Here is a 57671-nt window from a genome sequence, read left to right on the forward strand (position 1 = left end):
GTGGTGATAAACCTGATGTGATAATTTTTGACAAGAAACGAGTATATTGATTGCTATCGTTAATTATCATACGATTAGCATAAGTAATCTCACCATCAGCGTTCTGGCTATCTCCATGTAAGGTAATAAACGAGGCGGCTTCCGCTGGTAGCCAAGGTGTATCACCGATTAGACGCTCATAAGCAAGGTAATACCATGTTGAGATTTTCTGGGCATTACCACCACAAAGTGCGAACTGACAGCGTTTTTCTTTGATACTGTAATAACCTTCCAGAAGTGCATGACCTCCTGCATCAATATGAGGAGAAAAGAAAGCATTATCACCTGTGATACCAAGATGTTGTGACAAATGACTGGCTGTTGAAGTATTCAACAACGCCAATCCCATTAATGGAGGAGTTTCCACCAATGCTCTGGAAACATAATCTTTATCATCTTTTGTATCAGACGCAATGAGATAAAAATTATTATCAGCATCACTTGTGCCTAATCCAATAAACAACCCACGTTGATCAGGAGGAAAGTTTTCACCAATACTGTTTTCCCAAGTTTTAATACCAGTATAGAGCACCCATTGACTTTGCTCATGCGCTGTTCGCCGGATCATTTTATCCATGGAAGGCATGACAAAATCTCTTTCTTTGATAAATCTCTCTCCTGTAATATGTGGTAAACGCAGTTTGTTGTCTGATAAATCAGCTTTTTTTATATTTCCATGAATAATATCATTTATATTCAGGCTGTCAGGAAGCAAACTAATCCCTCTGGTTATATAAATCTTCATAATTTATCCTTCAGCTCGTTTTAAAATCAAACTGCTATTTTCTCCACCAAAGCCAAAGGAATTACTTAGGATATGTTTGACATGCATTACTTTTGCAGTATTGTTTACATTAATTGAGCCATCAATTTTTCCTAATTCAGAAAAGTTAAGGCTGGGAAGAATTCGGTTATTATTTAGAGTTTCAATTGAAAGTATTGCTTCCAGCAACCCACTAACTGCTAACGAATGCCCTGTCGCCGACTTAGTGGAAATAACTGGGGGATTATGTGGAAAAAGTGCATTAATAGCTTTACTTTCCGCAAGATCATTATTGACAGTTGAAGTACCATGAGAATTAATGTGATCGATATCTTCAGGCAGTAATTCAGCATTTTTCAACGCTGAAGACATACAGGCGAGATAATATTGTCCCGATAAATCTGTTGACGTCATTTTATAACCTTCAGATTGTCGGGACATTCCTGCAATCTCAGCCAATATCTTAGCCTTTCTGGCAATAGCGTGAGAGTAATTTTCAACAACCAGAAATGCAGAGGCATCAGCCAGAACGCAGCCTGCCCTATCTTTATCAAATGCCCGTGAAGATTGATTTAATTCTGTAAACTTACCATCATAAAGGGCCCTGACATTTTTAAATAATGTTTGCGTAATAGGGTGGGTTGCTTCTTCAGAAGCACCAACTAAGGCTATATCTTTCCGACCACTTTTAATAGTAAGATATGCAGAATAGAGAGCCACCATTCCTGCTGTACAAGCATCACTATAGACTCTTGGTTGCCCCGGCGTGTGAAAATGCTCAATCAACTTTTCAGCGATTTCATATGGGCGCATCAGCGCCCCAAAATGCTCAATGTCAATATATTCTGAGGGTGATATATTCTCATTGAAGTAACGATTCAGAATATCATCGTCAGTAAACATCTTGTTATTGGCAAAAAATAATTCACATTTATATTGCTTCAGTTTCTTATGAGTTAATCCAGCCATTTGCAAACTATTTTCGCCTGCACAGTAAGCCATCAATAAAACACGATTATTGGATGATTGTCCCGTAGAACTGAATTGATTACGTAACCTGTCTATATCTGTGGAAGTTAATTTTGCACTCGGAATATTATTTATTCCATGTTTTTTTAATAACCTATCTTCGCAAATAAGTGATTTTTTCTCCATCAATGAATTAAATAAATCGCTTGGGCAATCATGATTACGAACAATTAAACCATAACCGGTTACAGCAACTTTATCTGTAGTTATACCAGCCATATTTATTTCCACCTTAGTAACAACATCACATCTACATTTGAATTTAAAAATCCAAAGTTAAATTATTAAGGAAAATATAATAATATTATTATTTATTCAGTTGGTTAATATATTGTGACAATACTTTTTAATTTCGGTTAAAATAATATCATCTGCATTTTTACTATTGGATTCACAGATGGATTTACATAATGAAGCCCAATTATGAACATTAGTTTCACCAAATAGATCTCCTAATGTAAGAATGGAATCTAATTGTTCTGATGTGTAATTATAACAGCTAAAAGCAAGTAATCCTTTTCCTTCTTCAGTAAGAACATCTCCAATTAAAAATCTATTTATAATACTTTCAGAAAAATTTTCTTGAACATGAGAAAAAATACTTTTTGTTGGCATGGTGATTTTAAATTTTTTCCCAAGATTAAATGAAAGATCAATGATATCTAAGGAATCAGCACCTAACTTGTTAATTAATGAAGATTTTTCATTAATATCACTTCTATCAACAAAAAGAATTGAAGAAACTTCCTCACATACAGCCAAGATATAGTTGTCCATATAAGTACTCTCCTCATGGAAAAAATAGAAACACATAAATACGAATGCAGTACCATTTACTTTTATCAATAAAGAAGAGTAAAGACTAGTGAAAAAAAACAATATGATTAACAAAATAGATTATAAATTATATATATGAAATAACAATCAAAAAATAACAATACCAAATTGAAAATAGAAAAACACATGGTTATTTATTCAATACATTGATTCACGTTCATATACTGATGTGATGGACGCTGTTTTTCTTGATGGCAAATAATGTCATCTTTTATCCGATGTATTGAATTCTGGAGAACATCTCATGAATATGATCAGAGTGGTTGGGATTCTCGCTAAAAGAGAAGAGGGTGCTATTATGACACCAATTGGTTACAACGGTAGTGTGGAAAACATCAATACCACTCTAAACCAGTGTAAGGATTCTGTCGCAAGGTTTCGAGACGGCTTGCCAGAGAACCTACGTGAATTTCAAGTTGATGACCGTCAGGATCCAGAAAGTAAATCGATTCTCCTTCACTTCGGTTATCTTTCCATTGTCTTATTCCGGCAATAAGCAGTTTCTCCCTGAAAGCAAAAAAATGCTCAGCCGCAATATTAAAGGCGATATGGGTATAATCCTGTGCTGGCTTTGCTTCGTCACAGGAAAGACAAAGCCACAGTTCCCCCAGACTTAAGTAGGCCCCATTTTGCCAGCGGACATGCGGGATAAACCCAAGTAGATTAATGTAGAAATCGAGGCTGCGCTCAAGATTTGATACCGCCAGTGTCAGATGATTAAGTCCTGTTAACATAGATGTTCAGCCTGTCTTACCTAAAACAGTCGTTTCTGTTTCTAAATAAACGAATTGAGATCGTGATAAGAGTAAGGATATGCAATCGATCAGTTATGTCAGGAAAAGATCTCTTAATTATCAAACTTCGTTTTGTTCTGATCGCTTTTTGTTAAAATGATCTTTCCATTCATTCACTTACTCAGAGATTTTAGCAATGTTATCTTTTTCACCGTTTGACGATTTAGCCCAACAGATTTTACCTGTCGCGATAGAAGGTGATGATGGTGCCCATGATATTGCTCATTTGTATCGGGTTTGGAAAAACGCTAAAAAAATTTGTGAAGCAGAATGCGGCAATTTGCGGTTAGTTTTTGCTGCGGTTTTATTACATGATTGCGTTAGTGTAGAGAAAAACGATCCAAACCGCCATTTAGCCTCTCGCATGGCCGCAGTTAAAGCAGCCTTAATATTAAAAGACCTCGGATGGAACGAAGAAGATATTGCTGCTGTCTGCCATGCCATTGAAGCGCATAGTTTCTCTGCTGGATTAACACCAACGACACTGGAAGCCCAAATTGTACAGGATGCTGATCGGCTGGATTCCATAGGAATGATGGGAGTTGCTCGCTGTTTTTATACGGCAGGGCGTATGCGTTCGGGTTTGTATGAAACTTATGATCCTTTAGCAAAACAGCGTGAATATGATGATCGCGCTTATGCTGTTGATCATTTCTATACCAAATTATTCAAAACAGAAGCAGGTTTTCAGACAGTTGCAGGCAAGCAAATGGCTCATGAAAGAACAAAACGCATGGAACAATTCTTGAACGATTTTTTTGACGAAATTCAGGCTGAATAAACCAACATTAATGATGAATAGGTATAATTAACAGGATTTATATTAGCAAGAGAATATGTAGTGGCAGAAATATATAGTGATGAATATTGGATGCGTCGGGCCATGGATTTGGCAATGCAGGCACAGGCACAAGGTGAGATCCCTGTAGGTGCACTGTTGGTAGCGGATAATAAAATTATTGCTGAAGGTTATAACCTCCCCATTACAGATCATGATCCGACAGCTCACGCAGAAATTGTTGCATTACGGCGTGGAGGGGTTCAATTAAAAAATTACCGTCTGTTGAACACAACACTCTATGTTACTTTGGAACCGTGTGTTATGTGTGCGGGAGCAATGATCCACAGCCGGATACAGCGGTTAGTTTATGGTGCAAGTGATATGAAAACCGGTGCGGCAGGGTCATTGATTGATATTTTGCGTCATCCCGGTATGAATCACCAGATTGAGATTACTGGCGGAGTATTGGGACAAGAATGCTCCACTATGTTGAGTGCATTTTTCAAGCAACGTAGGGAGCAACATAAAGAATTAAAAAAGTTGAAAAAACAACAGTAGAAAGCACCATAAAAAGTTACAAAGCATTCTCATTTGTATCATCAGGATTGCTGACGGTGGTTTTCTCCGTGGGTATATTAGGCTTTTCTGCCTTGTTGCGGTTGTTCTGAGCTCTCAGATAGCCTTCTAAGCTTTGGTAATAACGACGAATATTTTCGACGTAGCGATAGGCTTCATAACCGCGTGCATAACCATATGTGGTATTGGCATAGTATTTTTTCTTACTCAATAGAGGAATGCGTGATTTAACGTCCATCCAGCGGTCAGGGTCACTTTTTTGCATGGTCGTTAATTTCCGGGCGTCAAGAATATGCCCATACCCCATATTATAAGCGGCTAATGCGAACCAAATCCTCTCATCTTCGGGAATAGTATCCGGCAAACGAGACATCAGGTAATGCAGATAAGCCATTCCCCCTTTCACACTCTCGTCCGGATCAAGGCGGTCTTTGACTCCTGCCCATTCTGCTGTTGGGCGTGTCAGCATCATCATGCCACGAACGCCTGTAGGAGAGGTTGCTTGTGGATCCCAATGTGATTCCTGCCATGCGATAGCGGCAACTAATTGCCAGTCGAGGGAGCCTGCGTATTTCGCAAAAATAGGCTGATATATTGGCAATAAGTTATTAATTGCACGAATGAATGAGATAGTGTCAAAGTAATCAAATGAGCCAATATGGCTGAAATATTTTTCTTCCAGCCGTGGCGTTATATGGTTTTCAGTCAGCATGTTGAAAAAATCCAGCATTGCTGAGTAGAGGCTATAGTCATCATTACGCTTCAAATACCAGGTTAATGGTTTATCTTCACTGACATCAAAAGCGATAGCCAGATTGGGATGGATGCGCTGTTGCAGAGCAAGGCTGATTGAATCGCTGATCGTATAGTCAATTTTTCCTTCGGATACTTGTTCAAGCAATTGCTGGGTATTGTGACGTGACGACTCTTCCCAGGTTAAATCAGGATAAGATTTTTCTTTCCACTGTTTTAGTTCACTGACATGGGCAGAGCCGGCGGTGACAACCAGTGGGCCTTTTAAATCAGCAAACGAACGTGGGCGCACCGTACCTTTGCGATAAACCAATTGTTGGGATACTGAATAATAGGCTGGGCCAGTCCGTGTTTGGTCGAGTCTTTCTCTGTTATAGATAAGACCGGCAGCTAAAAAATCGGCTTTGTCAGTGTATAAGTCATCAAAAAGCTGGCTGATATTAGAACGAAACTTAATACTCAGTTTGACACCCAGATAGTCAGCAAATCGTTTGGTTAAGTCATAGTCAAATCCTACAGGTTCATTTTTATCATTAAGTGAAATCAGAGGAGAACTGATGGTACTCACCCGAAGTTCTCCCCGTGCCAAGATCCTGTTTATCTGCTCCTGCTGTTTATTAGGCCAACTGATGTTGAGACCAATGATTGTGGCAGAGAGGAGCGCGATAATGACGATGACAAAATAATTTATCTTGATATTGCTCAAACAGTTATCTCTCGTCAGTACGGTTAGGCTCCGTATGAAATGTCAGATAATAGCATGGTTAAATTTCCAGTAATCGGGAATTTTGCGCAACAAAATTGAGATCTGCAACCCTATTGAATCAATTTTAAAAATCCATTGAATGTGTTGTTAGATTAATTAATGCTCACGCAAACGGTTTCGTCAGAGAAAACATTCCTCTATAATGTCGGCGTTTCCCCTAAGGCATCAGTCAGGCTTTGCTTCTAAGATGAGAGAACCTATTACTATGGAAATTCTGCGTGGCTCGCCCGCTTTATCAGCGTTTCGTATTACTAAGCTCCTTTCCCAATGTCAAGTTCAGCAGCTTCCCGTGGCAGCAATTTATGCAGAATATGTGCACTTTGCAGAAATAAATTCACCTCTTACGGTAGAAGAAAAGGAAAAATTAAACAGGCTACTAAAATATGGCCCTTCTTTAGCTGAACATGAACCTAAAGGTCAACTGTTTTTAGTCACTCCCCGGCCAGGGACAATATCGCCGTGGTCATCAAAAGCGACAGAGATAGTTCACAATTGTGGACTGAAACAGATTGCCCGTTTGGAAAGAGGGATTGCCTACTATATCCAGTGTGATGTTATCCAGAATAATATCCACGGAAAGGCAATGGATGACAAACAGTGGCAGGCGCTGTCTGTATTATTGCACGATCGTATGATGGAAAGTGTGTTTACTCAGTTTGAACAGGCTGAGGCACTGTTTTCTCACCAGCAGCCTGCGCCATTGAAGCAAATTGATATTTTGCAATCAGGGCGGACTGCATTGGAATCTGCCAATGTTGAGTTGGGATTAGCGCTGGCAGCGGATGAAATTGATTATCTGTTACAAGCTTTCCAGAAATTAGAACGTAATCCGACTGATGTTGAACTCTACATGTTCGCGCAGGCGAATTCTGAACATTGTCGCCACAAAATTTTTAATGCGGATTGGGTGATTGATGGGCAGGAACAACCAAAGTCTCTGTTTAAAATGATTAAAAATACCTTTGAACAGACACCGGATCATGTTTTCTCTGCTTATAAAGACAACGCAGCGGTAATGGAAGGTTCTCAGGTAGGGCGATTTTTCCCTGATCCTGACAAGGGAGTATATGACTATCATCAGGAACCTGCCCATATCTTGATGAAAGTCGAAACACATAACCATCCGACAGCAATTTCTCCCTGGCCGGGAGCGGCGACAGGATCTGGCGGGGAAATTCGTGATGAAGGAGCAACAGGACGGGGAGCAAAACCCAAGGCCGGGTTGGTCGGTTTTTCCGTCTCGAATCTGAAAATTCCCGGATTTGAACAACCGTGGGAAGAAGAGTTCGGTAAGCCTGAACGGATTGTCAGCGCACTGGATATCATGTTAGAAGGCCCTTTGGGCGGAGCGGCATTCAATAATGAATTTGGTCGACCGGCATTGTTGGGGTATTTCAGAACATATGAAGAGAAAGTGGAATCCCATAACGGCGTGGAATTACGTGGCTACCATAAACCGATCATGCTGGCCGGGGGAATCGGAAATATTCGTGAAGAGCATATCCAGAAAGGGGAGATCCCTGTCGGAGCCAAATTGATTGTACTGGGTGGCCCAAGTATGAATATTGGTCTGGGTGGTGGCGCCGCTTCTTCAATGACATCGGGCCAATCTGATGCAGAGCTGGATTTTGCCTCTGTACAGCGCGATAACGCAGAAATGGAACGTCGTTGTCAGGAAGTTATCGACAGTTGCTGGCAGCTTGGCTGCAAGAACCCTATCTCGTTTATCCATGATGTTGGTGCGGGGGGCTTATCAAATGCGATGCCTGAATTAGTCAGTGATGGGGGACGAGGAGGCCGTTTTGAGCTGCGCAATATCCTCAATGATGAACCGGGCATGACTCCATTGCAGGTGTGGTGCAATGAATCTCAGGAACGTTACGTATTAGCTGTCGCACCGGAACAGCTTGCCCTGTTCGAGGATATTTGTCGGCGTGAGCGTGCTCCGTATGCAGTGATCGGCGAAGCGACGGAAGAGCGTCACCTGCTATTGAACGACAATCATTTTGATAACCAGCCAATTGATATACCGTTGGATGTTCTGCTCGGTAACACACCAAAGATGCTGAAAAATGTAAATTCACTAAAAGCACAAGGTAAAGGGCTAAAGCGCGTAAGTATTGATTTGGCCGAAGCGGTAAAACGCGTTCTGCGTTTACCCGCAGTGGCAGAAAAAACATTCCTGATTACCATCGGCGATCGTTCGATAACAGGCATGGTAGCAAGAGACCAGATGGTTGGACCATGGCAGATCCCTGTTGCAGATTGCGCAGTCACAACCGCCAGCCTGGATAGTTATTATGGTGAAGCTATGTCGCTGGGAGAACGTGCTCCTGTTGCTCTGTTGGACTTTGCTGCATCAGCACGCATGGCTGTCGGGGAAGCGTTGACTAATATTGCATCGGCTTATGTACAGGATTTGAAGCGGGTGAAACTATCAGCGAACTGGATGTCAGCATCAGGTCATGCCGGAGAAGATGCCGGATTGTATGCGGCGGTGAAGGCGATAGGTGAGGAATTATGTCCCGCGTTGGGCCTGACCATACCTGTTGGTAAAGATTCCATGTCGATGAAAACTTGCTGGATTCAGGATGGTGAAGAACGTGAAATGACAGCTCCGCTTTCATTGGTTATCAGTGCGTTCGCACGGGTGGAGGATGTTCGTTGTACTGTCACACCAGAATTATCTGCCGATGACGATAATGCATTACTGCTGATTGATCTGGGACAAGGACAAAATGCACTGGGAGGAACGGCATTGGCTCAGGTTTATCGCCAGCTTGGTGATAAAACCGCAGATGTTCGCAGTACGGAACAACTCGCCAGCTTCTTTAAGGCGGTCCAACAATTGATTGCAGAACAAAAACTGCTGGCTTATCACGATCGTTCTGATGGTGGTCTGCTGGTGACATTGGCAGAGATGGCATTCGCAGGGCACTGTAGTCTGCATGCTGATATCAGCGCATTTGATGAAGATATCCTGGGGGCACTGTTTAGTGAAGAATTAGGAGCGGTGATTCAGGTTCGTGAAACAGACAGACAGCAGATTGAAGCGCTGTTAGCTGATTATGGACTGAGTGAATGCTTACACTATTTAGGTAAGGCTAAAGCGGGAGATGATTTTGTGATCTCCAGCAACAATATGGAAGTTTATCGTCAAAAACGTAGTACATTGCGTTTATGGTGGGCAGAAACAACCTGGCAGATGCAGCGTCTGCGTGATAATCCTGAATGCGCTGATCAAGAACATCAGGCAAAACAGGATGTGAGTGATCCTGGTCTGAATGTGAAATTAACCTTTGATCCGGCAGAAGACATTGCGGCTTGTTACATATCGAAACAAGTGCGTCCGCGAGTTGCTGTATTGCGTGAACAGGGAGTTAACTCCCATGTCGAAATGGCGGCAGCATTCCATCGTGCAGGCTTTGAAGCCGTGGATGTCCATATGAGTGATTTGTTGAGTGGACGGATCACTCTGGAACAGTTTCAGACATTGGTGGCCTGTGGTGGTTTTTCATATGGGGATGTCCTCGGTGCAGGTGAAGGTTGGGCAAAATCCATTCTGTTTAATTCACGGGTACGTGACGATTTTGCGAACTTCTTTGCAAGACCGGATACATTATCTCTTGGTGTATGTAATGGTTGCCAGATGATTTCTAACCTGCATGAACTGATCCCAGGCACCGAACATTGGCCTCGTTTTGTACGTAACCGTTCAGAACGTTATGAAGCTCGTTTCAGTCTGGTTGAAGTCGTGGACAGCCCTTCATTATTCTTACAGGGCATGGCCGGTTCCTGTTTGCCAATTGCAGTTGCTCATGGTGAAGGTCAGGTAGAGTTCAGAAACAGCCAGAGTTTGGACGAATTGAAAAAACACCAGCAGGTTGCAATGCGATTTGTGGACAACTACGGTCAGGCGACAGAAAATTATCCTGCAAACCCCAATGGTTCCGTTGAGGGGATAACCTCTGTCACCAGTCTTGATGGCCGGGTTACTGTGATGATGCCACATCCTGAAAGGGTATTCCGTACTGTCAGTAACTCCTGGCATCCCAAAGAGTGGGGAGAAGATGGTCCGTGGATGCGTATTTTCCGCAATGCACGTAAGCAGTTAGGTTAATATTAAGTACCTGTTTCTCTATAAGGCTCTGCATATTTGTCGGAGCCTTTATTTTTCGTTTCTTTATCACAGATAATATTTTTCTCTATATGTGGTTTTTTATATGTGATTAATTTACTGCGGTATTTGATTTTTCTTGTAGACTCTCATGATAAAATCAATGTTATTTAAATGTTTTTTTCCGGTTAATAACACTTATTTTATGAGTTAAATAAATTAATTGTTTTAAAAGGGTGTCTCTAAATTACGACAATCGCACGTTTTGGTGTCTCAAAAATGAGACATTTAATTAATTGATTTAATTGAATAAATATATTTATGTGGTTTGGTGTCATCAATTGGCGACAAAAATATATGACGTGAATAAAAGGAGATGCATAAAAAAATATGAACATTAAAGGAATTTTCATTTTTATTAATTAAAATCAATAGATTAAATGATTTTTTTGAAAGTTGGCACGTAATATGCTTAATGGTATGTAGTTGCTCATTCAATTTTTTATGTCGGTCCACAAAGTAGGGTGGAAATATGCCACATAAGCCGGGAATGACGCCAAAGTAAGGTGCCTACCGTCCAATTAATGATATTCGCTTTCTGGCCTTATCAAGCAACGGGCGACACGTGGAGTGAGGCACCACCTATATGTTTATCAATCACTATGTTTAATAACGAAACAAATAGTATTGACAGCATTTAGGTTCTTCACTGGCGGGGTAGTAGAAAAAATACTACCCCGCCGTCATTATTGGAGACAATGTCTTCCCTCCGCGTCTTATACACCAGTATCATCTTGACATACCACTCTTTATAGCTATTTATGTCGGTTAGCATCAATGTAATTACAGGTTATAAGATGATTTCTCTGAAAAAATGGCGTTTATTTCCCCGTTCATTGCGCCAATTGGTTGTAATGGCTTTCTGGCTGGTGCTATTGCCGTTGTTGGTACTGGCATATCAGGCATACCAAAGCCTTGATCAGCTCAGTACGCAAGCGGCAGAAATTAACCGTGCAACGCTATCTGATGCCCGGCGCAGTGAAGCAATGATAGGTGTCGCTCTTGAGATGGAACGCAGCTACCGTCAGTATTGTGTATTGGGAGATATCAGGCTGGAAAAACTCTATCAACGTCAATATCAACAATATACCAGTATGTTGAATAATCAGATGGCGATGCTGTCTAATAGAGAATATAAGGATAAATTTAATCAACTTTTGTCGGGCCTTACAAATATCACGTGTAATAATGGTGTACCAGAGCCTGAGGCGGCTAAACTGCTTGAGCAGTTCTCAAACGCCAATAATCAGTTAGTACAAGAAACACGTAATATCATTTTCACCCGTGGTGAGCAATTGCAGAAAGACATTGCTGATAAGGGGCAGTTTTTTGGCTGGCAAAGTTTAATTCTGTTTCTGCTGAGTGCTTTCTTAATCGCACTTTTTACTCGGATGATCATTGGGCCGGTAAAGGGCATTGAACGAATGATCAATCGATTAGGTGCAGGACAAACACTGGAAAGCAAGATTGAATCCTTTAAAGGACCCAGAGAGTTACGTTCACTGGCATTGCGGATTATTTGGCTGAGTGAACGTCTATCCTGGCTTGAATCTCAACGGCATGAATTTTTACGTCATATCTCTCATGAATTGAAAACACCACTCGCCAGTATGCGTGAAGGTACGGAATTGTTGGCGGATGAAATTGCCGGGCCACTGACAACAGACCAAAAAGAAGTAGTCAATATTCTGGATAGCAGTAGTAAACACTTGCAGCAGCTTATTGAGCAATTGCTCGAATACAATCGTAACATCGTGAATAACCCCGCCGAACACCAGATGGTGTCTTTAAAAGAACTCGTTGATAGTGTTGTTCTGTCACATCAGTTGCCCGCACGGACAAAAAATATTTATACAAAAATCCAATTGAATGCTGATAATTGTTGGGCTGAACCTAAATTATTGATGCGAGTCATTGATAATCTCTACTCCAATGCAGTGCACTATGGCGCTGAATCCGGTAACATTTGGATTTCCAGTCGGCAATTAGATAAAAATATTCAGATTGACATTGCCAATACAGGAACGCCTATCCCTGATTTAGAAAAAAGCATGATTTTTGAACCATTTTACCAAGGAAAACTTCAACGCAAAGGAGCGGTCAAAGGAAGTGGTCTTGGTTTGAGTATTGCGCAGGATTGTATTAAACGGATGGGAGGGAAACTTCATCTGATAGAATCTGACTTTGCTGATGTATGCTTTCGGATTGAACTGCCATTAACCGCAGAGAATGACTAAATAATATGCACAACAGGTTTACTCACCACTTTATGATGAAGACGGAGCAACAAGATATTGAGACCGGAACAATGAAAAGAACAGCTGTTATACAGCGTTTGCTTGAACGGGTTTCACTCCTGCGTTTTCGTACCATGATTTTACTGTTTGTTCCCTATTTACTGACAGGGTGTATCTCAAATTCCGGTTCTGATGATTTAGTAACGATTGCCGAATCTATTATACCAGAGCAACGTATCACAGATTATCGTATCAAGGAGTGCGATGTGATGTGGGATATTGCAAAGCCAGCCGCAATGGAAAATGGTCTTTACTGGTTAAAATTGATGGACTGTACAAATAAACTGCCTCCAGCAGAAGCCCGCAATCTGGCAAAACGGTTTACGCCGACAGAGTGGTCACAAGTTTTCAAGCAGAGTATTCTTATAGACCAAGCTGCACCGTCATTAATTGAACGGCGTAAAATTATGGAAATCCTGAATCGATATAGCCTGCAATTTCCATCCTCAATACTGTCATTGTTGCAGTTGTGGAGTGAACAACAATATTTAAAAATCAATCTGGCAGAACAAAAGTCAAAATATCAGCGATTACAATTTGACAGTGATGCCAAAATTGATCGATTGAAAGAGACACGGGCCCGTCTGGAGTATGAACTGCGTTCAATATCCCGCAAATTAGAAAATCTAACGGATATTGAACGTCAGCTTTCTTCCCGCAAGCAAGTCCAGAACAACTCTAACTCTCCGGTTTCAGGTGAAACCGGACAAGGTGAAATAGAACATGCAGTTGATACGGGCAACAAGGTGAATGACACTAAGCCGGAAGCTAAATCAGAAAATAAGCCGGAAACAGGATCAGAGTTAACTCCGGAAACGAAAACAGAAGGCAATTCCTCAGAAGAAAAAGGAGCTGAATCACAATGACCGTACGCAATCCCGCTCATCTTCTTTTAGTTGATGATGATCCAAGCCTATTAAAATTATTGGGGATGCGTCTGACCAGTGAAGGATTTCGCGTCACAACAGTGGAAAGTGGGTATGAAGCATTACGCATGTTGCTGAAAGAAAAAGTGGATTTGGTCATCAGCGACTTACGCATGGATGAAATGGATGGCATGGCATTGTTTGCGGAAATCCAAAAACAGCATCCCGGTATGCCGGTAATTATTCTTACTGCACATGGCTCTATCCCGGATGCCGTTGCTGCGACACAACAAGGGGTATTTAGTTTTCTGACTAAACCAGTTGACCGTGATGCACTTTATAAAGCCATTGATGATGCTCTGGAATTATCAACACCAGCTATAGATGGAAAGTGGAGCGAACAAATTGTCACACGTAGCCCGCTAATGTTGCGTCTGCTGGAGCAGGCGAAAATGGTGGCTCAATCTGACGTTAGTGTCCTGATTAATGGGCAAAGCGGAACAGGTAAGGAAGTTCTGGCTCAGGCTATCCATCGTGCAAGCCCGCGTGCGAAGAAACCTTTTATTGCAATTAACTGCGGCGCTTTACCTGAACAACTATTGGAATCTGAGTTATTTGGTCATGCTAAAGGTGCATTTACTGGGGCAGTCAGTAGCCGGGAAGGTCTGTTTCTGGCCGCTCAAGGAGGAACTCTGTTCCTTGATGAAATCGGTGATATGCCATCAGCACTACAAGTAAAATTGTTGAGGGTCTTGCAGGAGCGTAAAGTTCGTCCTCTGGGAAGTAACCGAGATTTAGATATTGATGTCAGGATCATTTCCGCAACTCACCGTGATTTGCCAAAAGCGATGCAGCGTAATGAATTCAGGGAAGACCTCTATTATCGATTAAACGTAGTTAACCTGAAAATCCCGACCCTGAATGAACGGGCGGAAGACATTCCATTATTGGCAAATCATTTGCTGCGTGAATCTGCCAAACGCCATAAACCTTTTGTGCGCAGCTTTTCCACTAATGCTATGAAATGTCTGATGGCTGCAAGTTGGCCGGGTAATGTTCGCCAATTGGTCAATGTTATCGAGCAATGTGTGGCATTGACGACAGCGCCGGTGATTAGTGATGCTTTGGTTATGCAGGCATTAGAAGGCGAAAATACGGCATTGCCGACATTTGTGGAAGCGCGTAGTCAGTTTGAACTGAATTACTTACGCAAATTATTGCAAATGACAAAAGGGAATGTTACCCATGCCGCTCGTATGGCAGGACGTAACCGGACAGAGTTTTATAAATTGCTGGCTCGTCACGAGTTGGATGCCAACGATTTTAAAGAATAACCTTTCTGTTATTTAAATCCATAAAGTTGAAACGGTATTTAAGACCGTAAGAGATTGACTGTCTTCATCAGACAGAGAAGTGAATAATGGCCCAGGAGAGCCGCATTCTATGAGTCGTACTCTTAATATCGCCCTTGCTCAATTAAACTGGTTAGTAGGGGATATCGAAGGCAACAGTGATCGTATGTTGCAGACAGTGCAAGAACAGCAAGAAAAGGGTGCTGATCTCGTCGTGTTTTCTGAGTTAGCATTGTCGGGATATTTTCCTGAAGATCTACTGTTCCGTTCTGATTTTCATCAGCGCTGTCGTGAACAATTAGTACGTTTGCAGGAGGCAAGCTCTGAGGTTGGTATTTTAGTTGGCCATCCGTGGCAACAGGCCGGAAAAATATATAATGCGCTTTCTCTGTTCTGGAAAGGTGAAACCGTTGCCCGTTATTTCAAACAACAACTACCTAATTATGGTGTTTTTGATGAAGAACGTTATTTCAAAGCAGGCGAACAAATCTGCGTTGTACCATTTAAAGGTTATAATCTCGGTTTGCTGATTTGTGAAGATCTGTGGTTTGATGCGCCGATTGATGCTTTGAAAGCAGCAGGTTCTGATGTCATTCTGTCCATTAATGCGTCTCCTTTTAATCGTGAAAAACCGAATATCCGTAGCACATTGATTAAATCACACTGTCAGCGCATTCATTTGCCGATAATTTACCTGAATCAGATTGGTGGACAAGATCAACTGATCTTTGATGGCTGCTCAAAAGTTTTTGATGTAAACGGTGAAATTACTCATCGTATGGCAGCCTTTGAAGAACAAGTTGAACAGTGTCGTTTCAATGACATGACAATTGAGCCGATGGTAAATCCGGTTCCTCAATTGCCGCCACTTGCACAAATTTACAAGGCATTAGTGTTATCTGTACGTGATTATGTGCAGAAAAATGGTTTTAAGGGGGCATTACTTGGTTTGTCCGGTGGTATTGATTCAGGTCTGACACTGGCGATTGCTGTTGATGCTTTGGGTAAAGAGCATGTACAGGCTGTGATGATGCCATTCCGCTATACCTCTGAAATGAGTATTCATGATGCCAGAGAACAAGCAGAGCTACTCGGTGTTGAATTTGACATTGTGTCTATCGAGCCTATGTTTGATGCGTTTATGGCTCAACTGGAGCCGATATTTGCGGGTACAGAGAAAGATACCACTGAAGAGAACTTACAGGCACGTTGCCGGGCAGTCATTTTAATGGCAATGTCAAACAAGCGCCGTCGTTTGGTGTTGACGACCAGCAACAAAAGTGAATCGGCAGTGGGTTACTCGACCCTGTACGGTGATATGGCCGGTGGCTTTAATGCTTTAAAAGATGTCCCAAAAACTATGGTATTTGCATTAGCGAAATACCGTAATACAGTATCTCCTGCTATTCCTCAGCGTGTTATTGATCGTCCACCATCTGCGGAGCTGGCTCCTGATCAGCTTGATCAGGACAGCCTGCCACCGTATGACATGCTGGATGCCATTCTTGAGGGATATGTCGAAAAAGATAAATCCGTGGCTGACTTAGTGGCTGAAGGTTTTGATGAAGCTATTATTCGTAAGGTGATCCGGCTGGTGGACATCAATGAATATAAACGTCGTCAGGCACCGATTGGTCCACGTATTACACAGCGTGATTTTGGTAAAGACAGGCGCTATCCGATTACGTCTGGTTTCGGGCGTAAAAACTGGTAATAACAGGAAAACTTCATGAAAAAGATTGATGCAATTATCAAACCTTTCAAGCTCGATGATGTGCGTGAAGCTCTGGCTGAAGTCGGTATCACTGGAATGACGGTGACAGAAGTAAAAGGTTTTGGACGTCAGAAAGGACACACTGAACTGTATCGTGGTGCAGAATATATGGTGGACTTTCTGCCTAAAGTCAAAATAGAAATTGTCGTCCCGGATGATATTGTTGATACCTGTGTCGATACTATTATGCAGACTGCACAAACCGGCAAAATCGGTGATGGCAAGATTTTTGTCTTTGATGTTGCTCGCGTTGTGCGAATTCGTACTGGTGAACAGGACGAAGAGGCGATTTAACCGCATTCTTTGAAAAGAGAATAGTTTGAAAAGTTGGATTGCCTGAAAAAGTGATAACGGCACCAACATGGGTAATTAATCCACCTCTCAATAAGAGGTGGAATGCTGGCATACCGAGCTGTTTTAGCCGTTATCACTTATCACCGAATTTATGCTTTTCACTGAATTTATAAAAAACTGTGCGTAAATCCGGGTTAGATCACTTTATGTGGGCCAAAACATTCATAGTGAATATGTTGCTCGTTAATGCCCATTGTTATTAGCTGCTTGGCAATATGTTGCATGAAAGCCAACGGCCCACAGAAATAGAATTGCATCCCTTCAGCACTTATTGCATCTTTTACAAGAGACAGATCCATCAACCCGGCATGTTGATAATGTACACCATGTTGATCTTTATCTCTGGGTTCACGATACCAAACCTGAGAATTCAGCATCGGCATGGACTGGGCAATTTCTTTCACCTTATCGGCAAAGGCATGATAGCCACCATGTTCTGCCGCGTGAAACCAATTGATCACACTTTGGTGCTGCTGACCGTGTAAATATTGCAGCATACTCATCATCGGAGTTAATCCGACTCCCGCTGAAATGAGTGTAACAGGGGTATCAGGCCGGACATCAAGGAAGAAATCACCTTTTGGTGCAGATAGCGATATGATATCTCCTTCCTGTACTTTGTCGTGCATATGATTAGAAATTTTGCCATAAGGTTCCCGTTTAATGGCAATTTGATAATTGCTGCCATTTGGAGCCGCAGTTAATGAATATTGACGAATTTCGCGGTTTTCAAAGGTTGGATCTTCCAGATAGATACTCAAATATTGCCCCGGTTTGTAATCCGCGACTTTGTCATCATCAACGGGTACAAATTCAAAGCCGGTAATGATATCACTTTGCGGTTGTTTACGACTGACACGAAATTGACGTAAACCACGCCAACCTCCTGCCGAGGATTCGCTACCCTGATAAATTGCCTCTTCCCGATTGATAAAAATATCGGCCAATACATTGTAGGCTTTTTTCCAGGCATCAAGAACTTCATCAGCCGGATGAAATAGTTCATCAATTGTTGCCAGCAGATGTGTACCGACAATTTTATAGTGTTCCGGTTGGATATTTAGGCTCGTATGTTTATGCGCGATCTTTTCTACAGCCGGCAGAAGAGCAGATAAGTTATCAATATTAGAGGCATAAGCACAAAGAGCATTAAAAAGGGCTTCACGCTGATCGCCGTTGGTCTGATGGCTCATGTTAAAAATGTCTTTTAATTCAGGATCGTGTCTGAACATGCGTTCATAAAAATGAGCAGTTAACTTTGGCCCGGTGGAAACAATCAAAGGAATAGTGGACTTTATAGTTGCGATAATTTGGTTATCTAACATTTATGGTCTCCTGAATTTTTCTTGAATAATGCTTAGGAATATAAGATGTATTTTAAATGCAACTTATATCATTGAGGAATACATTAAAGTAAGAAAAAGATATTATCTTGATTTAAGTCAAAAACTCAGAATTTGTATTGAAGCAAGAAGATTTGACTGGAATCACAAAGAACAACAATAAATTTAAAGCGTGTAATCAGGATAGCAGGGCATCCTGCTACAGGCGCTGAAGCAATCGTTTGCGTAAAATCTCTTGTCAAGACTATCTCATTTGATAAAAAGAGTTTACACTGTGTCAAATTCTGGCCCTCAGGGGTATTTTTTAGAGATGTAGCTGAGTCAGGAGAACCTAATGTTAAAGCGTGAAATGAATATTGCGAATTACGATCCCGAACTGTGGCAAGCGATGGAACAGGAGGTTTGTCGTCAGGAAGAACATATTGAATTGATTGCTTCTGAAAACTACACCAGTCCAAGAGTTATGCAGGCTCAAGGATCTCAGCTCACTAACAAGTATGCGGAAGGTTATCCGGGTAAACGCTACTATGGTGGTTGTGAATATGTTGATATAGTTGAACAATTGGCAATTGACCGAGCAAAGGAATTGTTTGGTGCAGATTATGCTAACGTCCAACCCCACTCAGGCTCTCAGGCAAATGCTGCGGTGTATATGACGCTGTTGCAACCAGGTGACACTGTTTTAGGGATGAATCTGGCACATGGTGGCCATCTGACTCACGGCTCTCCGGTTAACTTCTCAGGTAAACTGTATAACGTTGTTCCTTATGGCATTGATGAGAAAGGAAAAATTGATTACGAAGATATTCGTAACCAAGCGCTGAAACATCAACCTAAAATGATCATTGGTGGTTTCTCTGCCTATTCTGGTGTGGTTGATTGGGCGAAAATGCGTGAAATTGCTGATGAAATCGGTGCATATCTGTTTGTTGATATGGCTCATGTTGCCGGATTGGTTGCTGCGGGAGTTTATCCAAACCCTGTTCCTCATGCACATGTTGTTACAACCACCACTCACAAGACTCTGGCAGGCCCACGCGGTGGTCTGATTCTGGCTAAAGGGGGTGATGAAGAGTTTTATAAGAAGTTGAACTCTGCTGTTTTCCCTGGTGGTCAGGGTGGCCCGCTGATGCATGTCATTGCCGGGAAAGCCGTTGCACTGAAAGAAGCAATGGAGCCGGAGTTCAAAATATATCAGCAGCAGGTTGCGAAAAATGCCAAAGAAATGGTAGATGTGTTTCTGCAACGTGGTTACAAAGTTGTTTCCGGCGGTACTGACAATCATCTGTTCCTGCTGGATTTGGTGGATAAAGATATTACAGGTAAAGAAGCGGATGCAGCATTAGGGCGTGCCAATATCACTGTTAACAAAAACAGCGTACCTAACGATCCTCGCAGTCCGTTTGTCACTTCGGGTATTCGCATTGGTACTCCAGCAATTACCCGCCGAGGTTTCAAAGAAGCAGAAACCCGTGAATTGGCCGGCTGGATATGTGATGTGTTGGATAACATCAATGACGAAGCCGTTATTGAAAGTGTTAAACAGAATGTGTTGGATATCTGTGCAAAATATCCGGTTTACGCATAATTGAGAATAAAGTACCGTCAATATTGAGCTTATACCCAAATAGATTTCAAGTTGCAGCCAATAAAGCTGTAGCCTGAAAGATGAAAGGTATATCAGGTAGCAAGCCCGACTCATAACGTTAGTTTTGAGCGGGTTTTTTGCATTAAAAAATGGGGGCATTTGGATGGTTGTTCCATCAACATTTTGGCTAGGATTAGGTTATTTCACTTATTTTTTTGCTTTTGGAATATTTTTACCTTTCTGGTCAGTTTGGTTACAGGGAGAAGATATTACTCCTTCTATGATCGGTATACTGTTAGCTATCGGGTTAGTTTCTCGTTTCCTTGGTAGTTTATTTATTTCTCCTACTGTTAAAGATCCTTCTAAGTTAATTAACGCATTAAGATTGCTATCCTTATTGGCTTTGGTCTTTGCTGTTAGCTTTTCCTTTAGTAGCCATTGGGTATGGGTTGTCCTTGTCATGATAGGTTTTAACCTGTTTTTTTCACCTTTGGTTCCTTTATCAGATGCTTTAGCGGGCACATGGCAAAAACAGTTTACTTTTGATTATGGCAAGGTACGTGTGTGGGGATCGATTGCCTTTATTATTAGCTCCTCTTTAGCGGGGATATTGATGTCAGCCAATGGCATCAATTTAGGCTCAGATTGCAGCATTTCCTTTGAAAAGATCAATAATTGGATTGGCATTAATTTATTTGGTCATCACAATATCATCCTTGTTTCCCTGATTTTCAGTGTTGCCGTTATGTTGCTGGGAATGATGCTAAGACCTTCTATTATGCCTGAGGGTAAAATTAAGGTAGAAAATATCAATACAGTATCATTCAAAAAATTGTTATCCGAAAAATCGGTATGGCAGTTTTTATTATGTGTGACATTGTTACAAGCTGCTCACGCTGGTTACTACAGCTTTGGCTCTATTTATTGGGAAAAGGCTGGTTATTCTGCATCAACTATCGGTTATCTCTGGTCATTGGGCGTTGTCGCAGAAGTTGTTGTTTTCACTTTTAGTAAACAGCTATTCCGGCACTGGAGTGCCCGTAGTCTTCTATTGCTCTCTGCCATTTGTGGGATTATTCGCTGGGGGTTAATGGGAACATTCACTGAATTGCCAGTTCTGATTATTATTCAGCTCCTGCATTGCGGAACTTTTACAGTCTGTCACTTAGCTGCCATGCGCTTTATCGGTGCCAGAAAAGAAAATGAAGTTATCCGTTTACAATCGGTTTATTCTGCATTAGCGATGGGGGGTGGTATTGCAGTTATGAGCGCAATAGGCGGTTTTTTGTATGAGCATATGGGAAGCGGTATCTATTGGGTGATGGCACTGGTTGCATTACCTGCAATTTTCTTACGGCCTAAAGTCGAAGCTCAAATACATTCATTGTGAAATGTATTCTTTGTGAAATACATTTATTGAGAAAAACATCCATTATCAATAAAATCGTAAATAAAAAAGGGCACCAATAAGTTTGTGCCCTGAAAGTAACATTGCTCAATTGGTTATTTTATAATTAACGTTTCAGTGCTTCAGTTAATTCTTCGCGCATTTCAGACAGCATGTCTTTAACAATACGTGGGCTGCCTGCAACGATGTTACCGGAACTGATATAGTTGTGACCACCAACGAAGTCAGTCACAATACAGCCAGATTCACGTACCAGCAGTTCACCCCCCATAAAATCCCATGGTTTCAGGCCGATTTCGAAAAAACCGTCAACACGTCCGGCGGCAACATAAGCCATATCCAGAGCCGCAGAACCAGTGCGACGAAAATCTGCACAGCGTTCAAATAATTTACCCAGTACATTCATGTAAGGGATAGCGTGTTGTTTGGCTTTGAATGGGAAACCAGTGGCAATGATAGTACCATCCAGATCACGAGCATTGGTACCACGCAAGCGGTAACCATTCAATTGAGCACCTTGACCACGGGTTGCGGTAAACAATTCATTACGCATTGGATCATAAACAACAGCCACTTCGGTGCGGCCTTTGATGCGCACAGCGATGGAAACAGCGAAATGAGGGAGACGTTTAATAAAGTTAGTGGTGCCATCCAGTGGATCGATCACCCATTGGAAATCGTCTTCTTCACCTAAATGCTCACCAGTTTCTTCGGTGATGATAGTGTGCTTAGGATAAGATTTACGGATAATATCAATGATCAGCTTTTCTGCTTCACGATCAACATTAGTGACGAAGTCATTACTGCCTTTTTGGCTTGCTTCGATAGCATCAGGAGTTTCATAACTTTTAGCAATGTAATTGCCGGCTTTACGCACAGCGCGTATAGCGATGTTTAGCATCGGATGCATGGGGTATCTTCCACCAGGATTTTAAAGAACGGGAAACAAATCGGCGCGTATTATAGCAGTAGTTCGTCAAAATGACTAATGCTGTGTTAAGATATTCGGCTCTTATACTGAAATTAAAAGCTGTCATGTTAGAGAACATCCGCATTATTCTGGTAGAAACTTCCCACACAGGCAATATGGGTTCAACTGCCAGAGCTATGAAAACAATGGGATTGACCAATCTTTATTTGGTCAACCCGCTCGTCCAACCTGATTCTCACGCCATTGCACTTTCAGCCGGTGCCAGTGATGTCATCGGTAATGCCACTATCGTGGATTCTCTGGATGAAGCATTGACTGGGTGTGAACTGGTTATTGGAACCAGTGCTCGTTCCCGAACACTTTCCTGGCCAATGGTTGAACCACGTGAGTGTGGTGAACACTGTGTCAAAACAGCTAAAAATTCACCGGTGGCTATTGTGTTTGGTCGTGAGCGTGTGGGGCTGACTAACGAAGAACTCCAGAAGTGTAACTATCATCTTTATATTCCGACTAACCCAGAATATGGTTCGTTGAATTTGGCCATGGCTGTTCAATTAGTCAGCTATGAGATTCGTATGGCACACCTTATTACTGAGGAAAAAGCGAATGCTGCCGATCATGAAGCTGAATACCCACCAGCTGAAGATATGGAACGTTTTTATCAGCATCTTGAACAGGTGCTAAGTCATTCCGGTTTTATTCGCAAAGCGCATCCTGGTCAGATAATGAACAAATTAAGACGCCTTTATACCCGCGCACGTCCGGAAATTCAGGAATTGAATATCCTGCGGGGTATTTTAACTTCTGTGGAAAAATGGGCTGGGAAATCATCGGAATCTGGCAGAAAATAGTCTCTATAATGGAGAATATGGGTGGTAACAGAATGAAAGACAACCAAATAATAGTTGAGTAAATTACTAGGTTAAATAGTTGACTAAAACACTCAGGAATGTCACAATTTTACCCATATTTCACCATGGAGTTTTTGTTATGAGACTGACATCAAAAGGACGTTATGCGGTAACTGCCATGTTAGATGTGGCATTGCATTCACAAGAAGGGCCAGTGCCATTAGCTGATATTTCTGAGCGTCAGGGAATTTCCCTTTCCTATCTTGAGCAGTTATTTTCTCGCCTACGTAAGAATGGTCTGGTTTCTAGCGTCCGTGGTCCAGGCGGTGGTTATTTATTAGGCAGAGATGCCGGTGAAATTTTCGTTGCCGAAGTGATTTCTGCTGTTGATGAATCCGTTGATGCAACTCGTTGTCAGGGCAGGGAAGGCTGCCAGGGTGGCGATCGCTGTCTGACCCATGCGCTTTGGCGTGATCTCAGTGATCGCATCACGAGTTTCCTGAACAGCATCAGCTTAGAAGAATTAGTGAATAATCAAGAAGTATTAGACGTTGCTGATCGTCAAGACAGCGATAAGCGCCGTACAGCTAATGGCAGGGTTCAGGAGATGATTAACATTAACCTGCGTGCTTAAAAAGCGGCAAACAGAAGTATTAAAAGAGTCTTACGGAGCATGTGAGCAATGAAATTACCCATTTATTTGGACTATTCAGCAACAACCCCAGTTGATCCGCGTATTGCTGAAAAGATGATGAACTATCTGACTATGGACGGGGTTTTTGGTAACCCTGCTTCTCGTTCACATCGTTTTGGCTGGCAAGCTGAAGAAGCGGTTGATATTGCACGTAATCAAATTGCTGATCTGGTTGGTGCTGATCCGCGTGAAATTGTATTTACTTCAGGTGCAACAGAATCAGATAACCTTGGTATTAAAGGTGCTGCAAAATTCTATCAGAAAAAAGGCAAACACATTATTACCAGCAAAACTGAACACAAAGCTGTTTTGGACACTTGCCGTCAGTTGGAACGCGAAGGTTTTGAGGTGACTTACCTTTCACCGATGAGTAATGGCATGATTGATCTGAAAGAGCTGGAAGCCACAATGCGTGATGATACGATTTTGGTTTCTATCATGCACGTCAACAACGAAATTGGCATTGTTCAGGACATCGTAACCATCGGTGAAATGTGCCGTAGTCGTGGTATTATTTTCCACGTTGACGCAACGCAAAGTGTTGGAAAATTGCCTATCGATCTCAGCAAACTGAAAGTTGATCTGATGTCTTTCTCTGCTCACAAACTATATGGCCCGATGGGTATTGGTGCTCTGTATGTTCGCCGTAAACCTCGTGTCCGCATTGAAGCACAGCAACATGGTGGCGGTCATGAGCGTGGTATGCGTTCCGGTACATTGCCTGTTCATCAGATAGTGGGAATGGGTGAAGCTTACCGCATTGCAAAAGAAGAATTGGAAGCTGAATCAGAACGTTTGCGTGGTTTGCGCCTGCGTTTATGGAACGGCATTAAAGATATTGAAGAAGTTTACCTGAATGGTGATTTGGAACTGGGTGCGCCACACATTCTGAATGTCAGCTTCAACTATGTTGAAGGTGAATCATTGATGATGTCGCTGAAAGATCTGGCAGTTTCTTCTGGCTCAGCATGTACTTCTGCGAGTCTGGAGCCTTCTTATGTTCTGCGTGCACTGGGCATGAATGATGAGCTGGCACACAGTTCTATTCGTTTCTCTTTGGGACGTTTTACCACAGAAGAAGAAATAGACTATGCAATCAAGTTGATTCACAACTCAATTGGTCGCCTGCGTGAACTTTCTCCATTGTGGGAAATGTTCAAACAGGGGGTGGATCTTAACACCATCGAATGGTCTCATCATTAATCAGACGGTTTCAGGAGTAACGATATGGCTTACAGCGACAAAGTAATTGATCACTATGAGAATCCACGTAATGTTGGATCATTTGACAATGAAGACCCTTCAGTAGGTAGTGGCATGGTTGGTGCACCCGCTTGTGGTGATGTCATGCGGCTGCAAATCAAGGTCAACGATGACGGTATCATCGAAGACGCACGTTTTAAAACTTATGGCTGTGGTTCTGCAATTGCCTCCAGCTCTCTTGTAACAGAGTGGATGAAAGGTAAATCACTGGAGCAGGCTGAAGCAATCAAAAATACGGAGATTGCTAACGAGCTGGAGCTGCCACCAGTGAAAATTCACTGTTCTATTCTGGCAGAGGATGCGATTAAAGCTGCAATTGCGGATTACAAGAGCAAACGCCAGGCTAAGTAATTCTTTTGGCTAAAAGAAAATAATTTGGTGGATATTGAAGCAATATCCACCTTTACTGGTTTTGAAGGTGATAATTTCCTAGATCATAGCTTCAAAGATCATAGTGTTAAAAGTGAGGTGTTGTATGTCAATTTCTTTGACAGAAAGTGCAGCCCGGCGTGTTTTAGCTTTTCTTGATAATCGTGGGAAAGGTGTTGGGTTGCGACTGGGAGTGAGAACTTCCGGCTGCTCTGGTATGGCATATGTGCTTGAATTTGCCGATGCAATTGATGATGAAGATCAGGTTTTTGAAGACAAGGGCGTGAAAGTTATCGTTGATGGTAAAAGCATTGTTTATCTTGATGGTACAGAGTTGGATTTTGTCAAAGAGGGCCTGAACGAAGGCTTTAAATTCAACAACCCCAATGTTTCCAGCGAATGCGGCTGTGGGGAAAGTTTTAACGTTTAACCCCCCTGCACTTTGCGAAACCAAGAGTAACTTATGGACTACTTTACTTTATTCGGGTTGCCTGCGCGTTATGCGATAGACCGCCAACAATTGGCGACCCGCTATCAGGAGTTGCAGCGTCAGTTTCATCCTGATCGTTTTGCCAATCAGCCAGAGCGCGAGAAAATGTTGGCACTTCAACAAGCAGCAACCATCAATAATGGTTATCAGACTCTGAAACATCCCCTGAAACGTGCAGAATATATGTTGTCTCAGCAAGGGTTCGATTTATCCAACGAACAGCATACGATGCAAGATACTGCTTTCCTGATGCAGCAATTAGAGTTGCGTGAAGAGCTTGATATTATTGAACATAGCGCAGAGCCAGATGTTGCATTAGCAGGTTTTTCATCTCGCTTGAACAAAATGATTAAAACTCGTAGCGAGCAGATGGAACAGCAACTGGATGCCGAACAATGGCCAATTGCAGCCGATACTGTCCGTAAGTTACGCTTTTTGGACAAATTGCAGCAGCAGGTCGAGCAATTGGAAGAACGATTGCTGGATGATTTTTAGCCGAATCGCTTTTTGGTGAATAACGCTTGCTGATTTAGCTATACCTTATGGATTTCAGGATGCAGCCAACGAAGCTGCAACTTGAAAGACGACCGGTATAAAGAGTTTTTATAGGGGCACACATGGCTTTATTACAAATCAGTGAACCTGGTTTATCTGTCGCACCACACCAGCGTCGTCTGGCGGCGGGGATTGATCTTGGCACAACACACTCCCTGGTTGCGACAATCCGTAGTGGTCAGGCTGAGACCTTAGCAGATAGTGAAAACCGTCACTTGCTTCCTTCTGTTGTACGATACCGAAAAGCACAATACCGCAAAGATGAAATTCAAGTTGGCTGGCAGGCACGCCAACAGGCGGCTTCTGATCCTGTTAATACTATAAGTTCCGTCAAACGTATGATGGGGCGTTCTCTGGCTGATATTCAACAACGTTATCCGAATCTCCCCTACCGGTTTCAGGCTAGTGAAAATGGGTTACCGTTAATTGATACTGTGGCAGGTCTGGTCGATCCTATTCAGGTTTCTTCTGAAATATTGAAATCGTTGGCGCAACGGGCAGAAGAAACCTTGGATGGTAAACTTGATGGCGTTGTCATCACTGTTCCTGCTTATTTTGATGATGCACAACGTCAGGGAACGAAAGATGCCGCACGTTTAGCGGGCTTACATGTCCTCCGTCTCTTAAATGAACCAACCGCAGCTGCTATTGCCTATGGACTTGATTCAGGTCAGGAAGGGGTTATTGCAGTTTATGACTTGGGTGGTGGAACATTTGATGTTTCTATCCTGCGTTTGAGTCGTGGCGTCTTTGAAGTGCTGGCAACAGGCGGAGATACAGCGCTTGGCGGCGATGATTTTGATCACCTGTTGGCAAACTGGATCCGTGGGCAGGCAGGCATCACTGATAATAGCCACGGCTTACAACGTCAATTGCTGGATATTGCGACACAAACCAAAATTGCCTTGAGTGATGCAGATTCAGTGACAGTCAACATTGCTGGCTGGCAAGGCAGTATTACCCGTGATGAATTAAATGAATTGATCACACCACTGGTTAAACGCACCTTAATGGCTTGCCGTCGGGCATTGAAAGATGCGGGTGTCACTACCGATGAAGTATTACAGGTTGTGATGGTAGGCGGTTCAACAAGAATACCACTCGTACGCAGTATGGTTGGTGAGTTTTTTGATCGCGAACCACTGACCTCTATCGATCCGGATAAAGTTGTCGCTGTTGGTGCGGCAATTCAGGCTGATATTTTGGTCGGTAATAAACCTGATAGTGAAATGTTGCTATTGGACGTTATTCCACTGTCACTGGGCCTTGAAACCATGGGCGGCCTGGTAGAAAAAGTGATCCCGCGCAATACCACTATCCCTGTCGCCAGAGCACAAAAGTTTACGACTTTTAAAGACGGGCAGAGTGCAATGAGCATCCATGTTGTTCAGGGGGAACGAGAGCTGGTGACAGATTGCCGTTCACTGGCACGTTTCACATTGCGTGGAATTCCTCCACTGCCGGCAGGTGGTGCTCATATTCGTGTTACTTTTCAGGTTGATGCTGATGGTTTGTTAAGTGTCAGTGCTCTGGAGAAATCGACGGGTGTTGAAGCTTCCATTCAGGTGAAACCTTCCTATGGTTTGTCCGATGAAGAAATTGCCCGAATGATCAAAGAGTCAATGACCAATGCGCAGGAAGATATTCAGGCGCGTAAGCTGGCTGAACAAAAAGTAGAAGCAGCACGAGTGCTGGAAAGTTTAACCAGTGCACTGGAAAAAGATGCTGATTTACTCAGTCAGGAAGAACATGCGGCAATTGATGCTGCCGTACAAGTATTAATTGAGAGTGCTCAGGGAACGTCTCCTGATGTGATTGAAAGTGCAATTAAACAATTGGACGAACAAACGCAGGAATTTGCCGCGCGTCGCATGGACACATCAATCCGCCGGGCTTTGGCGGGCCATTCTGTGGATGAGATTTAATTATGCCTAAAATTGTATTTTTACCTCATAACGAACTTTGCCCTGAAGGAGCAGTGTTGGAAGCTAAGGAAGGTGAATCGATTCTGGACGTTGCACTGCGTAATGGCATTGAAATAGAGCATGCTTGTGAAAAATCCTGTGCATGTACTACTTGTCATTGTATTGTCAGGGAAGGGTTTGACTCATTGGAAGAAAGCTCTGAAATGGAAGATGACATGCTGGACAAAGCATGGGGGCTGGAGCCTGAAAGTCGGTTAGGATGCCAGGCTAAAGTTGCTGATGAGGATTTGGTTGTTGAAATTCCTAAGTACACGATTAACCATGCACGTGAGCACTGATCTGAGAACTAACCAGGAGCACAGAAAATGAAATGGTCTGACAGCCGTGATATTGGCGAAGCACTGTACGATAAGTTCCCGGATTTAGATCCTAAGACAGTGCGTTTTACCGATATGCATCAATGGGTTTGTGAGCTGGATGGTTTTGATGATGATCCGGAAAAATCCAACGAAAAAATATTAGAAGCCATTTTGTTGGTTTGGTTGGATGAATTTGAGTAATGCAAATCAGTTACACAAACAATTAGTGCGAAAAAAAGTGCAAATTCACCAATTCTTGTTCAATCACTTGGCATAGTCTGCATTTAATGAAAAACTGGCAACTGCCAGTTTTTTTGCATTCATGGCCCTTGCTGTAAAAACAGTGAAAATAAAATAAGAAGAGAGAAGAAAATGACAAAGCACGCTATACCGGCGCAAATCATGCCGATAACTCTGTCTTATGAGCCAGCTAAAGCATGCTGGGGTGAAAAAGCGCTAATTAGTTCGAATGATCAGGGAATTACAATTCATTTATCAGACAGCCAGTCGGATATAAGTAGTAAATTGGCGGTTATCCAACGCGCAGGACGAAAAATTAATGGACAAGGTATTTCTAACGTCGCTTTGGCTGGCGATGGTTGGGATCTGGAAAAAAGCTGGGCATTCTGGCTGGGATTCCGGGCACCAAAGGGGCTACGTACTATTGAATGGCCGCAACTGAGTGCAGTGGAAAAACAAGAACTGGAGCACAGGATCAAATTCATCGACTGGGTGCGTGATACTACCAATATTCCAGCAGAAGAATTGGGGCCGGAGCAGCTTGCTCAGCGTGTCATTGATTTATTTAACGATGTAGCGGGAACTGCAATCAGTTACCGCATTATAAAAGGCGATGCTTTACATGAGCAGGGCTATGTTGGTGTACATACTGTCGGTCGTGGTTCCTGCCGTGTTCCTGTTTTTCTGGAACTAGATTTCAATCCATCGACAGATAAAAACCAACCTGTATTCGCTTGCTTAGTCGGTAAAGGTATTACCTTCGATTCAGGGGGATATAGCCTGAAACCTTCCAACTCCATGGATTCCATGAAATCTGACATGGGAGGTTCAGCGCTCCTGTCAGGGGCATTGGCACTGGCGATTGGCCGCGGCCTGAAACAGCGTGTAAAACTATTCTTGTGTATTGCTGATAACCTGGTCAGTGGCAATGCGTTCAAATTGGGCGATATTATTCGCTATCGTAATGGCAAAAGCGTTGAAGTCATGAACACTGATGCAGAAGGGCGTCTGGTACTGGCTGATGGCTTGATTGATGCCAGTGCGGAAAATGCGCCTCTTATCATTGATGCGGCGACATTGACTGGAGCAGCAAAAATTGCAGTAGGTAATGATTACCACTCTGTCCTCAGTTTTGATGATCAACTAGCGGCAGATTTATTGGCGGCAGCGGATGCAGAACATGAACAATTCTGGCGTCTGCCATTAGCCGAATTCCACCGTAATCAGTTGCCATCCAGCTTTGCTGATTTGAATAACATTGCGTCGCCTTCTCATTCAGCAGGAGCGAGCACTGCGGCTGCTTTCCTGTCTCATTTTGTAGAAAATTACAAAAAAGGCTGGGTACATATCGATTGTTCAGCGACCTACCGTAAATCTGCGGTTGAACAGTGGTCAGCCGGTGCGACAGGGTGTGGTGTGCGTACCATCGCCAACTTATTGCTGACAAAAGCAAAATAAGGATACAGTGTTTTTGGCGAGGTAGCTTGTAAGCCATCAGGTAATGTCAGGATTTTTATGCACAAAATGTTGTGACACCAAACTCATTTTAAGATCGCCTTTCTTATCTGGCCTCCCTTTTATGGGGAGGCTATGATTGAGAGTCTTTCAATGGTCGTTAACTTCAATTTGTTAACTTCAGTACAAATATGTGTTCGGAGATTTTCATGAGCTTGTCAAACGGGGTTGTTGCCTCTGAAATTGTGGTTCCGAGTGGAAGTCGTATTACTCTCAGCCAACCAGAAGAACCGCCCATTCAGCTTATTGAGGCTTTGAGTAATTTATTTAAGCAACATAAGCCAGTACGACGGGCATTTCTGGTTATGGTGCATGATAAAAAACAGGATGAAAAACCCAACCTGCTTATTGGGTTAGAAATGAATGGAGCATCCACAGATAATGACATTAATATGCTTATTCAGGCTGCTGGTGAAATAGCTTGTGAATATTTGAGTGAAGAGGAGTCGGTGGATTTTTGTTTGCTTGATGAAAAAAATAATGGGATTAGCCATTATCTGATCCAGCATACTCAGCCTTTTTATCAGCGGAAGTTAGGCAGTTGGCTGAGGGATACCATTCCTGTACTGAATCAGTAAATAAAAGTTAAGTTCTGTACCAACTCAGGGATTGTGTGATGATGAGTTTTGTCTGGCTTCTTTTTGTCATTTTCCTGCAATAAGCCAAAAATATTGCGAAAGACCTCGAAAATCTGAAATCACAGATTCCTAAATTGGATAAATATCTATAAAAATATTATCCCAAACCAGCTGGTAAACGATAAGGATTACGGTTATGCGTCAATATCAACTGAGGCAATGGACAGCAAGGAGAAAGCGCTTCATCACATTAATGGTTGCTACACTGTTTGCGTTTTTTGCGCTATGTACCCTATCTGGATGTGATCAATCCCAGGACAATGAAAATACGGGAAAATCAGAGAAACCGACAATTTCAACGGCACAAAGAACAACTGATACTGCAAAACGGGAACTTCAATCACCTGTACCTCAATTACAGCAACAACGTTATGCGGGTAAAGAAGTTACTATCTTAGATGCCTCAGAGTTGCAGTTGGATGGTGCCAGTGCAATGGTTGTGACGTTTTCTATTCCTTTACAGGTTGACCAGAATTTTTCTCAGAAAGTTCACTTGGTTGATGTGAAATCTGGAAAATTGGAGGGTGCCTGGGAACTGTCTGATAACCAGACGGAATTAAGGCTCCGTCATTTACCGCCTGATCGTGAGTTACAGTTAACTGTTGATGAAGGTTTAAAAGGCATTAATGGGCGTCAACTGGTAAGTCCCTATGAGAAAAAATTCCAGACTGCTCCCATTAAACCTACCGTTGGTTTTGCCAGCAAAGGGGTTCTTCTACCGAGTAAGACAGCAGAAGGTTTACCTGTTTTGGCACTCAATGTTGATCAGGTTGATGTCAACTTTTTCCGCATCAAAGAGACATCATTACCTGAATTCATCGCCGATTGGCAATACCGCAGTAGTATGGAATATTGGGATTCTGAAAATTTCCTGAAGCGTGCTGATTTAGTTTATACCGGGCGTTTTGACCTGAATCCGGCACCTAATACTCGTGAAAAACTATTATTGCCACTGAATGATATTAAAGTATTGCAAAAAAGTGGTGTTTATCTGGCTGTCATGCAGCAGGCCGGAAAATATACCTATAGTAATCCTGGTATGTTATTTACGCTGAGTGATATTGGCGTCTCAATGCACAGCTATCTGAATCGGATAGATGTTTTTGTACAATCATTGGAACAAGGCTCCAGCCTGGAAGGTGTTGAAATTCGTTTGCTGGATGCGGGGGGACAACTTCTGTCAAAAAACACGACAGACAATAATGGTCACACCACGCTGGAAAAAAATGCCAAGGCAAAATTATTGTTGGCGATCCAGGGCAATCAAACCAGTATTATCGATTTGTCATATCCTGCGTTGGATCTCTCTGAGTTTGATATCGGCGGCACACAAGGGTATAGCAAGCAGTTTTTTGTGTTTGGCCCAAGGGATCTTTATCGTCCTGGAGAAACGCTGATTGTGAATGGCTTGCTGCGAGATGCTGATGGCCGTTTGTTGAAGCCCCAACCTGTAAAAGTTGATGTATTGAAAGCGGATAATCAGGTTGTGCGCAGTTTTGTCTGGCAACCTGAAAATGGACTTTATCAGTATCGTTACCCGATCCCAAAAACCGCCGAAACAGGCATGTGGTCATTGCGTTTTGATTTAGGTGACAACACTCCGCGTTATTACAAATTTAATGTGGAAGATTTTATGCCCGAACGTATGGCATTGGAAATTAAGGGAAATAATGGCAATAGACCAGTATTGAAAGATAAAAGTGTTAATTTTGCCATAACTGGTCGTTACCTATATGGAGCACCAGCAGTTGAGAATCGGCTGCAAGGCCAATTGTTTATGCGTCCAGCTCGTGATGCGGTGGCGAAATTATCGGGATATGAGTTTGGCTCCTCGAAAGAAGAGGGATTGAACAGAACTCTGGATGAGTTCGACTTGACGTTAAATAGTGAAGGAAAAACGGTCATTTCTGTCGGTGATGATAATTGGAAATATATAACATCTCCGGTAAAAATTATCGTACAGGCCAGCTTGCTAGAATCTGGCGGACGTCCGGTGACACGTCGTGCTGAGCAAGCCGTTTGGCCAGCTGACAAGCTGGTTGGCATACGTCCGCTCTTCAATAAAAAATCTATTTATAATTACAGTACAGGCCGTGATGAAAATCGCTATAACGTTGATGAAAACTCACTGGCAGAGTTTGGCATCGTTTATGCGGATGCGGATGGTAAGAAATATGCCACAAATGATTTGAGAGCTCGCCTGATATATGAACGTCGGGATTATTACTGGCGTTGGTCAGACAGTAACGGTTGGGATTCGGGATATGACCAGAAAGATTTGGTGATGGCAGATGAGTCTGTCCAACTTGCGGAAAATGGTACAGCAAAAGTCAGTTTCCCGGTTGAATGGGGTTCTTACCGCATTGAAATAGTGGATCAGAAAAATCAGCTTGTAACCAGCCTGAACTTCTGGGCAGGTTATTCATGGCAGGATAATACGGATGGAACAGGTGCAATCCGTCCGGATCAAGTCAAACTCTCATTGGACAAACCCGCGTATAAACCAGGCGATAAAGTAAAACTGCATATGCTTGCACCACAGGCGGGTAAGGGCTACTTACTGCTGGAATCCAGTGATGGTCCGTTGTGGTGGCAGGAAATTGATGTTCCGGCAAAAGGTCTGGATATTGATATACCCATTAATTCATCGTGGGCTCGCCATGATTTGTATCTGACTGCGGTTGTTATACGGCCGGGAGATAAAAATCGTCAGGCAACATCGAAACGGGCAATTGGTGTATTGCATCTGCCGTTGATGGACGAAGGGCGTAAGCTGAATCTGACACTGAGTGCGCCAGATAAGATACGCCCGAATCAAGATCTTAAAATCAAAATCAAGGCAACACTTCAGAAGGGCAAAGACCAGCCAGTAAGTAAGGAATTGCCAAAGCAAGTTTATGTTCTGCTTTCTGCTGCTGATTCAGGTGTACTCAGTATTACTAACTTCAAGACTCCAGATCCTTATGAAGCATTCTTCGGGCGTAAACGTTATAGCGTTGATCAGTATGATGTTTATGGTCATTTAATTGAAACTGAAGGACGTAAAGCAAATTTACGCTTTGGTGGCGATGGTGATGAAAATACGCTCGAAAGGGGAGGCAAAAAACCACTGACAGAAGTCAATATCATTGCCGAACAAGTTAAACCAATTACCTTGAATGCTAATGGAGAAGGTGAAATTACCTTACCTATTCCTGATTTTAATGGTGAACTCCGGTTGATGGCACAAGCATGGAGTGATAACGAATTCGGATACAGTGAGCGTAAAGTTACAGTCGCTGCCCCGGTTGTTAGCCAGATGTCATTACCTCGTTTCATGGCAGGTGGCGATCAATCTCAGTTAGCATTGGATCTCACCAACTTAACTGAACAACCGCAAGTACTGACGCTCAATTTCACTACAAGCGGATTGATAAAGTTAGAGAATCCAGTAAGTAGAAAAATTATTTTGGAAACAGGAAAACGAACCACTATTCAAATTCCGGTCAAAGCAGATCATGGGTTTGGACAAGGGGAAATTTTCCTGACAATTGATGGATTGAATGTACCCAACGAAAAACTGCAACAGTATACAAGTAGCTGGAAAATTGCGGTTCGTCCGGCACATCCGGCTGCAACCATACAGTTTGATGATATTATCCGACAAGGCGAAGAGTGGCGGTTACCACAAGACACTATCGCTGATTTGATACCAGAAACACTGGAGGGGCAGCTCTTACTGACCAGCAGGCCACCACTGCAAATTGCACGTTATATTCGCGAATTATATGCTTACCCATATGGCTGTTTGGAGCAGACGATTAGTGGGCTTTACCCATCACTCTATTCCAATGAAGCTGAACTGAAAAAATTGGGTATCAATACACAAAGTGACGAAAAGCGGCGAGCAGCCATTGATACCGGTATTACCCACTTGCTGAGTATGCAGCGTCATGATGGCAGCTTTTCGTTATGGGATAGTAATGGCGAGGAAAAGTTCTGGCTGACGGCTTATGCGGCAGATTTCTTATTCCGTGCCAATCAGCAAGGTTACAGTATCCCGGCTGATGCCCTGAAGACTGCCAATAACCGACTTCTGCGTTACTTACAGGATAAAAATATTATCAACGATCGTTACAGCAGTGCACGCAGTAAAACACAATTTTCTGTACAGGCATATGCGGGTTTGGTCTTGGCAAGCCAGCAAAAAGCTCCATTAAGTGGTTTAAGACAACTCTATGAACAACGAGGGCAGGCTGGTAATGGTTTGTCTCTGGTACAGTTGGGGATCGCGCTGAAAATGATGGGAGATAATACTCGTGGTAATGAGGCGATTCGTTCAGGTGTGAATAAATCCCGTCAATCCGGTTATAGTCTGCATGATTATGGTAGCACAATCCGTGACAACGCCTTGATTGTTGCTCTATTGACTGAAAACAAGATAATGTTAAACGAGCGTGATGAAAAACTACTCGGTTTATCTAATGAGTTATCCGCGCATCGTTATTTCTCTACACAGGAAAGCAATGCCATCTATCTGGCTGGGCGCTATTTTATTGATGCTGACGAGCCGTCCTGGAATGCGGTCATTAGTCAGCAAATACCACCGATTAACCGTGATAGCGCATTAAATAATGCATTGACTGCGAAGCAGATCCTGAAAGGTATTGAAATCAGTAATCGTGGTGAGAGTACATTGTATTCACGTCTGAGTGTGGTGGGTTATCCATTGCATGTACCAAAACCTTATTCAAACATTCTGAATATTAAGCGTACCTATCTTGATTTGAATGGTGAAAATTATTATCCGGATCGTCTGAAAAGTGGTGAAATGATGGTCGTGAAATTGGAAATCAGTGCGACAGAACCTGTATCGGATGCGCTGGTTGTCGATTTATTGCCTGCCGGATTGGAAATTGAGAATCAAAATCTGGCGCATAGCAGTGCCAGCCTGAGTGAAAGCACTACTGCTCTGCAAAAGGCTATTAACGATATGCAGATGGCGAATATTCGTCATATCGAGTACCGCGATGATCGTTTTGTTGCTGCTGTCTCCGTTGAGCCTTATCGACCAGTCACCTTGCTCTATTTAGCCCGCGCAGTTGCACCGGGGGTTTATCAGGTGCCAGCACCACAAGTTGAATCTATGTATGTACCGGTTTGGCGAGCAGTAGGTGAAACGGAGGAAAGGTTGGAGGTTGTGCATTAATCACAAACCGGCCCTTATTTCCGATGAAATCCATAGGGTATATACCCTATGGATTTCAGTGGTTTTTTTGTAGCCAACAAAGAGGCAACCCGAAAGATGAAGGATATAAAGGCTGAATTTTATGGATACAGTTTTAATGAAAAGTTTCTTCCGCCGCATTTATCTGATCCCTCTGACAATTTTACTGATTCTGCCTCTTTCTCTATGGCTGGCTGATAAAATTTGGCCACTGCCATTAAAAAACGTCAAAATGGCACGTGTTGTCATCGGAGCAGATGGTTCACCACTATGGCGTTTTGCTGATAGTGAAGGAGTCTGGCGTTATCCCGTTACCTTGTCGCAAGTTTCTCCTGAATATATTCAGGCTCTGTTAGCCTATGAAGATCGTTGGTTTTACAAGCATCCCGGCATTAATCCCATCTCATTATTGCGGGCGGCCTGGCAGGATATACGTGCCGAAAAGATTGTATCAGGAGGCAGTACTATCTCAATGCAGGTTGCCCGTTTGATAGATCCCCATCCACGTACTGTTGCAGGGAAATTAAAACAGATTTGGCGCACCCTGCAATTAGAGTGGCATTATTCCAAAGATGAAATTTTGCAGATGTATTTAAACAGAGCACCATTTGGTGGCACATTGCAAGGCGTTGGAGCAGCAAGTTGGGCATATCTGGGAAAGCCCCCATCAAATCTTTCATCTGGTGAAGCGGCATTACTGGCGGTATTGCCACAAGCACCGAGTCGTTTAAGGCCGGATCGCTATCCGGAACGGGCTCAGGCTGCCCGTGATAAGGTATTGCAGCGATTGAAACGATATGGTGTTTGGTCAGCAGAAAAAGTAGCAGATATAGCAGAGGAAAATCTATGGCTTGCTCCCCGTCAGGTTCCTCAGCTTGCTCCATTGCTGGCAAGGAGAATGGTACAGGAAACTCAACAGGAAGTGATACAAACCACTATTGACACAGGATTGCAGCGTCAGTTGGAAGATTTGGTGCTCAACTGGAAATATCAACTGGCGGAAAAAACGTCTGTTGGCGTACTGGTGGTTGATCATACTGATATGACAGTCAAGGCTTACATTGGTTCGGTGGATTTTCAGGATAACAGTCGTTTCGGCCATGTCGATATGGTCAGTGCATGGCGTTCTCCGGGGTCTACACTAAAGCCTTTTTTGTATGCAATGGCTCTGGATGATGGATTAATTCACGCTGAATCTCTTTTGCAAGATGTTCCCCGCCGTTTTGATGATTATCGGCCGGGAAACTTCGATAGTGGGTTTAATGGGCCGGTTAGTGCCAGCGAAGCACTGGTACGTTCATTGAATTTACCCGCGGTACAGCTTCTTGAAGCGTATGGGGCTAAAAGGTTTACTGCTAATTTGCGCAATGTAGGTATGGTATTGCGTTTTCCATTGAGCAGTGAACCAAATCTGGCACTGATACTTGGTGGGACATCAGTTCGTATGGATCAACTGGTTTCTGTTTATAGTGCTTTTGCCCGTCAGGGGAAAGTCTCTCCGTTGCGCTTTACCCTACAGCAGAAGATCCGGGACAGACAACTGATTACGGCAGGTGCCGCCTGGATTGTCAGAAGGATTATGGCGGGAGAAAGTCGCCCATTGCCGGATAGCGTGTTGCCTGCTGAAGTACCATTAGCATGGAAAACAGGCACCAGTTATGGTTGTCGCGATGCGTGGGCCATTGGCCTGAATGCTCGTTACACCATAGGTGTTTGGGTGGGAAGACCGGATGGAACGCCAGTGGTAGGGCAATTTGGCTATGCTACAGCAATACCTATCATGAACCAGATTAATGGATTACTCATGAGAAATTTGTATTATGGTTCTCAGTATATTCCTGTTGATCCGAGGCCGGAAAGTGTCAGTCAGGCAGTTATCTGTTGGCCAGGTGGTACTGTACTTAAGAGAGACGATAATAATTGCCGCCAGCGCCATTTGAGTTGGGTTTTGGATAATACGCTCCCACCAACATTGCTGGCGGCGGAGCAGGAATCTATTTCAGGTATCAATGAACGGATATGGGAAGATAAAAATGGGCTGCGGGTTGCTTCTGATTGTCCTGATGCCAGACCTGAAACAATAGCTTTGTGGCCGATTGCATTGGAAGCATGGTTACCGGAAAAAGAGCGGCGTTTAAATCGGTTGCCGGCAATTAACCCTCAATGTCCTCCGATGAAAATAGATGAGGCACCATTATTGATTGTAGGTATCCGTGAGGGCGATATTCTAAAGCGTATTCCGGGGGAAAAGACGCTGGATTTGCGAATAGCAACACAAGGTGGTAGCGGGCAACAATGGTGGTTTTTGAATGGTGAGCAAGTTGCCGTGACTGAAAATAACCAGCAGTGGGTTAAGGTCTTATCTCATCCGGGGAAATATCAACTTAGTGTTTTAGATTTGAGTGGACAAATCAGTGTAATTAATTTTGTGGTGCAGTGATTAGGTAATGGCTTGTGATATTGAATAAATATTCTAATATAAACATGATGTTAATAGTGATTTTGGTTTTCAAATAATTTTACTGTTGTTTTGCTTCTATTGTTCTGCATTGAAAATATTGGAATTTAAAGACGGTTAGTCAATAAGTTTCAATCTGTTTATAGATGTTATGTCAAGTTCTCCAGTGAGGAAATAAAGATGAAAGTATTTTTATATGCTGTACTGTTGGGGTTATTTTATGCTCCGCTCTCTTTGGCTGATACACCAGCCAAAGAGGTTGGTAATAAAATAGCAAATAAAGAATCAGTGAAGCCCGGTGCATTGAAAAAATGTACATATTTATTGCCCGAAGGGCATAAATATACCTTTAGCATTATTGTTACATCTGATAAGACAACAAAAGACAGTAATGAGCAGTTTAAAGGGAAATTTGAAGTTTCTGATGAAACTAAGAAACCATTGGATGAGCAAAGACAAGAGCAGCTCAAGCCTTTTATTCAATGCGTGAAAGATACCGTTTTGTAATTGAGTACTGAAAACAGGCTTATCTCACATTGTCTTAAACTGAGTTATACAGTGAAAATGTGATTTGTGCTAAAAAATTATAATTTTCGCTAAGAAGATTTTAATAATATGTTGTGTTTCTTGTAGGCAAGCAGGAAGTCTCCTCCTATAATCAACGCCTATTTTTATTCCTGTCAGGAAAACAGGATAAATCTTGTCCTTCTGCCTTGTCAGAGGGAATTAAAATGAGTCATCGCTGAAAGTGCCAAAGAGGTTATCCAATGACGATTGAACGTACTTTTTCCATTATTAAGCCTAATGCTGTGAAGAAAGATGTTATCGGTTCCATCTATGCCCGTTTTGAAAGTGCTGGTTTTAAAATCATCGCGGCTAAAATGTTGCATTTAACACGTGAACAAGCAGAAGGTTTTTATGCTGAGCACAAAGGCCGCCCTTTCTTTGACGGCCTGATAGAATTTATGACATCTGGCCCAATTATGGTGCAGGTTCTGGAAGGTGAAAATGCAGTTCAGCGTCATCGTGATCTGATGGGGGCAACTAACCCGGACAATGCTCTGGCAGGTACTCTGCGTGCAGATTATGCAGATAGCTTTACTGAAAATGCTGTTCACGGTTCAGACTCTATTGAATCTGCAAGCCGTGAAATTGCTTATTTCTTCAGTGATGATGAAGTTTTTCCTCGCTACTGATACCACTGAATCTACCCAATAGATATCAAGTTACAGGAAAGGGGGCAATGAATGCCGCCAATCCTAAATACAGCTTGAAAAGGGATACTTTCAGTTACTCGTAGCATCTGTACAGTAAAGTTTGTACAATACCGCGCCCCGCTGATTTGATTTAGCGGGGCGTTTACTATTTTATACTTATATATGAAATGTATATCTTATATATCAATTTACGCTGAATACATCTTTCTGGATACATTCCCGGAATATATTCTTTAAAACAGTGTCTATTGAACTGGCAGTCACCGCATGAAAACTTAGTGCTGAAATAAAATCAGCACAGAGCCGAAAGTGTAACAACGAGGCGATGTAACAATGTCCCAACTTAACGCAACCGTACAATCTTCAACTTCCGCCACATCTTTCACACCAGATAAAACTTTTACACGAGATAAGACAAGCGGCAAAATTAATTTGCTTGACCTCAATCGTAAACAGATGCGTCAGTTTTTTGTTGAAATGGGGGAAAAACCTTTTCGTGCCGATCAGGTCATGAAATGGATTTACCACTATTGCTATGACGATTTTGAGCAAATGACAGACATCAACAAAGTGCTCAGAGCAAAACTACAACAAGTTGCTGAAATCAGTGCACCTGAAGTTGCGGAAGAACAGCGCTCTTCGGATGGTACTATTAAATGGGCGATTACTGTTGGTGATCAACAGGTTGAAACGGTTTATATCCCAGAAGATGATCGCGCAACACTGTGTGTCTCATCTCAGGTAGGGTGCGCTTTGGAATGTAAATTTTGCTCCACTGCGCAGCAGGGATTTAACCGTAACCTGCGGGTTTCTGAAATCATTGGTCAAGTTTGGCGTGCTGCTAAAATTATTGGTTCGCTGAAATCCAGTGGCCGTCGTCCAATCACCAATGTGGTTATGATGGGAATGGGGGAACCGCTGCTCAACTTAAACAATGTTGTGCCAGCTATGGAAATCATGATGGATGATTTTGGTTTTGGTCTGTCAAAACGTCGTGTAACTCTATCAACATCCGGTGTAGTACCTGCATTGGACAAATTGGGTGATATGATTGACGTTGCATTGGCAATTTCTCTCCATGCACCGACTGACGATATTCGTGACGAAATTGTCCCGATTAACCGCAAGTACAATATTGAAGAGTTTTTGGCAGGTGTCCGTCGTTATTTGACGAAATCCAATGCTAACCAGGGTCGGGTGACGGTGGAGTATGTGATGCTTGACCATGTCAATGACAGCGTGGAACAAGCACACCAATTGGCAGAATGCCTGAAAGATACACCAAGCAAGATCAATTTAATTCCATGGAACCCGTTTCCTGGTGCGCCTTATGGACGTAGTTCCAACAGCCGAATTGACCGTTTTGCGAAGGTTTTGATGGGATATGGTTTTACCACCATTGTGCGTAAAACAAGGGGAGATGATATTGACGCTGCCTGTGGACAGCTTGCTGGTGATGTCATTGATAGAACAAAGCGGACGTTGAAAAAACGTCTGGCAGGTGAACCTATTCAGGTAAAAACAGTCTAATTTTCTGTTTAATATTGGTAAATAGCTAAAAATTTGGCGAAGTTAGACATAGTTTGGCATATTCTGATAAATGAAAATAGTATGATACGGAAATCAATAATTTGGTCTATAGTTTGTTGTAGCTTGATGGCTGGCTGTGTGGCGCATCCTCAACGCCGTGCCCATCAAGTTGTTGCAGTAGATACTCGGTTACAGCTAGGGAAGGCGTATTTGGCAGAACGGAATTTACCGGCTGCCAAATTTCATTTTGAAAAAATTCTGCTGGTGGAACCTCGCCATCCAGAAGCGCATCTGGGGATGGCACTGCATGAACAATATGCAGGCCAGCCTGAATCAGCTGACCGGTATTATAGAATGGCAATGCAGTACGCGACGGGAAATGATACTGTAGTACGCCATTATTCCGTTTTTCTCTGTGAACAAAAGCGGTACGAAGAAGCTAAAAAGTTGTCCACGAAAAATAACACAAACTTATGTTATTGCAGTCAATGTTGATTGCAATAATACAGATTTTAATCAGTAGGTTGTGACAAATAATTTTCTGTGTTCGACGCAGTATGAAATGATTTCGCTACACAAATTAAGTTGGATGTTATATCAATTTAATTTGTGTAAATACTTTAAACCTGAACAGTACCAGTGTCCTTAGATAATGAAGACTGAAACTTACCCAGAAGAAGCCAATCTGACAGCAGGTCAGATCTTGCGTCAGGCTCGTGAAAAACTTGAGCTTTCTCAGCAAACTGTGGCAGATCGCTTGTGTCTTAAAGTGTCCACTGTTCGTGATATCGAAGAAGATAATGTCCCTGCCAATATCGTACCGACATTCTTCCGCGGTTATATTCGTGCCTATGCAAAACTTGTCCAAGTACCTGAATCTGAGCTTTTAACCAAGCTGGATGCACAAATGCCGAATAAGGCAGTAAAAACTTCTCCGATGCAGAGCTTTTCTGCCCAAAAAATACGTAAAAAGCGTGATGGCTGGCTGATGAAGGTAACATGGTTTGTGATAATCATATTATTGGGAATGACCGGCCTGTGGTGGTGGCAGAATTATAAGGCACAACAAAAAGAACTGGCTTCCATGACAGAGCAAACTGAGGCACAGCTACAAGCTGGTAATGCATTATCCAGTGCAAACTCTGCGCCCGCCAGTGCGCCGTCTTCAACAGGAAAAAATACGCTTGTACCATCAAATGATGCCGCTACCAACAGCAATGTTCCATCATCTTCCAGCGCTTCTGCGCCTGTAGCAACTGAGTCTAAAATTGTTCCATTACCGGGTAATCAACCCGCTGTGAATAATGTCTCCGGTAATACTGTGTCTGATAGCATTACTTCCGGTAACACTGTTGCCACGAACAATGTTGCTTCTACAAAGCAAAGTATTTCTACAAACCAAGATATAGAGCATGCAGTATCAGCAACGGGCACAGCATCAAATTCTGTTGCTAGTTCTCCATCGACAGATATGAGTCGGATCAGTGCAGTGAACAGCAATGAACTGGTCATTAACTTTACTGGTGAATGTTGGTTAGATATCAAAGATGCCAAAGGAAAGAAACTGTTTAGCGGCACCAAAAATAGGGGCGATAGCCTAAAATTGTCAGGTACTTTACCTTACTCGCTACATATAGGTGCACCAGCTCAGGTTAATATAGAGTTTCAAGGGAACCACGTGGATCTTGATGAGTTTATTAAGAAAGGTTCCGCTGCCAGACTGACATTGCCATAAACTGACTCGCGGTTTGGGCGAATGTTGAACTGGGGTTCAGGTTCGCCTGCGTGTATTATTGAGCACAGCATGTTGTAATTTTTATAAGCAAAATACAGGGATGTAGGGGAGTAATGTAAAAATGCATAATGAATCACCGATAAAAAGACGTAAATCCACACGTATCTATGTTGGTAGTGTACCCATCGGGGATAATGCACCCATTGCGGTGCAGTCAATGACTAACACACGAACAACCGATATTGAAGCGACAGTCAATCAGATCAAATCGCTGGAGCGTGTAGGTGTTGATATTGTCCGTGTTTCGGTTCCAACCATGGATGCGGCGGAATCCTTCAAATCCATCAAACAGAAAGTCAATGTTCCGCTGGTTGCCGATATCCATTTTGATTACCGTATTGCTTTGAAAGTTGCGGAATATGGTGTTGACTGTCTGCGTATCAATCCCGGTAATATTGGTAACGAGGAACGTATTCGTCAGGTTGTGGATTGTGCCCGTCACAATAATATACCTATTCGTATTGGGGTGAATGGCGGCTCTTTAGAAAAAGATTTACAGGAAAAATATGGAGAGCCAACACCAGAAGCTTTGGTTGAATCCGCTATGCGCCATGTCGATATTCTTGACCGTCTTAACTTTGATCAGTTCAAAGTCAGTGTTAAGGCATCTGATGTGTTTCTGGCAGTAGGGGCTTACCGTTTACTGGCGCGAAAAATCGATCAACCTCTGCATTTGGGTATTACAGAAGCCGGCGGGGCTCGTGCAGGTGCGGTGAAATCTTCAATTGGTCTGGGTATTCTGTTATCCGAAGGGATTGGTGATACCTTGCGCATCTCCCTGGCTGCTGATCCGGTGGAAGAAGTTAAAGTCGGCTTTGATATACTGAAAGCATTACGCATTCGTTCAAGAGGCATCAACTTTATTGCCTGTCCGACCTGTTCTCGTCAGGAATTCGATGTTATCGGTACAGTGAATGCGCTTGAACAACGTCTTGAGGATTTGATCACACCAATGGATGTTTCCATCATTGGTTGTGTTGTAAATGGCCCCGGAGAAGCTGAAGTCTCAACATTGGGTGTGACTGGCGCAAAAACAAAAAGCGGTTTTTATGAAGATGGTGTTCGCCAAAAAGAGCGTCTCGATAATAATAATTTGATTGACCAGCTTGAAGCGAAAATCCGAGCCAAGGCAACTATTCTTGATGCCAATAACCGGATTAGTATTAATCAGCTTGATAAATAAGATACTGATACCGACTCATGTTATCAGAGTCGGTATTGTTTTGTTTGCTGATTGACCTTCGCGAATTGTTTTTCGCGAACTAACCATCATGAATTGAACCTTGCAAATATTCGCTTTTATAATCGACTCTATTGTATGTAGAAATATTAATAAGAGATAAAACATGGCAAAAAATATTCCGGCAATTCGTGGTATGAACGATTGCCTTCCTGCTGAAACAGCCATCTGGCAACGTGTTGAGTCTACTGTGAAACGTGTGTTGGCTGGTTATGGTTTCAGTGAAATTAGAACACCGATTGTAGAGCAGACCCCGTTATTCAAACGCGCAATTGGGGAAGTTACTGATGTTGTCGAAAAAGAGATGTACACATTCGATGACCGTAATGGAGAAAGTTTGACTTTGCGCCCGGAAAATACCGCAGGCTGTGTGCGTGCCGGTATTCAGCATGGTCTGCTGTACAATCAGGAACAACGTTTATGGTACATTGGCCCGATGTTCCGCTATGAGCGTCCACAAAAAGGTCGTTATCGTCAATTTCATCAATTAGGTGCAGAAGTGTTTGGTCTGCAAGGGCCGGATATTGACGCCGAAATGATCCTGATGACTGCACGTTGGTGGCGTGAATTGGGTATTGCCGAGCATGTGACACTCGAATTGAACTCGATTGGCTCTTTGGAAGCGCGTGCAAACTATCGTGAAGCACTGGTCGCATTCCTTGAGCAGCATAAAGAGAAACTGGACGAAGATTGCCTGCGCCGCATGTACACAAATCCATTGCGTGTGCTGGATTCTAAAAATCCTGACATTCAGGCTCTTCTTAATGACGCACCTGCCCTGTTTGATTACCTTGATGCAGAGTCAAAAGAGCACTTTGATGGCCTGTGCCAAATTCTGGATGCTGTGGGTATTCAATATCGTATCAACCAGCGTTTAGTCCGTGGTCTTGACTATTACAACCGCACGGTCTTCGAATGGGTGACTTCTGCATTGGGCGCGCAAGGCACTGTTTGTGCGGGAGGGCGCTACGATGGATTGGTTGAACAACTGGGCGGAAAAGCAACACCAGCAGTAGGTTTTGCAATGGGGATGGAGCGAATGATCCTGTTGGTTCAGGAAGTGAATCCTGAATTTGTTGCAGATCTCGCTATTGCAGATGTTTATCTCTCTTCCTTTGGTGAGGGTAGCCAACAGGCAGCATTGATTCTGGCGGAGAAAATCCGTAATGAATTGCCTGAATTACGCCTGATGACCAATCATGGTGGTGGTAACTTCAAGAAGCAGTTGGGACGTGCAGGTAAGCATGGTGCCAAAATTGCTTTACTCCTCGGAGAAGATGAAATTAGTACAGGTAATGTCACCGTGAAAGATTTACGTAATGGTGAGCAACAAACATTGCCACAACAAGCGATCGCAGTACGTTTGAGCGAACTGTTAGGCTAAGGAGAGACTCTGTGGAAGCCTATACCACTGAAACTGAACAAGTTGATGCAATAAAGCGTTTTTTTGTCAACAACGGTAAGTACATTGCTGTTGGCTTAGTATTGGGGATTGGGGCAATTGTTGGTTGGCGTTACTGGCAATCTCATCAAACAAACCAGCTACAGGATACCGCGGTACAATTCGAACAACTGAACAAATCACTGGCATCGGGTTCGAAAGAAAGCATTACTGCCGTAGAGAAATTCGCTAATGAAACGAATAACATCTACGGTGTGATGACGGATATGGAATTAGCAAAACACGCTGCTGATAAAAATGATTTGGCACAGGCAGAAAAATATTTGCTGGTGGCTTCAGGTAAAGCGAAAGATCAGAATATGGTGGACTTGTCCAATATTCGTCTGGCCCGGGTTCAGTTAGCAGAAGATAAAACTGATGCTGCATTGAAAACACTGGAGCAAGTTAAAAGTAAGGGATGGCAGTTAGTAGCTGAGGATATCCGTGGTGATATTCTGGCGAAGAAAGGGAACATTAAAGGTGCGCGTGAGGCATACTCCAATGGGCTAAACGCCCAGGGTTCTCAGGCTTTGAAATCAATGATTCAAATTAAACTAGATAACTTATCCAACTAAGGGAGCCAACTCTAATGCAACTGCGAAAAACACTCTTGGTTGGGCTGGTTGCTTCTGTTCTGCTGGCAGGTTGCTCAAGTGAACAGGATACAGTAATAATGTCCCCACTACCAAAGGTTGAAAATCAATTCAATCCGCGTGTAGTTTGGGATAAGTCGGTCGGCAATGGTGTTGGTCACTATTACTCTCACTTATCGCCGGCCTGGCAAGGTTCAACGGTTTATGTTGCTGATCGTCATGGTATCGTTAAAGCATTTGAGATAGACAGTGGTAAAGAGTTATGGTCAACGGATCTGTCTGAGAAAACAGGGTTGTTATCATCTCGTCTGCCGGCGCTACTGTCTGGTGGTCTGACTGTATCGGGTGATCGTCTGTATGTCGGTACAGAAAAAGCAAAAGTTATCGCATTGGATTCCACAAACGGTAAGGTTGAGTGGGAATCTCAGGTTGCCGGTGAAGCATTATCTCGTCCGGTCGTGAGTGATGGCCTTGTTCTGATCCACACCGGTAATGGCATGTTGCAGGCCCTGAATGAAAATGATGGTTCTGTTGCCTGGTCAATCAATATGGACACACCTCCGCTATCTGTCCGTGGTGAATCAGCACCAGCTATAGCATACGGAGCAGCAATTGTCGGTGGTGATAATGGCCGTATCAGTGCTGTTCTGCTTTCTCAGGGGCAGTTGATTTGGCAGCAGCGTATCTCTCAGGTGACAGGGACAACTGAAATCGATCGTCTGAATGATGTTGATATGACCCCGGTCATTTCTGATAATGTCATTTATGCTATTGCTTATAACGGCAACTTAGTGGCGATGGATATGCGTTCCGGCCAGATTATTTGGAAGCGTGATCTGGGCTCTGTGAATGATATGGTTGTGACCGACAACAATATTTTCATTGTTGATCAGGACGATCGGATTTTATCTTTGCGTAAGAGTGATGGGGTAACAATCTGGTCTCAAAACAATCTGTTACACCGTAATCTGACTGCACCAGAAATGTATAATGGCTATCTGGTTGTAGGTGATGGAGAAGGTTACCTGCACTGGTTAAGTATGGCTGATGGGCAATTTGTTGCTCAACATAAAGTCGATAGCTCTGGCCTTTTGAGTCGTCCTGTGATTGCCAGTGATAAGCTGATGGTACAGGCGAAGGACGGAGCGGTTTACCTGTACACTCGCTGATATGCTGATATACAGAAAACAGAAACAGAATTTGTTTTAATGCTATATACCAACCGATTTCAAGTTGCATCGCGATGGAAAGCAAAAGGTGATTTGAAAAATGGAGGGGATAGCGATACTCACACGGCTCCTGTGCTGACAGGGGCCGTGTCGTCTTTTTAGTATCTTGCGGTTGTGAGAAGAAAGATTTGGTAGTGACGAACTTCAAGTGGTTCTTTTTTTGCAGGATATCGATTTAAATCTAGTCATGAGGCATCAAAAAAATGATACCTGTCGTTGCGCTGGTTGGGCGCCCCAATGTCGGAAAATCTACCTTATTTAATCGTCTAACCCGAACCAGAGATGCGTTGGTAGCGGATTTCCCCGGTTTAACCCGAGACCGTAAATATGGACGGGCGGAAGTTGAAGGGCAAGAATTTATCATCGTTGATACAGGTGGTATTGATGGAACGGAAGAGGGCGTAGAAACACAAATGGCTGCGCAATCTCTGATGGCAATAGAAGAAGCAGATATCGTCCTGTTTATGGTCGATGCCAGATCCGGACTGATGCCTGCTGATCACGCGATTGCAAAACATTTGCGCAGCCGTGAAAAATCGACTTTCTTAGTCGCAAATAAAACTGATGGTATTGATATTGATATATCTATTGCCGAATTCTACTCTTTGGGACTAGGGGATATATATTCTATCGCGGCAGCTCATGGGCGTGGCGTGACTCAACTGATTGAGCGTGTATTGTTACCTTTTTCTGAGAAAGAAGAAGGCGCAGAAGAAATTGAATTAACGGAAGAAGAAGCTAATGCCGCTTACTGGGCTGAAATGGAACAGGCTGAATTAGTGGTTGAAGCTGAACAGGAAGAGGATTTTGATCCGACAACATTGCCACTGAAACTGGCTATTGTTGGGCGCCCGAATGTGGGCAAATCCACGCTGACCAACCGAATTCTGGGGGAAGAACGAGTCGTTGTTTTCGATATGCCGGGAACAACCCGTGATAGCATCTATATCCCAATGGAGCGTGATGGTCGTGAATATATCCTGATTGACACAGCGGGAGTTCGCAAACGTGGTAAGGTGACAGAAGTGGTGGAAAAGTTCTCTGTCATCAAAACACTTCAGGCCATTGAAGATGCAAACGTTGTGCTGCTGGTGGTTGATGCGCGCGAAGGCATTTCTGATCAGGATCTTTCCCTGCTTGGTTTTATTCTCAATAGCGGCCGTTCTTTAGTTATTGCGGTTAATAAATGGGATGGCATGAGTCAGGATGACAAAGATCACGTCAAAGATATGCTGGATCTGCGTTTAGGGTTTGTTGATTTTGCCCGTGTTCACTTTATTTCTGCATTACATGGCAGTGGCGTGGGTAATCTGTTTGATTCGATTCTGGAGGCTTATGAAAGTGCGACCCGTCGCATTAATACTTCCATGCTTACACGCATTATGCGTATGGCAGAAGAAGATCATCAGCCTCCGATGATACGTGGACGCAGGGTGAAAATGAAATACGCCCATGCCGGTGGGTACAACCCGCCTATTGTTGTGATTCATGGCAATCAGGTGACAGATTTACCTGATTCTTATAAGCGTTATTTAATGAATTACTTCCGCCGCTCTTTAAAAGTCATGGGAACGCCTATCCGTATTCAATTTAAAGAAGGGGCTAACCCTTATGCTGATAAGAAAAATACTTTGACTACTTCACAGCTTCGTAAGCGTAAACGTTTGATGGCGCATTTGAAAAAACGGTAAATAATTAAATAAACATTAATAAAATAAAGAGCTAGAAAATAGCTCTTTATTTTAGAAAGTGACTGATAATAAATATCTGAGCTTATTATTTCTTGGTTTATGCTCTGTTAATGTTAGATGGTTAATTATTTTTCTCTTTATCAACTTGAAGTTTATCTTTTGCTCGTAACGGAGGATTTGTAGCTGATTGTTTCATTAAACTCTTAACGTGATCTAATGTTCTTAGCACGTGTTCTTTATCATTCTCATCACAATTTTTTGCAATATGTTCCAGTAAATGGGGAGGAATTATACTGGGTTGATTTGTTACATTACACATAATATATCCAACTTGTTAGTTTGTTAGCCTGGTGTCTGTGGTCTATCTTTTCTAGCTTAAATATTAGCCAAAATAACCATATCAGTCACTAACAAAAATGTAAATTTTTACCCTCTCATTTTATAAGTTGTATGTGTGACAAGTGGATGAAATATCTGGTGATATATTATTGAGAAAATTTATCTAATTAAATCAGAAAATAAATTCATTCAGCAAAGATGTGATGAAAAAACATGATGATATGGGAGGCATAAAAATATATGGAAATAAAAGCAGGGTTTTCCCTAACCCTCAGGTTAAAAATATTATTTTTTATTGTTAGCGAATAACACCTACTTGGCTCCATGCGTCAGTAACAAAATTTGAAATGCGTTTGCCAAAGAGTTTGTATGCATTATCAACGGTTAAGTTAGCAAAATCATTAAAATTTGCTTTATTAGATAATCGCCTGTCTGTTAGTGTTTCATACCAGATTTTGCCTGCCCGCTCCCATGAATACCCTCCGAGCTCAACTGCCAGTAGGTAGAATGCTTTGTTTGGAATACCCGAATATTTATGAACACCACCATTATCATTTGACAGAGGAAGTTCCTGATATTGATTCATGTGCCCAATCTGATCATCGTGTGAATATGCACTTCCCGGATATTTAAGTGAACGTAAAGCAATATTGGGATCATTATAAGGGTTAATTTTAGGCCCGAATATTCCCTGGCCTATCAGCCAATCAGATTCATTGGCTTTCTGGTTATTGGTAAATTGTTTTACCATCACACCAAATACATCTGAAATAGACTCATTAAGTGCACCAGATTGATAGGCATAATCGAGATCTGCTTCATATTGAGTGACACCATGTGTTAATTCATGTGCTGTGATATCAATACAAGATGTAAAACGATTAAAATACAGTTTCATTCCATCACCAAAAACCATTTGGTTATTTGCCCAAAATGCATTTGCATAGCCTTCTAGATAATGTACTGTAGCAACTAATTTGAGTCCTTTATTATCTATTGAATCACGACCAAAAATTTCTTTATAAAAATTATAAGTGTTGCCGAGATGTTCGTAAGCTTCATTGACGGATATATCTCTGCTTTCAGGAGTGTCCTCAAATCGAATTATTTTAGTGCCTGGGTATAAATCTGTGTTTTCGGCATCGTATATTGCTCTGTTTAACTTTTTATCAGAACCTGGATTATATTTTAAAGATAGATTCCCCATTGCGGTGTAATTATTTATCAGATTGTAAGTATGATCTAATGTTTTTAAGAGAGATGGCTTATCCTGTTCATCACAAATTTTAATTATATATTCAAATAAGTTTGGAGGAATAATGCTGTGTGTTTTATTTTTGCACATAATAATACCCCGGTTTATTTTTTGAATGTTGTATATTTTTTGGGACCCCATTTAAATTATTAGCCTAATTTACGAGGTTTTCTACTAACTAAATGCTTTTTTTCTCTTCAAAATGCATTAATTTATAAATATAAAAAAGGGCCAAAACAGGCCCTTTTTTTTAGTTTAATGATAAATTTGGTTTTATTTTAGAGATGCTTGTTTGATATTATATTAATATCTTTATTGATCATCGTCTGGCAAAAGTACACCTACTTTATTCCAGCATTCATTGGTGATGAGAGAGACTTTTTTGCCAAATAACTTTTCTGCATTGTCAATCGTTAATGTGGCAAAATCATCAAACGTGGCATCTGAAGATAACCGGTCATCCAATAAAGTTTCATACCAGATTTTACCAGCCCGTTCCCATGAATAACCTCCCAGAGCAATTGCAAGCAGGTAAAATGCCCTGTTAGGGATACCTGAATATATATGAATACCTCCATTATCAACAAAAATCGGCAGTTCTTCATATTCATCCATGTGACCAACCTGCTTATCTTTAGGAAATGCTGAGCCTGGTTTTATAAATGAACGAAAAGCGATATCGGGCTTATTATCTGGATTGAATTTGGGCCCCAGTAGCCCTTTTCCCAATAGCCAGTCGGATTCTTCGGCTTTCTGGTTATTGGCATACTGTTTTACCATGATGCCAAACACATCTGAAATGGACTCATTCAGGGCACCAGATTGATAAGCATAATAGAGATTAACTTCATTCTGAATGATACCATGAGTTAATTCATGTGCTACAACATCAATCGCTGAGGTAAAGCGATTGAAATATTGCCCATCGCCATCACCAAAAACGATTTGTTTTCTGGACCAGAAGGCATTTAAGTAACGTTTACCATAATGCACTGTGGCAACTAACTTGAGTCCTTTGTTATCAAGTGAGTTTCGGCCAAAAATTTTGTTGTAGAATTCATAAGTTTTTCCAAGGTAATCATAAGCCTCATTGACAGCAATATCCTCACTTTCAGGCATACCTTCACTGCGGGCTAATTTTCCTCCGGGAAATTCTTCTTCCTGTTCTGCATCATAGATAATTCTATGCAGTTTTGTTTTTTCATCAGATTCAATATCAGAGTCCTGCTGTAAAATATCGTCTACAGCCGTGATATTCATTAAATCGTAGACATGATCTAACGTTTTTAATACGTACTGATTAGTACACTCATCACAATTATCAGAGATTTGCTCTAAGACAAATGGAGGGATTAAACTGTATCTATTAATTTCATAAGTATTCATAATTATTCCCCTATTTTGTCAGTGCTGTATTTGTTCTTTGGGCGCCCATTTGCATACTATCTATAATTTAAGTGATAGTCATTAGGGGGAATATTGACGTTTTATAGCAGGATATTGCTAATGAAAAATGATAAATAAATTTATTAGTCTATTGATATGAAAATTAGATTTGGATATTTAACTAAATTTTTTTGAATGGTGATGAATACCCCAGCGACATAGTTATTTATGTTTCTGGGGGTAATTCTGTATTGTTTTATTATATCCAATCTTTTTTTATCAGAAATGATGAGTATAATTCTGCTTCTGGAGAATGTGGTTCAGGAGAATAATTGTATTCCCAGCGAACCAGAGGAGGCATGGACATAAGTATAGATTCAGTTCGCCCACCACTTTGCAAACCGAATAATGTTCCTCTATCCCAAACTAAATTGAATTCGACGTAACGACCACGGCGATATAACTGAAACTGTCTTTCACGTTCTCCCCAACTGATATCCTTTCTTCTTTCGACAATAGGTAAATATGCAGTCAGGAAACCATGGCCTACAGTTTGTGTGAAATTAAAACAAGTATCAAAATCGGGAGTATTCAGGTCATCATAAAACAATCCACCGACACCACGTGGTTCATTACGATGTTTAATAAAGAAGTAATCATCACACCACTTTTTATATGTAGGATAAATATCATCACCAAAAGGCTGACATAATGTTTTGGCGACAGTATGCCAGTGAATAACATCTTCTTTAAAACCATAATAAGGCGTGAGATCAAACCCGCCACCGAACCACCAGACAGGCGTTTCACCTTCTTTTTCTGCAATGAAAAAACGTACGTTAGCGTGGCTGGTCGGAACATAAGGGTTCAGGGGATGAATAACAAGAGAAACCCCCAGGGCCTGATAGCTGCGGCCAGCCAATTCAGGACGGCGAGCAGTCGCTGAAGGAGGCAGAGAATCTCCTGTCACATGAGAAAAATTCACACCTGCTTGTTCAAAAATTTTGCCTGATTTCAAGACGCGACTGCGACCTCCACCGCCTTCTTCCCGTTGCCAGCACTCTTCCATGAAATGGGAATGACCATCAAGGTGTTCAAGTTGCTTACAGATTTCATCCTGTAATGAGAGGAAAAAATTCTTAACTTGAGATATATTAGGTATGTTCATGATTAAGGTGTAACCAATTGATATTAAATGAATAAGTATTGTTTTTAACCTGGGCTGTTTTCGTTTGTTTATATAATTGTTTATACATAGAACACTGAACGAGCCTATAAACAAAACATAAGATAAGAACAGTGTAAGAGAAAAGGAAGGAAAGGATAAGAGTGAATTTGTGTTCAATAAAGAAAGATTAGTACATAACATCACCGATAGTTGAAAGGGTGACGCGGGCACTGGTAGAAACATCCTACCAAGTGTTCTTAGCTCAGGAATGCGAAGCCCTGACCACTGGATTTTGCCAGTGGCGGAGCTACCTTAATGAATTGATTTATCAAATTCAATAAGTGAACCAGTAAAACAGCTTAACTTTTTGCGTTATATTCCATCAAACGTTTTAACTAGCTGTTGCTGTTCACTCAAGGTAAAGGCCAAAACTCATCATAGATACGATATGTAGGTCAATACATTTAAATACTCTACCTTATGAAAGGAGGGTGTTAATACAGTTTCTTGTTTGACGTCTGTGTCCAGATTCCGGAGAGTTCGATATGGAATCAGCAGCAGAGACTGTTATCTATACTCATTTAACTTCAAGATGCTGGTTTATGATGATTAATACTTATTTTAAATCAATGTAATACAAGTTATTCATCATGCATCTTCAGGTTTATTGAGTATATATTGCATGGCTGGAACAGCCAAAGATAAGAACAGGGGCGGATTGCCCCTGATTTTATCATTTATGAGGTTACTTCCTGTAATTGATAAGAAAATACCCTTCCTTTAGACGCAAATTCAGGAAGTTTTGGATAACTTGCCATATTTGACAAGTTGTTAATAATGGCGCCGTCTGATGCAAAAGCATTTAAAATTATACCCCTTGAATAAGGGGCAAATGCTATGTAAATATCATAGTTATCACCGGAGGTATTAACGGTTGCTAAACTAGTGGGAGCGCCAGTATTGGTTATGTACATCACGGCATTGATTCCGTGAGGTTTACTGTTTCCCGTTCTTAAGACTATATTTGCAATAGAGCATTGCCCAGGATATCCAATGTTGTACCCTGAGCCTCCTATTATGTTAATATTAATAGTGCTTGGTGTACTCAGCGTGGCCTCCATTGTGACCTCGGCAATTTTAACCCAAGCTGCGTCATGAGCTGTTAGGTGACCAGTATATTGTATACCTTGTACTGCGTTTTTTGCCCTCGTTACTGTCTCAGATAAACCAAGATTGTTCACAAATGCTTGTTTATCAGAAATATCCGCTCCATTTTGATTTTTAGCTAGCCTATTTTCGGCATTGGTATTGGCATCGATAGCATTCTGATTTGCGGTGGTTGCCAATACGTTGACTTTGCTGATATGAGAATCAGTTTCTGCTTTAGTATAGGCTCCAACATCCTCTGCTTTAAGGGTGATATCAGCGGATAGAGCATAGCCATTAACTTTACGTCCAATGGGAACTCGGTCACTGGTATTATTGTTTGCAGCATTGGCTAGATCATATGCCGCTTTCACTGCCTTTGGCGTTGCTGCCATAGTTTCGCTATTACTATCGACATCATTACTCAGGACAACAAATCCCTTATCTTGCAGTGTTGCATTTGGATGGTTGCGGCTCTGTGCGTGTTCTTCAATGGATTCTTTGACATATTTCGGAGTTGCAACAATAACCAGATTGCTATCTTCGGAAACAGGTGCATCAGGCTTCTTATCTTGCATAGTAATTCCCTCATTTAATCAACAATGCACATTGCGAAGTAATATGAAGGCGGTGGAATACTTCTCCGCCTGTGAACATCAATAAAATCAGCTCATCAATACTGGAGAGTACGGCTTGGCTAAATTCAGCTGGTTAATATTTGGTAAGTTGTATGCTTTGATAGCAGAATGGCACAAAATAACAGATGGTAAATAGTAAAATTTATCAAATAACTGATGACACTTAGTGCTATAAAGGTGATATATCCCAGAAAGTGCTTGTATTCTTTGCTGTACGTGGTTTTCACCGTACAGATCCGGCGCATGACCGACTCATCAGTCAGTTGCTGCATGATTTTATAGCCGCCCTTAGACGGAACACCCGTGGATAAGGAGCAGGCTTCGCCAGTCAGGACATAGTGGTGTAATTCGAGTAGTTTTTTCATGGTGTCTTATGGTTATTCATTTTCCTCAAAGACACTATTTAATACTATGAAAAATAATTAAAAAACCTCTAAACTTTAGAGGCTAAACAGGCGAAAACATAATGACAGAATATTTACAAATTTTTTCATTTACACAGTGATAAATCTTTTACATAGGTGGTTGGTGACATCCACGATAGTTTAGCACATGTCAGATAACCATCATTTTTTAACTTATAATCAACATAAAAAGAGATAGGAAAACCAATTATAAATGATGCAATCATCAACCTACTCAGATATTTAACAATTATCTTGTTAAATTTAGGTAGTCTATCAAATATAAAGAAAAAAATAGATCCTGATAAGGAGTAAAATATTATAGGGAAAGATAGAATGCTTATAATAACTGCACCGGAGAATGTTATTTCATCTTTCATTAATACTAATGAAACAGCAGATTTAATAATGAAGTACATCAGAAATGTAAGGAATAATAACAATATTATTCCACCCAAAATAGCGGTTTTAGCCATATCCATTGTTATGTTGCCGATAAAATCAGCTAAAGTATATCAGGATAGCGCCCAATGGTAAGGCGGTTTAGCTTTTACCATCAAGTCGATAGGTAAAAATCCAACTAATACCACCAACTTTGGATGCTTTTGCACTCAATCCAGTACCATCGGCAAAAAACTCAATATTATCCCTTTCTTTTCTGTGCAGGTTTTTAAGTTTTTTATCACTGAGCTCGTTTAGTTCGGCAGCCATGATCACCCAAGATATTTATACAAATGTTTATACGCAGTGTGCTGCAAGAGTAGGAAAACGTCAATAATCACTGGAACAATATACAGTTGGTTATGTTATTAATTATTTGATTTTTATATAAAAATAATAAACATGGACAAGCATAAAAACATTAAACTAATATATATTAGGTATATTCATTTCTGCTTTCATTCTGGTTAGTTTATGACGATAGGCAGTATACCTGTTAGTATCAATGAACGCATTTTCATATTGATTCCAAAATGAAAGTAGTGATTATTGTCATTGAACCAATTGCTTATTAAACAGGCTGACTAACTATGGAAATTAGGCTATTTCGGCAAGAAGATTTTGAAGCCGTTATCACACTTTGGGAGCGTTGTGATTTGATTAATTCTGGTGATGATCCAGAACTCGATATTGAGCGTAAATTAACTCATGATGCTGATTTATTTCTGGTTGCTGAAGTGACAGGAGAAGTCGTTGGTACAGTGATGGGAGGGTATGACGGGCACCGTGGTCATGCTTATTATTTAGGCGTTCATCCTGAATTTAGAGGCAGAGGAATTGCCAATGCTTTAGTTTCCCGCCTTGAAAAAAAATTATTGGCGAGAGGCTGCCCCGGTATTTTAATCATGGTTCCAGAGGAAAATGATGCAACAATTTGTATGTGTGAGAAAATGGAATATGATTATTGGGGGCAAGAGCACACCGTTTTTAATAAACGTTTAATTATTGATTAAATGTTAAAGGTAAGTGGCTGAGAAAGGTTATTTCATTCGGCCATTAACCCAATTTCATTTAAACGAATCTCTTTTAAAAAAATTTATTATTTTTCTGGCCGATTTTTTTATTAATTGATGAAATTTTCTCTGATATTTATTTTTTGTAATAAAG

At 41.9% G+C, this 57671-nt stretch carries 48 protein-coding genes and 2 pseudogenes (2 of these 50 running past the window's edge); 34 read left to right on the top strand and 16 right to left on the bottom strand.

Annotated features, from left to right (window positions below; genetic code table 11):
• From BDD26_RS11365 to fos, 4 genes are all read right to left on the bottom strand, one after another.
• On the bottom strand, window positions 1-784 hold the 5' portion of the coding sequence (locus BDD26_RS11365; RefSeq protein ID WP_115826585.1) for a beta-ketoacyl synthase N-terminal-like domain-containing protein. 179 nt of this gene lie to the left of the window's left edge; only the first 784 of its 963 coding nucleotides appear in the window; its start codon is at window positions 782-784; its stop codon lies beyond the left edge, outside the window.
• Between the two features lie 3 nt (window positions 785-787).
• Window positions 788-2050 (bottom strand): beta-ketoacyl synthase N-terminal-like domain-containing protein, encoded by a 1263-nt coding sequence (locus BDD26_RS11370; protein WP_115826586.1) that lies wholly within the window; start codon window positions 2048-2050, stop codon window positions 788-790.
• 96 nt (window positions 2051-2146) lie between these two features.
• Entirely contained in the window at window positions 2147-2608 is a 462-nt protein-coding gene (locus tag BDD26_RS11375; RefSeq protein ID WP_038267797.1) for an acyl carrier protein, read from the bottom strand.
• A 395-nt stretch (window positions 2609-3003) separates the two neighbouring features.
• Entirely contained in the window at window positions 3004-3402 is a 399-nt protein-coding gene (fos, locus tag BDD26_RS11380) for a fosfomycin resistance glutathione transferase (protein ID WP_038267800.1), read from the bottom strand.
• Between the two features lie 196 nt (window positions 3403-3598).
• Here fos and BDD26_RS11385 point away from each other — a divergent pair, with 196 nt between their 5' ends.
• Entirely contained in the window at window positions 3599-4243 is a 645-nt protein-coding gene (locus BDD26_RS11385; protein WP_038267804.1) for an HD domain-containing protein, read from the top strand.
• 60 nt (window positions 4244-4303) lie between these two features.
• Window positions 4304-4801, top strand: coding sequence for a tRNA adenosine(34) deaminase TadA (gene tadA / locus BDD26_RS11390; protein WP_038267806.1), 498 nt, complete (start codon window positions 4304-4306; stop codon window positions 4799-4801).
• A 16-nt stretch (window positions 4802-4817) separates the two neighbouring features.
• On the opposite strand, the gene mltF is transcribed toward tadA, so the two are convergent.
• Window positions 4818-6278, bottom strand: a complete 1461-nt coding sequence (mltF, locus tag BDD26_RS11395; protein WP_115826587.1) for a membrane-bound lytic murein transglycosylase MltF — start codon at window positions 6276-6278, stop codon at window positions 4818-4820.
• A 265-nt stretch (window positions 6279-6543) separates the two neighbouring features.
• Here mltF and purL point away from each other — a divergent pair, with 265 nt between their 5' ends.
• From purL to glnB, 6 genes are all read left to right on the top strand, one after another.
• A complete protein-coding gene (gene purL, locus BDD26_RS11400) occupies window positions 6544-10458 on the top strand; it encodes a phosphoribosylformylglycinamidine synthase (protein WP_115826588.1) in 3915 nt (1304 codons plus the stop codon).
• A gap of 854 nt (window positions 10459-11312) precedes the next feature.
• Window positions 11313-12752, top strand: a complete 1440-nt coding sequence (locus BDD26_RS11405; protein ID WP_170140397.1) for a sensor histidine kinase — start codon at window positions 11313-11315, stop codon at window positions 12750-12752.
• Window positions 12753-12784: 32 nt separating this feature from the next.
• A complete protein-coding gene (qseG, locus tag BDD26_RS11410) occupies window positions 12785-13678 on the top strand; it encodes a two-component system QseEF-associated lipoprotein QseG (RefSeq protein ID WP_099119351.1) in 894 nt (297 codons plus the stop codon).
• Window positions 13675-15012, top strand: coding sequence for a two-component system response regulator GlrR (gene glrR / locus BDD26_RS11415; protein ID WP_038267815.1), 1338 nt, complete (start codon window positions 13675-13677; stop codon window positions 15010-15012). The genes qseG and glrR overlap by 4 nt, the downstream gene beginning before the upstream one ends.
• A gap of 109 nt (window positions 15013-15121) precedes the next feature.
• The gene (locus tag BDD26_RS11420; RefSeq protein ID WP_038267818.1) at window positions 15122-16744 is read left to right on the top strand and encodes an NAD+ synthase; all 1623 of its coding nucleotides are present in this window, start codon (window positions 15122-15124) and stop codon (window positions 16742-16744) included.
• 15 nt (window positions 16745-16759) lie between these two features.
• Window positions 16760-17098, top strand: a complete 339-nt coding sequence (gene glnB / locus BDD26_RS11425) for a nitrogen regulatory protein P-II (protein ID WP_038267821.1) — start codon at window positions 16760-16762, stop codon at window positions 17096-17098.
• Between the two features lie 194 nt (window positions 17099-17292).
• On the opposite strand, the gene hmpA is transcribed toward glnB, so the two are convergent.
• Window positions 17293-18483, bottom strand: coding sequence for an NO-inducible flavohemoprotein (gene hmpA / locus BDD26_RS11430; protein ID WP_115826590.1), 1191 nt, complete (start codon window positions 18481-18483; stop codon window positions 17293-17295).
• 352 nt (window positions 18484-18835) lie between these two features.
• Here hmpA and glyA point away from each other — a divergent pair, with 352 nt between their 5' ends.
• Window positions 18836-20089 carry a serine hydroxymethyltransferase gene (glyA, locus tag BDD26_RS11435; protein ID WP_115826591.1) on the top strand — a complete coding sequence of 418 codons (1254 nt, stop codon included), beginning with the start codon at window positions 18836-18838 and terminating at the stop codon, window positions 20087-20089.
• A gap of 163 nt (window positions 20090-20252) precedes the next feature.
• Window positions 20253-21479: a 3-phenylpropionate MFS transporter gene (locus BDD26_RS11440; protein WP_115826592.1), complete on the top strand. Its 1227-nt coding sequence runs from the start codon at window positions 20253-20255 to the stop codon at window positions 21477-21479.
• Window positions 21480-21603: 124 nt separating this feature from the next.
• Here the strand turns inward: BDD26_RS11440 and suhB are convergent, their stop codons facing one another.
• Entirely contained in the window at window positions 21604-22407 is an 804-nt protein-coding gene (gene suhB / locus BDD26_RS11445) for an inositol-1-monophosphatase (RefSeq protein ID WP_038267838.1), read from the bottom strand.
• A 125-nt stretch (window positions 22408-22532) separates the two neighbouring features.
• Here suhB and trmJ point away from each other — a divergent pair, with 125 nt between their 5' ends.
• From trmJ to der, 23 genes are all read left to right on the top strand, one after another.
• A complete protein-coding gene (gene trmJ / locus BDD26_RS11450) occupies window positions 22533-23279 on the top strand; it encodes a tRNA (cytosine(32)/uridine(32)-2'-O)-methyltransferase TrmJ (protein WP_115827545.1) in 747 nt (248 codons plus the stop codon).
• A 139-nt stretch (window positions 23280-23418) separates the two neighbouring features.
• On the top strand, window positions 23419-23913 hold the full coding sequence (gene iscR / locus BDD26_RS11455) for a Fe-S cluster assembly transcriptional regulator IscR (protein ID WP_038267840.1): 495 nt from the start codon (window positions 23419-23421) through the stop codon (window positions 23911-23913).
• Window positions 23914-23961: 48 nt separating this feature from the next.
• The gene (locus BDD26_RS11460) at window positions 23962-25176 is read left to right on the top strand and encodes an IscS subfamily cysteine desulfurase (RefSeq protein ID WP_038267843.1); all 1215 of its coding nucleotides are present in this window, start codon (window positions 23962-23964) and stop codon (window positions 25174-25176) included.
• 24 nt (window positions 25177-25200) lie between these two features.
• Window positions 25201-25587, top strand: a complete 387-nt coding sequence (iscU, locus tag BDD26_RS11465; protein WP_038267846.1) for a Fe-S cluster assembly scaffold IscU — start codon at window positions 25201-25203, stop codon at window positions 25585-25587.
• A gap of 124 nt (window positions 25588-25711) precedes the next feature.
• Window positions 25712-26035 carry an iron-sulfur cluster assembly protein IscA gene (gene iscA, locus BDD26_RS11470; protein ID WP_038267861.1) on the top strand — a complete coding sequence of 108 codons (324 nt, stop codon included), beginning with the start codon at window positions 25712-25714 and terminating at the stop codon, window positions 26033-26035.
• A 33-nt stretch (window positions 26036-26068) separates the two neighbouring features.
• Complete coding sequence (hscB, locus tag BDD26_RS11475; RefSeq protein WP_038267864.1) at window positions 26069-26590, top strand: co-chaperone HscB; 522 nt, start codon at window positions 26069-26071, stop codon at window positions 26588-26590.
• Window positions 26591-26712: 122 nt separating this feature from the next.
• Window positions 26713-28575, top strand: coding sequence for a Fe-S protein assembly chaperone HscA (gene hscA / locus BDD26_RS11480; RefSeq protein WP_115826593.1), 1863 nt, complete (start codon window positions 26713-26715; stop codon window positions 28573-28575).
• Window positions 28576-28577: 2 nt separating this feature from the next.
• On the top strand, window positions 28578-28913 hold the full coding sequence (fdx, locus tag BDD26_RS11485) for an ISC system 2Fe-2S type ferredoxin (RefSeq protein WP_038267871.1): 336 nt from the start codon (window positions 28578-28580) through the stop codon (window positions 28911-28913).
• Between the two features lie 27 nt (window positions 28914-28940).
• Complete coding sequence (iscX, locus tag BDD26_RS11490) at window positions 28941-29135, top strand: Fe-S cluster assembly protein IscX (protein WP_038267874.1); 195 nt, start codon at window positions 28941-28943, stop codon at window positions 29133-29135.
• 186 nt (window positions 29136-29321) lie between these two features.
• Window positions 29322-30632, top strand: a complete 1311-nt coding sequence (pepB, locus tag BDD26_RS11495) for an aminopeptidase PepB (RefSeq protein WP_425330441.1) — start codon at window positions 29322-29324, stop codon at window positions 30630-30632.
• Between the two features lie 206 nt (window positions 30633-30838).
• Complete coding sequence (locus tag BDD26_RS11500; protein ID WP_115826595.1) at window positions 30839-31267, top strand: enhanced serine sensitivity protein SseB C-terminal domain-containing protein; 429 nt, start codon at window positions 30839-30841, stop codon at window positions 31265-31267.
• A 196-nt stretch (window positions 31268-31463) separates the two neighbouring features.
• Window positions 31464-36515 carry an alpha-2-macroglobulin family protein gene (locus BDD26_RS11505; protein ID WP_115826596.1) on the top strand — a complete coding sequence of 1684 codons (5052 nt, stop codon included), beginning with the start codon at window positions 31464-31466 and terminating at the stop codon, window positions 36513-36515.
• A 136-nt stretch (window positions 36516-36651) separates the two neighbouring features.
• On the top strand, window positions 36652-38973 hold the full coding sequence (gene pbpC / locus BDD26_RS11510) for a peptidoglycan glycosyltransferase PbpC (RefSeq protein ID WP_115827546.1): 2322 nt from the start codon (window positions 36652-36654) through the stop codon (window positions 38971-38973).
• 198 nt (window positions 38974-39171) lie between these two features.
• The gene (locus BDD26_RS20175) at window positions 39172-39498 is read left to right on the top strand and encodes a hypothetical protein (RefSeq protein WP_232217528.1); all 327 of its coding nucleotides are present in this window, start codon (window positions 39172-39174) and stop codon (window positions 39496-39498) included.
• A gap of 260 nt (window positions 39499-39758) precedes the next feature.
• Window positions 39759-40187 carry a nucleoside-diphosphate kinase gene (ndk, locus tag BDD26_RS11520; RefSeq protein WP_115826597.1) on the top strand — a complete coding sequence of 143 codons (429 nt, stop codon included), beginning with the start codon at window positions 39759-39761 and terminating at the stop codon, window positions 40185-40187.
• A 354-nt stretch (window positions 40188-40541) separates the two neighbouring features.
• Window positions 40542-41738, top strand: a complete 1197-nt coding sequence (gene rlmN / locus BDD26_RS11525) for a dual-specificity RNA methyltransferase RlmN (RefSeq protein ID WP_038267886.1) — start codon at window positions 40542-40544, stop codon at window positions 41736-41738.
• Between the two features lie 138 nt (window positions 41739-41876).
• Window positions 41877-42233 (top strand): tetratricopeptide repeat protein, encoded by a 357-nt coding sequence (locus BDD26_RS11530; protein ID WP_232217529.1) that lies wholly within the window; start codon window positions 41877-41879, stop codon window positions 42231-42233.
• A gap of 157 nt (window positions 42234-42390) precedes the next feature.
• Window positions 42391-43473, top strand: coding sequence for a cytoskeleton protein RodZ (rodZ, locus tag BDD26_RS11535; RefSeq protein WP_115826598.1), 1083 nt, complete (start codon window positions 42391-42393; stop codon window positions 43471-43473).
• 121 nt (window positions 43474-43594) lie between these two features.
• Entirely contained in the window at window positions 43595-44716 is a 1122-nt protein-coding gene (gene ispG, locus BDD26_RS11540; protein WP_038267899.1) for a flavodoxin-dependent (E)-4-hydroxy-3-methylbut-2-enyl-diphosphate synthase, read from the top strand.
• Between the two features lie 163 nt (window positions 44717-44879).
• Window positions 44880-46157, top strand: coding sequence for a histidine--tRNA ligase (hisS, locus tag BDD26_RS11545; protein WP_115826599.1), 1278 nt, complete (start codon window positions 44880-44882; stop codon window positions 46155-46157).
• An 11-nt stretch (window positions 46158-46168) separates the two neighbouring features.
• The gene (locus BDD26_RS11550; RefSeq protein ID WP_115826600.1) at window positions 46169-46789 is read left to right on the top strand and encodes a YfgM family protein; all 621 of its coding nucleotides are present in this window, start codon (window positions 46169-46171) and stop codon (window positions 46787-46789) included.
• A gap of 14 nt (window positions 46790-46803) precedes the next feature.
• A complete protein-coding gene (gene bamB, locus BDD26_RS11555) occupies window positions 46804-47976 on the top strand; it encodes an outer membrane protein assembly factor BamB (protein WP_038267909.1) in 1173 nt (390 codons plus the stop codon).
• A gap of 263 nt (window positions 47977-48239) precedes the next feature.
• Window positions 48240-49727, top strand: a complete 1488-nt coding sequence (der, locus tag BDD26_RS11560) for a ribosome biogenesis GTPase Der (RefSeq protein ID WP_038267912.1) — start codon at window positions 48240-48242, stop codon at window positions 49725-49727.
• Between the two features lie 121 nt (window positions 49728-49848).
• Here the strand turns inward: der and BDD26_RS20515 are convergent, their stop codons facing one another.
• The 8 genes and pseudogenes from BDD26_RS20515 to BDD26_RS11600 all read right to left on the bottom strand — a co-directional run.
• On the bottom strand, window positions 49849-50046 hold the full coding sequence (locus BDD26_RS20515) for a protealysin propeptide domain-containing protein (RefSeq protein ID WP_038267915.1): 198 nt from the start codon (window positions 50044-50046) through the stop codon (window positions 49849-49851).
• A gap of 318 nt (window positions 50047-50364) precedes the next feature.
• Complete coding sequence (locus BDD26_RS11570) at window positions 50365-51411, bottom strand: M4 family metallopeptidase (RefSeq protein ID WP_115826601.1); 1047 nt, start codon at window positions 51409-51411, stop codon at window positions 50365-50367.
• Between the two features lie 222 nt (window positions 51412-51633).
• A complete protein-coding gene (locus BDD26_RS11575; protein ID WP_115826602.1) occupies window positions 51634-52707 on the bottom strand; it encodes a M4 family metallopeptidase in 1074 nt (357 codons plus the stop codon).
• Window positions 52708-52966: 259 nt separating this feature from the next.
• Window positions 52967-53875 (bottom strand): oxygen-dependent coproporphyrinogen oxidase, encoded by a 909-nt coding sequence (hemF, locus tag BDD26_RS11580; RefSeq protein WP_115826603.1) that lies wholly within the window; start codon window positions 53873-53875, stop codon window positions 52967-52969.
• Window positions 53876-54612: 737 nt separating this feature from the next.
• Window positions 54613-55599 (bottom strand): tail fiber protein, encoded by a 987-nt coding sequence (locus BDD26_RS11585; protein ID WP_038259618.1) that lies wholly within the window; start codon window positions 55597-55599, stop codon window positions 54613-54615.
• A gap of 248 nt (window positions 55600-55847) precedes the next feature.
• Window positions 55848-56009, bottom strand: a pseudogene (locus BDD26_RS11590) (phage major capsid protein); the annotation flags it as partial.
• Window positions 56010-56149: 140 nt separating this feature from the next.
• The gene (locus tag BDD26_RS11595; protein WP_038259622.1) at window positions 56150-56545 is read right to left on the bottom strand and encodes a DUF1240 domain-containing protein; all 396 of its coding nucleotides are present in this window, start codon (window positions 56543-56545) and stop codon (window positions 56150-56152) included.
• A gap of 29 nt (window positions 56546-56574) precedes the next feature.
• A pseudogene (locus tag BDD26_RS11600) lies at window positions 56575-56774 on the bottom strand (Arm DNA-binding domain-containing protein); the annotation flags it as partial.
• A gap of 320 nt (window positions 56775-57094) precedes the next feature.
• Here BDD26_RS11600 and BDD26_RS11605 point away from each other — a divergent pair.
• Window positions 57095-57517, top strand: coding sequence for a GNAT family acetyltransferase (locus tag BDD26_RS11605; protein WP_038259623.1), 423 nt, complete (start codon window positions 57095-57097; stop codon window positions 57515-57517).
• A gap of 54 nt (window positions 57518-57571) precedes the next feature.
• Here BDD26_RS11605 and BDD26_RS11610 read toward each other — a convergent pair whose 3' ends face one another.
• Window positions 57572-57671 carry the 3' portion of a hypothetical protein gene (locus BDD26_RS11610; protein WP_115826605.1) on the bottom strand. 347 nt of this gene lie beyond the right edge of the window, so only the last 100 of its 447 coding nucleotides appear in the window; the start codon falls outside the window, past its right edge — the gene reads right to left on this strand; the stop codon is at window positions 57572-57574.

The organism is Xenorhabdus cabanillasii (assembly GCF_003386665.1).
In the GTDB taxonomy this organism is placed as follows: domain Bacteria; phylum Pseudomonadota; class Gammaproteobacteria; order Enterobacterales; family Enterobacteriaceae; genus Xenorhabdus; species Xenorhabdus cabanillasii.

Excerpts from the sequence above, each read along its gene's own strand:
- BDD26_RS11370 (WP_115826586.1), bottom strand. The coding sequence starts at position 2,050 with ATGGCTGGTATAACTACAGATAAAGTTGCTGTAACCGGTTATGGTTTA.
- BDD26_RS11375 (WP_038267797.1), bottom strand. The coding sequence starts at position 2,608 with ATGGACAACTATATCTTGGCTGTATGTGAGGAAGTTTCTTCAATTCTT.
- fos (WP_038267800.1), bottom strand. The coding sequence starts at position 3,402 with ATGTTAACAGGACTTAATCATCTGACACTGGCGGTATCAAATCTTGAG.
- BDD26_RS11385 (WP_038267804.1), top strand. The coding sequence starts at position 3,599 with ATGTTATCTTTTTCACCGTTTGACGATTTAGCCCAACAGATTTTACCT.
- purL (WP_115826588.1), top strand. The coding sequence starts at position 6,544 with ATGGAAATTCTGCGTGGCTCGCCCGCTTTATCAGCGTTTCGTATTACT.
- BDD26_RS11405 (WP_170140397.1), top strand. The coding sequence starts at position 11,313 with ATGATTTCTCTGAAAAAATGGCGTTTATTTCCCCGTTCATTGCGCCAA.
- qseG (WP_099119351.1), top strand. The coding sequence starts at position 12,785 with ATGATGAAGACGGAGCAACAAGATATTGAGACCGGAACAATGAAAAGA.
- glrR (WP_038267815.1), top strand. The coding sequence starts at position 13,675 with ATGACCGTACGCAATCCCGCTCATCTTCTTTTAGTTGATGATGATCCA.
- BDD26_RS11420 (WP_038267818.1), top strand. The coding sequence starts at position 15,122 with ATGAGTCGTACTCTTAATATCGCCCTTGCTCAATTAAACTGGTTAGTA.
- glnB (WP_038267821.1), top strand. The coding sequence starts at position 16,760 with ATGAAAAAGATTGATGCAATTATCAAACCTTTCAAGCTCGATGATGTG.
- hmpA (WP_115826590.1), bottom strand. The coding sequence starts at position 18,483 with ATGTTAGATAACCAAATTATCGCAACTATAAAGTCCACTATTCCTTTG.
- glyA (WP_115826591.1), top strand. The coding sequence starts at position 18,836 with ATGTTAAAGCGTGAAATGAATATTGCGAATTACGATCCCGAACTGTGG.
- BDD26_RS11440 (WP_115826592.1), top strand. The coding sequence starts at position 20,253 with ATGGTTGTTCCATCAACATTTTGGCTAGGATTAGGTTATTTCACTTAT.
- suhB (WP_038267838.1), bottom strand. The coding sequence starts at position 22,407 with ATGCATCCGATGCTAAACATCGCTATACGCGCTGTGCGTAAAGCCGGC.
- trmJ (WP_115827545.1), top strand. The coding sequence starts at position 22,533 with ATGTTAGAGAACATCCGCATTATTCTGGTAGAAACTTCCCACACAGGC.
- iscR (WP_038267840.1), top strand. The coding sequence starts at position 23,419 with ATGAGACTGACATCAAAAGGACGTTATGCGGTAACTGCCATGTTAGAT.
- BDD26_RS11460 (WP_038267843.1), top strand. The coding sequence starts at position 23,962 with ATGAAATTACCCATTTATTTGGACTATTCAGCAACAACCCCAGTTGAT.
- iscU (WP_038267846.1), top strand. The coding sequence starts at position 25,201 with ATGGCTTACAGCGACAAAGTAATTGATCACTATGAGAATCCACGTAAT.
- iscA (WP_038267861.1), top strand. The coding sequence starts at position 25,712 with ATGTCAATTTCTTTGACAGAAAGTGCAGCCCGGCGTGTTTTAGCTTTT.
- hscB (WP_038267864.1), top strand. The coding sequence starts at position 26,069 with ATGGACTACTTTACTTTATTCGGGTTGCCTGCGCGTTATGCGATAGAC.
- hscA (WP_115826593.1), top strand. The coding sequence starts at position 26,713 with ATGGCTTTATTACAAATCAGTGAACCTGGTTTATCTGTCGCACCACAC.
- fdx (WP_038267871.1), top strand. The coding sequence starts at position 28,578 with ATGCCTAAAATTGTATTTTTACCTCATAACGAACTTTGCCCTGAAGGA.
- iscX (WP_038267874.1), top strand. The coding sequence starts at position 28,941 with ATGAAATGGTCTGACAGCCGTGATATTGGCGAAGCACTGTACGATAAG.
- BDD26_RS11500 (WP_115826595.1), top strand. The coding sequence starts at position 30,839 with ATGAGCTTGTCAAACGGGGTTGTTGCCTCTGAAATTGTGGTTCCGAGT.
- BDD26_RS11505 (WP_115826596.1), top strand. The coding sequence starts at position 31,464 with ATGCGTCAATATCAACTGAGGCAATGGACAGCAAGGAGAAAGCGCTTC.
- pbpC (WP_115827546.1), top strand. The coding sequence starts at position 36,652 with ATGAAAAGTTTCTTCCGCCGCATTTATCTGATCCCTCTGACAATTTTA.
- BDD26_RS20175 (WP_232217528.1), top strand. The coding sequence starts at position 39,172 with ATGAAAGTATTTTTATATGCTGTACTGTTGGGGTTATTTTATGCTCCG.
- ndk (WP_115826597.1), top strand. The coding sequence starts at position 39,759 with ATGACGATTGAACGTACTTTTTCCATTATTAAGCCTAATGCTGTGAAG.
- rlmN (WP_038267886.1), top strand. The coding sequence starts at position 40,542 with ATGTCCCAACTTAACGCAACCGTACAATCTTCAACTTCCGCCACATCT.
- rodZ (WP_115826598.1), top strand. The coding sequence starts at position 42,391 with ATGAAGACTGAAACTTACCCAGAAGAAGCCAATCTGACAGCAGGTCAG.
- ispG (WP_038267899.1), top strand. The coding sequence starts at position 43,595 with ATGCATAATGAATCACCGATAAAAAGACGTAAATCCACACGTATCTAT.
- hisS (WP_115826599.1), top strand. The coding sequence starts at position 44,880 with ATGGCAAAAAATATTCCGGCAATTCGTGGTATGAACGATTGCCTTCCT.
- bamB (WP_038267909.1), top strand. The coding sequence starts at position 46,804 with ATGCAACTGCGAAAAACACTCTTGGTTGGGCTGGTTGCTTCTGTTCTG.
- der (WP_038267912.1), top strand. The coding sequence starts at position 48,240 with ATGATACCTGTCGTTGCGCTGGTTGGGCGCCCCAATGTCGGAAAATCT.
- BDD26_RS20515 (WP_038267915.1), bottom strand. The coding sequence starts at position 50,046 with ATGTGTAATGTAACAAATCAACCCAGTATAATTCCTCCCCATTTACTG.
- BDD26_RS11570 (WP_115826601.1), bottom strand. The coding sequence starts at position 51,411 with ATGTGCAAAAATAAAACACACAGCATTATTCCTCCAAACTTATTTGAA.
- BDD26_RS11575 (WP_115826602.1), bottom strand. The coding sequence starts at position 52,707 with ATGAATACTTATGAAATTAATAGATACAGTTTAATCCCTCCATTTGTC.
- hemF (WP_115826603.1), bottom strand. The coding sequence starts at position 53,875 with ATGAACATACCTAATATATCTCAAGTTAAGAATTTTTTCCTCTCATTA.
- BDD26_RS11585 (WP_038259618.1), bottom strand. The coding sequence starts at position 55,599 with ATGCAAGATAAGAAGCCTGATGCACCTGTTTCCGAAGATAGCAATCTG.
- BDD26_RS11595 (WP_038259622.1), bottom strand. The coding sequence starts at position 56,545 with ATGGATATGGCTAAAACCGCTATTTTGGGTGGAATAATATTGTTATTA.
- BDD26_RS11605 (WP_038259623.1), top strand. The coding sequence starts at position 57,095 with ATGGAAATTAGGCTATTTCGGCAAGAAGATTTTGAAGCCGTTATCACA.